Annotated in this window: 48 protein-coding genes (2 of these 48 running past the window's edge); 22 read left to right on the top strand and 26 right to left on the bottom strand. The window is 71.3% G+C overall.

Going from position 1 to position 57671, the window contains the following annotated elements; translation table 11 throughout:
- Both exaC and Aiant_RS25915 read left to right on the top strand, forming a co-directional pair.
- A protein-coding gene (gene exaC / locus Aiant_RS25920; RefSeq protein ID WP_189329434.1) for an acetaldehyde dehydrogenase ExaC crosses the window boundary here: on the top strand, positions 1 to 1245 show its 3' portion. 279 nt of this gene lie to the left of the window's left edge; only the last 1245 of its 1524 coding nucleotides appear in the window; the start codon falls outside the window, past its left edge; its stop codon occupies positions 1243 to 1245.
- A 3-nt stretch (positions 1246 to 1248) separates the two neighbouring features.
- On the top strand, positions 1249 to 1623 hold the full coding sequence (locus Aiant_RS25915; protein ID WP_189329433.1) for a DUF779 domain-containing protein: 375 nt from the start codon (positions 1249 to 1251) through the stop codon (positions 1621 to 1623).
- 80 nt (positions 1624 to 1703) lie between these two features.
- Here the strand turns inward: Aiant_RS25915 and Aiant_RS25910 are convergent, their stop codons facing one another.
- Positions 1704 to 2282 carry a GNAT family N-acetyltransferase gene (locus tag Aiant_RS25910; RefSeq protein ID WP_189329432.1) on the bottom strand — a complete coding sequence of 193 codons (579 nt, stop codon included), beginning with the start codon at positions 2280 to 2282 and terminating at the stop codon, positions 1704 to 1706.
- A 228-nt stretch (positions 2283 to 2510) separates the two neighbouring features.
- Between Aiant_RS25910 and Aiant_RS25905 the strand changes: the two genes are divergently transcribed.
- Positions 2511 to 3374, top strand: a complete 864-nt coding sequence (locus tag Aiant_RS25905) for a polysaccharide deacetylase family protein (RefSeq protein ID WP_189329431.1) — start codon at positions 2511 to 2513, stop codon at positions 3372 to 3374.
- Between the two features lie 200 nt (positions 3375 to 3574).
- Here the strand turns inward: Aiant_RS25905 and Aiant_RS25900 are convergent, their stop codons facing one another.
- Entirely contained in the window at positions 3575 to 3931 is a 357-nt protein-coding gene (locus Aiant_RS25900) for a DUF3499 domain-containing protein (protein WP_189329430.1), read from the bottom strand.
- Between the two features lie 187 nt (positions 3932 to 4118).
- Between Aiant_RS25900 and Aiant_RS25895 the strand changes: the two genes are divergently transcribed.
- Entirely contained in the window at positions 4119 to 4595 is a 477-nt protein-coding gene (locus Aiant_RS25895) for a metallopeptidase family protein (protein ID WP_052311507.1), read from the top strand.
- A gap of 254 nt (positions 4596 to 4849) precedes the next feature.
- On the opposite strand, the gene Aiant_RS25890 is transcribed toward Aiant_RS25895, so the two are convergent.
- From Aiant_RS25890 to Aiant_RS25880, 3 genes are all read right to left on the bottom strand, one after another.
- Complete coding sequence (locus Aiant_RS25890) at positions 4850 to 5107, bottom strand: WhiB family transcriptional regulator (protein ID WP_014688021.1); 258 nt, start codon at positions 5105 to 5107, stop codon at positions 4850 to 4852.
- Between the two features lie 1463 nt (positions 5108 to 6570).
- The gene (locus Aiant_RS25885) at positions 6571 to 9069 is read right to left on the bottom strand and encodes a bifunctional FO biosynthesis protein CofGH (RefSeq protein WP_189329429.1); all 2499 of its coding nucleotides are present in this window, start codon (positions 9067 to 9069) and stop codon (positions 6571 to 6573) included.
- Between the two features lie 99 nt (positions 9070 to 9168).
- Positions 9169 to 10095, bottom strand: coding sequence for a hypothetical protein (locus Aiant_RS25880; RefSeq protein WP_189329428.1), 927 nt, complete (start codon positions 10093 to 10095; stop codon positions 9169 to 9171).
- A 93-nt stretch (positions 10096 to 10188) separates the two neighbouring features.
- On the opposite strand from Aiant_RS25880, the gene cofD reads away from it, so the two are divergent.
- From cofD to Aiant_RS25860, 4 genes are all read left to right on the top strand, one after another.
- Positions 10189 to 11139, top strand: coding sequence for a 2-phospho-L-lactate transferase (gene cofD / locus Aiant_RS25875; RefSeq protein ID WP_189329427.1), 951 nt, complete (start codon positions 10189 to 10191; stop codon positions 11137 to 11139).
- Positions 11136 to 12173, top strand: coding sequence for a coenzyme F420-0:L-glutamate ligase (locus tag Aiant_RS25870; RefSeq protein ID WP_189329426.1), 1038 nt, complete (start codon positions 11136 to 11138; stop codon positions 12171 to 12173). Before cofD ends, Aiant_RS25870 begins: the two co-directional genes overlap by 4 nt.
- Positions 12170 to 12724: an NUDIX hydrolase gene (locus Aiant_RS25865; RefSeq protein ID WP_189329425.1), complete on the top strand. Its 555-nt coding sequence runs from the start codon at positions 12170 to 12172 to the stop codon at positions 12722 to 12724. The genes Aiant_RS25870 and Aiant_RS25865 overlap by 4 nt, the downstream gene beginning before the upstream one ends.
- A 71-nt stretch (positions 12725 to 12795) precedes the next feature.
- Positions 12796 to 13425, top strand: a complete 630-nt coding sequence (locus tag Aiant_RS25860; protein WP_189329424.1) for a DUF4232 domain-containing protein — start codon at positions 12796 to 12798, stop codon at positions 13423 to 13425.
- 11 nt (positions 13426 to 13436) lie between these two features.
- Here the strand turns inward: Aiant_RS25860 and Aiant_RS25855 are convergent, their stop codons facing one another.
- On the bottom strand, positions 13437 to 14558 hold the full coding sequence (locus Aiant_RS25855; RefSeq protein WP_425322618.1) for a mannose-1-phosphate guanylyltransferase: 1122 nt from the start codon (positions 14556 to 14558) through the stop codon (positions 13437 to 13439).
- A 22-nt stretch (positions 14559 to 14580) separates the two neighbouring features.
- Positions 14581 to 15726: a glycosyltransferase family 4 protein gene (locus Aiant_RS25850; protein WP_189329423.1), complete on the bottom strand. Its 1146-nt coding sequence runs from the start codon at positions 15724 to 15726 to the stop codon at positions 14581 to 14583.
- Between the two features lie 204 nt (positions 15727 to 15930).
- On the opposite strand from Aiant_RS25850, the gene Aiant_RS25845 reads away from it, so the two are divergent.
- Entirely contained in the window at positions 15931 to 16668 is a 738-nt protein-coding gene (locus Aiant_RS25845) for a TIGR03089 family protein (protein ID WP_189329422.1), read from the top strand.
- Here the strand turns inward: Aiant_RS25845 and Aiant_RS25840 are convergent.
- A complete protein-coding gene (locus tag Aiant_RS25840) occupies positions 16646 to 18580 on the bottom strand; it encodes an acetoacetate--CoA ligase (protein WP_189329761.1) in 1935 nt (644 codons plus the stop codon). The genes Aiant_RS25845 and Aiant_RS25840 overlap by 23 nt on opposite strands.
- Before the next feature lie 52 nt (positions 18581 to 18632).
- Positions 18633 to 19142, bottom strand: coding sequence for an acyl-CoA thioesterase (locus tag Aiant_RS25835; RefSeq protein ID WP_189329421.1), 510 nt, complete (start codon positions 19140 to 19142; stop codon positions 18633 to 18635).
- Positions 19143 to 19200: 58 nt separating this feature from the next.
- On the opposite strand from Aiant_RS25835, the gene Aiant_RS25830 reads away from it, so the two are divergent.
- Positions 19201 to 20940, top strand: coding sequence for a hypothetical protein (locus tag Aiant_RS25830; protein WP_189329420.1), 1740 nt, complete (start codon positions 19201 to 19203; stop codon positions 20938 to 20940).
- A gap of 1 nt (position 20941) precedes the next feature.
- Here Aiant_RS25830 and Aiant_RS25825 read toward each other — a convergent pair whose 3' ends face one another.
- On the bottom strand, positions 20942 to 22468 hold the full coding sequence (locus Aiant_RS25825) for an aminotransferase-like domain-containing protein (RefSeq protein ID WP_189329419.1): 1527 nt from the start codon (positions 22466 to 22468) through the stop codon (positions 20942 to 20944).
- A gap of 64 nt (positions 22469 to 22532) precedes the next feature.
- On the opposite strand from Aiant_RS25825, the gene Aiant_RS25820 reads away from it, so the two are divergent.
- Complete coding sequence (locus tag Aiant_RS25820; protein ID WP_189329418.1) at positions 22533 to 23687, top strand: trans-sulfuration enzyme family protein; 1155 nt, start codon at positions 22533 to 22535, stop codon at positions 23685 to 23687.
- A gap of 148 nt (positions 23688 to 23835) precedes the next feature.
- On the top strand, positions 23836 to 24474 hold the full coding sequence (locus Aiant_RS25815; RefSeq protein ID WP_189329417.1) for a nuclear transport factor 2 family protein: 639 nt from the start codon (positions 23836 to 23838) through the stop codon (positions 24472 to 24474).
- A 1423-nt stretch (positions 24475 to 25897) separates the two neighbouring features.
- Here Aiant_RS25815 and Aiant_RS25810 read toward each other — a convergent pair.
- Together Aiant_RS25810 and Aiant_RS25805 are read right to left on the bottom strand one after the other, a co-directional pair.
- Positions 25898 to 27280 (bottom strand): MFS transporter, encoded by a 1383-nt coding sequence (locus tag Aiant_RS25810; protein WP_189329416.1) that lies wholly within the window; start codon positions 27278 to 27280, stop codon positions 25898 to 25900.
- Positions 27277 to 28710 (bottom strand): M20 metallopeptidase family protein, encoded by a 1434-nt coding sequence (locus Aiant_RS25805; RefSeq protein ID WP_229829891.1) that lies wholly within the window; start codon positions 28708 to 28710, stop codon positions 27277 to 27279. The genes Aiant_RS25810 and Aiant_RS25805 overlap by 4 nt, the downstream gene beginning before the upstream one ends.
- A gap of 56 nt (positions 28711 to 28766) precedes the next feature.
- On the opposite strand from Aiant_RS25805, the gene Aiant_RS25800 reads away from it, so the two are divergent.
- Positions 28767 to 29873, top strand: a complete 1107-nt coding sequence (locus tag Aiant_RS25800) for an Lrp/AsnC family transcriptional regulator (RefSeq protein WP_189329415.1) — start codon at positions 28767 to 28769, stop codon at positions 29871 to 29873.
- Here the strand turns inward: Aiant_RS25800 and Aiant_RS25795 are convergent.
- The 3 genes from Aiant_RS25795 to Aiant_RS25785 all read right to left on the bottom strand — a co-directional run bounded on the left by Aiant_RS25795 (position 29856) and on the right by Aiant_RS25785 (position 35015).
- Positions 29856 to 32024 carry a carbohydrate-binding protein gene (locus Aiant_RS25795; RefSeq protein ID WP_189329414.1) on the bottom strand — a complete coding sequence of 723 codons (2169 nt, stop codon included), beginning with the start codon at positions 32022 to 32024 and terminating at the stop codon, positions 29856 to 29858. The two genes, Aiant_RS25800 and Aiant_RS25795, sit on opposite strands and share 18 nt — an antisense overlap.
- A complete protein-coding gene (locus Aiant_RS25790; RefSeq protein WP_189329413.1) occupies positions 32024 to 33871 on the bottom strand; it encodes a ricin-type beta-trefoil lectin domain protein in 1848 nt (615 codons plus the stop codon). Before Aiant_RS25790 ends, Aiant_RS25795 begins: the two co-directional genes overlap by 1 nt.
- Before the next feature lie 118 nt (positions 33872 to 33989).
- Entirely contained in the window at positions 33990 to 35015 is a 1026-nt protein-coding gene (locus tag Aiant_RS25785) for a LacI family DNA-binding transcriptional regulator (RefSeq protein ID WP_229829890.1), read from the bottom strand.
- Between the two features lie 138 nt (positions 35016 to 35153).
- Here Aiant_RS25785 and Aiant_RS25780 point away from each other — a divergent pair, with 138 nt between their 5' ends.
- Complete coding sequence (locus Aiant_RS25780) at positions 35154 to 36005, top strand: alpha/beta fold hydrolase (protein WP_189329411.1); 852 nt, start codon at positions 35154 to 35156, stop codon at positions 36003 to 36005.
- Here Aiant_RS25780 and Aiant_RS25775 read toward each other — a convergent pair.
- A complete protein-coding gene (locus tag Aiant_RS25775; RefSeq protein WP_189329410.1) occupies positions 36002 to 36826 on the bottom strand; it encodes a helix-turn-helix transcriptional regulator in 825 nt (274 codons plus the stop codon). The genes Aiant_RS25780 and Aiant_RS25775 overlap by 4 nt on opposite strands.
- A 100-nt stretch (positions 36827 to 36926) precedes the next feature.
- Here Aiant_RS25775 and Aiant_RS25770 point away from each other — a divergent pair, with 100 nt between their 5' ends.
- Positions 36927 to 38006 carry an NAD(P)/FAD-dependent oxidoreductase gene (locus Aiant_RS25770; RefSeq protein WP_189329409.1) on the top strand — a complete coding sequence of 360 codons (1080 nt, stop codon included), beginning with the start codon at positions 36927 to 36929 and terminating at the stop codon, positions 38004 to 38006.
- Here the strand turns inward: Aiant_RS25770 and Aiant_RS25765 are convergent.
- Positions 38003 to 38821 carry a TrmH family RNA methyltransferase gene (locus Aiant_RS25765; protein WP_189329408.1) on the bottom strand — a complete coding sequence of 273 codons (819 nt, stop codon included), beginning with the start codon at positions 38819 to 38821 and terminating at the stop codon, positions 38003 to 38005. The two genes, Aiant_RS25770 and Aiant_RS25765, sit on opposite strands and share 4 nt — an antisense overlap.
- A gap of 188 nt (positions 38822 to 39009) precedes the next feature.
- Here Aiant_RS25765 and Aiant_RS25760 point away from each other — a divergent pair, with 188 nt between their 5' ends.
- Together Aiant_RS25760 and Aiant_RS25755 are read left to right on the top strand one after the other, a co-directional pair.
- Positions 39010 to 40584: a 2-isopropylmalate synthase gene (locus tag Aiant_RS25760; protein WP_189329407.1), complete on the top strand. Its 1575-nt coding sequence runs from the start codon at positions 39010 to 39012 to the stop codon at positions 40582 to 40584.
- Positions 40585 to 40667: 83 nt separating this feature from the next.
- Positions 40668 to 41657: a hypothetical protein gene (locus Aiant_RS25755; protein WP_189329406.1), complete on the top strand. Its 990-nt coding sequence runs from the start codon at positions 40668 to 40670 to the stop codon at positions 41655 to 41657.
- A 157-nt stretch (positions 41658 to 41814) separates the two neighbouring features.
- Here Aiant_RS25755 and Aiant_RS25750 read toward each other — a convergent pair whose 3' ends face one another.
- From Aiant_RS25750 to Aiant_RS25730, 5 genes are read right to left on the bottom strand one after another with little or no spacing between them, the layout of a single operon-like run.
- Positions 41815 to 42837, bottom strand: a complete 1023-nt coding sequence (locus Aiant_RS25750) for a branched-chain amino acid ABC transporter permease (RefSeq protein WP_189329405.1) — start codon at positions 42835 to 42837, stop codon at positions 41815 to 41817.
- Positions 42834 to 43700 (bottom strand): branched-chain amino acid ABC transporter permease, encoded by an 867-nt coding sequence (locus Aiant_RS25745; RefSeq protein WP_189329404.1) that lies wholly within the window; start codon positions 43698 to 43700, stop codon positions 42834 to 42836. Before Aiant_RS25745 ends, Aiant_RS25750 begins: the two co-directional genes overlap by 4 nt.
- Position 43701: 1 nt before the next feature.
- A complete protein-coding gene (locus Aiant_RS25740; RefSeq protein ID WP_189329403.1) occupies positions 43702 to 44403 on the bottom strand; it encodes an ABC transporter ATP-binding protein in 702 nt (233 codons plus the stop codon).
- The gene (locus Aiant_RS25735) at positions 44400 to 45146 is read right to left on the bottom strand and encodes an ABC transporter ATP-binding protein (protein ID WP_189329402.1); all 747 of its coding nucleotides are present in this window, start codon (positions 45144 to 45146) and stop codon (positions 44400 to 44402) included. Before Aiant_RS25735 ends, Aiant_RS25740 begins: the two co-directional genes overlap by 4 nt.
- Before the next feature lie 5 nt (positions 45147 to 45151).
- Positions 45152 to 46339: a substrate-binding domain-containing protein gene (locus Aiant_RS25730; RefSeq protein ID WP_189329401.1), complete on the bottom strand. Its 1188-nt coding sequence runs from the start codon at positions 46337 to 46339 to the stop codon at positions 45152 to 45154.
- Between the two features lie 152 nt (positions 46340 to 46491).
- Between Aiant_RS25730 and Aiant_RS25725 the strand changes: the two genes are divergently transcribed.
- Positions 46492 to 47259 carry a 3-hydroxybutyrate dehydrogenase gene (locus tag Aiant_RS25725; protein WP_189329400.1) on the top strand — a complete coding sequence of 256 codons (768 nt, stop codon included), beginning with the start codon at positions 46492 to 46494 and terminating at the stop codon, positions 47257 to 47259.
- Positions 47260 to 47275: 16 nt separating this feature from the next.
- Positions 47276 to 48079: an alpha/beta hydrolase gene (locus Aiant_RS25720; protein WP_189329399.1), complete on the top strand. Its 804-nt coding sequence runs from the start codon at positions 47276 to 47278 to the stop codon at positions 48077 to 48079.
- Positions 48080 to 48146: 67 nt separating this feature from the next.
- On the opposite strand, the gene Aiant_RS25715 is transcribed toward Aiant_RS25720, so the two are convergent.
- Both Aiant_RS25715 and Aiant_RS25710 read right to left on the bottom strand, forming a co-directional pair.
- Positions 48147 to 48314, bottom strand: coding sequence for a hypothetical protein (locus tag Aiant_RS25715; RefSeq protein WP_189329398.1), 168 nt, complete (start codon positions 48312 to 48314; stop codon positions 48147 to 48149).
- Positions 48315 to 48469: 155 nt separating this feature from the next.
- On the bottom strand, positions 48470 to 50290 hold the full coding sequence (locus tag Aiant_RS25710) for an arabinofuranosidase catalytic domain-containing protein (RefSeq protein ID WP_189329397.1): 1821 nt from the start codon (positions 50288 to 50290) through the stop codon (positions 48470 to 48472).
- 230 nt (positions 50291 to 50520) lie between these two features.
- On the opposite strand from Aiant_RS25710, the gene Aiant_RS25705 reads away from it, so the two are divergent.
- From Aiant_RS25705 to Aiant_RS25695, 3 genes are all read left to right on the top strand, one after another.
- Positions 50521 to 52881 carry an arylsulfatase gene (locus Aiant_RS25705; protein WP_189329396.1) on the top strand — a complete coding sequence of 787 codons (2361 nt, stop codon included), beginning with the start codon at positions 50521 to 50523 and terminating at the stop codon, positions 52879 to 52881.
- A gap of 15 nt (positions 52882 to 52896) precedes the next feature.
- On the top strand, positions 52897 to 54114 hold the full coding sequence (locus tag Aiant_RS25700; protein ID WP_189329395.1) for a cation:proton antiporter: 1218 nt from the start codon (positions 52897 to 52899) through the stop codon (positions 54112 to 54114).
- 229 nt (positions 54115 to 54343) lie between these two features.
- A complete protein-coding gene (locus tag Aiant_RS25695) occupies positions 54344 to 55252 on the top strand; it encodes a formylglycine-generating enzyme family protein (protein ID WP_189329760.1) in 909 nt (302 codons plus the stop codon).
- Between the two features lie 102 nt (positions 55253 to 55354).
- On the opposite strand, the gene Aiant_RS25690 is transcribed toward Aiant_RS25695, so the two are convergent.
- Together Aiant_RS25690 and Aiant_RS25685 are read right to left on the bottom strand one after the other, a co-directional pair.
- Entirely contained in the window at positions 55355 to 56914 is a 1560-nt protein-coding gene (locus Aiant_RS25690; RefSeq protein WP_189329394.1) for an amino acid adenylation domain-containing protein, read from the bottom strand.
- 19 nt (positions 56915 to 56933) lie between these two features.
- Positions 56934 to 57671, bottom strand: the final stretch of a protein-coding gene (locus Aiant_RS25685; protein ID WP_189329393.1) for a non-ribosomal peptide synthetase. Its footprint extends 3027 nt past the window's final position; 738 of the gene's 3765 nt are visible here — the last part of the coding sequence; the start codon falls outside the window, past its right edge; it ends in the stop codon at positions 56934 to 56936.

Raw genomic sequence — 57671 nt, 5'->3', positions numbered from 1 at the left:
CAGAACCTCGAGAAGCTCGCCGTCGCCGAGGCCTGGGAGAACGGCAAGCCGGTCCGCGAGACCCTGGCCGCCGACCTGCCCCTGGCGATCGACCACTTCCGGTACTTCGCCGGCGCGATCCGCGCGCAGGAGGGCACCGCGGGCGAGATCGACGAGGACACGGTGGCCTATCACTTCCACGAGCCGCTCGGCGTGGTCGCCCAGATCATCCCGTGGAACTTCCCGATCCTGATGGCCACCTGGAAGCTCGCCCCGGCGCTGGCCGCCGGCAACGCCGTGGTGCTCAAACCGGCCGAGCAGACCCCGGCCTCGATCCACTACCTGATGTCGCTGATCGGCGACCTGCTCCCGCCCGGCGTGCTGAACATCGTCAACGGTTTCGGCGTCGAGGCCGGCAAGCCCCTCGCAAGCTCGAACCGGGTCGCCAAGGTCGCCTTCACCGGCGAGACCACGACCGGCCGGCTGATCATGCAGTACGCCTCGGAGAACCTCATCCCGGTCACCCTGGAGCTCGGCGGCAAGAGTCCGAACATCTTCTTCGACGACGTGAGCAGCGCCGACGACGACTTCTTCGACAAGGCGCAAGAGGGCTTCGCGATGTTCGCGCTGAACCAGGGCGAGGTCTGCACCTGCCCGTCCCGGGCGCTGATCCAGCAGGGTCACTACTCGGACTTCCTGGCCGCGGCGGTGAAGCGGGTGGAGAACCTCAAGCAGGGCAACCCGCTGGACACCGACACCCAGGTCGGCGCGCAGGCCTCCAACGACCAGTACGAGAAGATCATGTCGTACCTGGACATCGGCCGGCAGGAGGGCGCCAAGGCGCTGACCGGCGGCGGCAAGGCCGAGCTCGGCGGCGACCTGGCCGGTGGGTACTACGTGCAGCCGACGATCTTCGAGGGCCGCAACAGCATGCGGATCTTCCAGGAGGAGATCTTCGGGCCGGTGGTCTCGGTCACCCCGTTCGCCGACTTCGACGACGCCATCAAGATCGCCAACGACACGCTCTACGGCCTCGGCGCCGGGGTGTGGACGCGGGACGGGAACCGGGCGTACCGGGCCGGGCGCGCGATCAAGGCGGGCCGGGTGTGGACGAACTGCTACCACCTGTACCCGGCGCACGCCGCGTTCGGTGGTTACAAGCAGTCCGGCATCGGCCGGGAGAACCACAAGATGATGCTCGACCACTACCAGCAGACCAAGAATCTGCTGGTCAGCTACTCCCCCAAGGCCATGGGATTCTTCTAGGCCATGGTCACCCGCGTCGACGTGACTCCCGCGGCCGCCGAGATGATGCGGCGGCTGCGGGAGCAGCACGGCCCACTGATGTTCCACCAGTCCGGCGGCTGCTGCGACGGCAGCTCGCCGATGTGTTACCTGGAGGGCGAGTTCCGCACCGGCGGCTCGGACGTGCTCCTGGAGTCTCTGGCGATCGAGGGGGTGCCGGAGCCGATCACGTTCTGGATGTCGGCCGCGCAGTTCGAGCTCTGGAAACACACGCATCTCACGGTGGACGTGGTCCCCGGGCGCGGCGCCGGCTTCTCGCTGGAGGCTCCGGAGGGCGTTCGCTTCCTGATCCGCTCCCGCCTGCTGACCGAGCAGGAGCTGGCGGAATTGACCCCATAAAACCTTCTTTGCGTACGCCGTGAGCGGTCCCGCCGAGGTCATCCGTGGCGGGACCGCTCCGTGCGTACGCAAAGAAGGTTTTAGATCTCCGGGGTGGGATCCGTGCGAAGCCGGCTGTAGAGCAGCCCGTCGCGCCACTCCCCGGCCCGGAACTCCGCGGCCCGGATCGTGCCCTCCCGCTGAAATCCCGCCTTGACCAGGGATTTCTGCTCGGCGACGTTCTCCGGGTGGGTGCCGGCCTGGATGCGCTGGATCGGCCAGTGCTGGAAGAGATAGGCACAGAGCAGCGCCTGCGCGCGCCAGCCGATGCCGCGCCCGCGGAACTCGGGCAGCAGCACGATCCCGATCTCCTGGAACGGCCCGCGTCCCGAGAAGATCATCTCCCGGTGCTGGACCGTGCCGACGGCGATCCCCTCGACCTCGACGATCAGGTTGCTCGCCTCGGGGCTGAGGCAGCCGTTCTCGGCGAAGCGGCGATCGACCCCGCCGGCGTCGCCGAAGCCGTTCCAGTCCAGGCCGATCAGGCCGGGCTCGACCCGGAAACGGCGCAACAGACTGAGATCTTCTTCACGAACCGGGCGGAGAACGACGTCCACGGACGGGTGTTCCTCGCGCGGGTGAGCGACGCTGTCACGCGTCGTCCCGGGATCGATACTCATAGGAACAGTCTGACCGATCGAGCGCCCCGGCTCAGGCGACAAATCCGGCGATTGCCATCAATCCCAGGCATTCACGGGCGTGGTAGAGGGCTGGACGCGGTGCGCAAGGATACGACAGCGAAGGCTGATTCGTTCGCAAATCACTGCGAAAGATGCGTACGGGACTTGGCGACCGGTCGAGTCACGAGGCATCCTCGTCAGTCCGCCGATGAACTGGGGAGGTAATCGATGCGGCTGTCCCACACCCGGAAGGCTCTGCTGATCAGCATGTCGCTGATCATGGTGGGGCTTCTCGGCCAGGCGGCTGCTGCCGAGTCGTCCCATAGCGAGGCGGCCCCGCCCGCAGCTGCCACGCCGTCCGCGTCCGCGCCGGCCACCACGGCCCCGGCCGCCGCCGCGCAGCCGAGCAAGCCGGCCGTCACGCCGGCCAAGCCCAAGCCGCGGACCGAGAGCACCGCGATCCCGAAACATCCGAAAGGCCGCACCGGCCCGGCCGGCAGCCGGCTCACCACCGGGACCAAGGCCGTCGCGCTGACCTTCGACGACGGCCCGGACCCGGCCAACACCCCGGCCCTGCTCAAGATCCTGGCCAAGGAGAAGGTGAAAGCCACCTTCTGCCTGGTCGGCGAGAACGTGAAGGCGCACCCCGACCTGGTCCGCAAGATCGCGGCCGGTGGGCACGCGCTGTGCAACCACACCTGGAACCACGACCTGAGACTGGGCAAGAAGAAGCCCGCCCAGATCCGGGCCGACATGCAGCGCACCAACGCCGCCATCCGGGCCGCCGTCCCGAACGCGAAGATCGCCTACTTCCGGGCGCCGGGCGGCAACTTCACCGGGCAGATCGTGAAGGTCGCCAAGGAGCTCGGGATGTCCTCGATCTACTGGAAGGTCGACCCCCGGGACTGGGAGCACGGCCGGACCGAGTCGGACGGCGCACACACCAACCGCGTGATCGGCTCGGTGAAACGGAACACGCACGCCGGCGCGATCGTCCTGTCCCACGACTACGCGCAGCCGGACACCATCCGGGCCTATCGAGTGCTGATCCCCTGGCTGCGTAAGCGGTTCCACCTGATCGCGCTGCCCTGACCCGCTGAGGGCTCCGGGAGCCGCCGGCTCCGGGAGCCCCGGCAACTTCTCACACCCCACCCACCCTGGGGGGCCTGCCCACGACAAGTCTGACGCCAAAACGCGATCTGGTGCCGCCGGGCTGTGGACAACGTGAGCTGACGCGTTTTCTCGGCATCAGCCTGTGGACAACCGGCCTCGACGCGCGGGGTGGCGGCCGGTCAGTGGGAGGGCGGGATGACGCGGAGGTGGCCTCGGCGGCCGGTCTGTGGGGTGTGGTCCGTCTCGTCGGGGCGGGGCGCCACCGGGCGGGCCGCCTCACGGACGGCCTCGGCCAGGGCGACCAGATCGTCGGTGGTGGGAGGCGGCGGCGCGAAGTCGCCGTCGTGCCGGACCAGATCCCAGCCTCGGGGGGCGGTGAGGCTGCGCGCGTGCGGCTCGCAGAGGTCGTACGTGTGGGGTTCGGCGAACGCCGCGAGGGGGCCGACGACAGCGGTCGAATCGCTGTAGACGTAGGTCAGGGTGGCGACCGCCTGTCGGGGACAGCCGTTCCGGGAGCAGCGCCGTGGTGACCTCACGGCGGCAACTTATCGCCCCGCCGGGCGTTCTGGGGACCGATACCCCGCGACACGCCGCACCGCGATGCATCACGATTCGGCCATGGTCGGCAGACACGCCGCCCCGATGGGACGAATTAACGGATGGGACACACGGCGAGGAACGGCCTGACCACGGATGTCGCCCGGGTGGGGATACGCTCAGCAGGTGACCACCAGCCCTGAACGCCGCCGTACCGACCCGAAGGCGGCGCGCTCCACCGGCCCGGGGCATCCGGCGCGGCGTGATCGGCACGGCCGCGGCCTGCGCGGCCGGTTGGTTCCGGCGACCGTGCCGCTGGCCCGCACCAAGGCGGAGATCTTCGACGACCTGGTGCTGGACACCGTCGAGAGCCTCGAGCGGCGTTATGCCAAGGAGCTCGCCGGCGTCGAGTTCGCCGTCGAGGACGTGCCACCGGAGCTCAACGTCTACGACTCGGACGTGCTCGAGGACGGCGAGGTGCCCCTGGCCCGGCTGCTGCCCGGCCGCCCCGGGCGGCACGAGCTGCCACCCCGGATCGTGCTGTACCGTCGCCCGCTGGAGTTCCGGGCGATGGACCGCGAGGACCTGGCCGACCTCGTCCACGACGTCATCATCGAGCAGGTGGCCAACCTGCTCGGCGTCGACCCGGACGAACTCGCCTGACACTCACGGCCCGCACTCCGTGCGGGCATGGCGCACTGCCTCCCGGTACGGCGGTGATGCGTGGCCGTCGTCCGTGCGTGCCCGGCGTCGGCTTTCCGCATCGGCTTCCGTGCGTGCCCGGCCACCGCACCCCCGCGCGGATCGCCGTGCCCCCCTCGCACGTCCTGCCCTGCCTTGCCTGCCGTTCCGTCACTCTGCCGTACTGCCGACTCGCCGTGCCGTTCGCTCGCCGTGCCGTTCGCTTGTGGCCGCCGTCAGGCGACGCGGCGCTTCAGCTTGCGACGTTCACGTTCGGACAGTCCACCCCAGATGCCGAACCGCTCGTCGTGCCCGAGCGCATACTCCAGACACTCGGCCTTGACCTCACAGCGCCCGCAGATGCGCTTGGCCTCGCGCGTCGATCCGCCCTTCTCCGGGAAGAAGGCTTCCGGATCGGTCTGCGAACACAGCGCCCGCTCCTGCCACTCGGGCGCGTCCCCGAGCAGGTCTACCCCTTCAACCTGCGCTTCCATCGGCGTGCCTCCAAATTCTGCGCCGGCAGCAATGCCGACACTGACCCCCCACGCACGCGGCGTGTTTCTGTGGGTTCGCCGCAAAAGTTGCACATCGACCCCACAACCCCACCAAAATTACACGCGTGTAAGACGTGCGTCGTCAAGCCGAACCTGATAAATGGGCCCGTTTCCCCGTAGCGCCACGGCGCGCCGAGGTCCCGTTCCTGCCCTATCTCCCGGAGCCACCGGAAGGTAACGCGAAGGCCGCCCTCGACGTCCAATTTAACCCGATTTGTTACCTCCTGTGAAGGGGGATCCCGCGACCGTGCCACCTCCACCCGTCCGGCCCCTGCCCGAGCAGGACGGTCCATCGACGGGAAACGCCTCGGCCACCACCTCCCACCAGGCCGGGGACGCTCCCGTCCGGACCTGGGCCACGGTCCTGATCCACCCGTGTTCGCGCCTCCGATCGGCTTCACCACGAGGGACAGTCCCCTCCCGACCGCCCGATAAGACGGTCTACACGCCCCGCGCAACCCGCGACACGCTCAGCGCCACCCGAGTCGACACGCGCACCAAGATCGCGACTTCCCCGGCCTCCGCTCCATCGAAACTCGCCATCACCGTGTCCTTCCCCACCCGTCCCCCGTCCCGGCAAACCACCCCCGAGCCGGCGCCGATGGTGATATAGCCGCCGCGGCGCTGCGCAGCAACCGGGGTGCCGCGGTTGGTGGGCTGGCGCTCAGGGCCCTATCCGGTTCGGGGATAGGGCCGTCAGGACCAGCCGGACTGTCTCCGGCTGGCGCTCAGGGCCCTATCCGGTGCCGGGACAGGGCCGTCAGGACCAGCCGGACAGTCTCCGGCTGGCGCGCAGGGCCCTATCCGGTGCCGGGATAGGGCCGTCAGGACCAGCCGGACAGTCTCCGGCTGGCGCTCAGGGCCCTATCGAGACGCGGGATAGGGCCCTGAGCACCAGCCCGAGCCTCGGCTTGCTGTCCGTCCGGCTTTCGGACCCTCAGCGCAAGCCGGGGGCAGTGAGCGCACCCAGACACGAGCCGGGAGCTGCGGCCGGGCAGCGGGCAGCAACTCCGTGGTAGGGCACGCGAACCGCGAGAGACCACGAGCCGGGAGCTGCGGCCGGGCAGCGAGCAGCAACTCCGTGGCATGGCACGCAAACCGCAAGAGACCACGAGCCGGGAGCGACGCAGCAACTCCGTGGCATGGCACCCAAACCGCAAGAGACCACGAGCCGGGAGCTGCGGCCGGGCAGCAAGCAGCAACTCCATGGCATGGCACGCAAACCGCGAGAGACCACGAGCCGGGAACGGCGCAGCAACTCTGTGGCAGGGCACGTAGACCGCCGCCAACCGTGGCCTGTGAGTGGGGCCGCGGCCCACAACGGCCGCGCGCTCAAACGGGTCGCGGCAGTTCGTCAAGCAGACAAGGCCGGGGGCACGGCGGGCCGTGCCCCCCGGCAGTGGTCAGCGACGGGTGTAGACGGTGGTGCGTTCGACCGCGGGGCGGCCCGCGGCGGCGGCCAGTTCCTTGAGTTCGGAGACGGTGCGGGCGGAGCCGTGTTCGGAGCCGGCCATGCGGGAGATGGTCTCCTCCATCAGGGTGCCGCCCAGGTCGTTGCAGCCGCCGTTGAGCATGACCCGGGTGCCCTCGTCGCCCAGTTTCACCCAGGAGCACTGGATATTGTCGATGCGGCCGTGCAGCAGGACGCGGGCCATGGCATGGACGACCCGATTCTCCCGCCAGGTGGGGCCGGGGCGAGCGATGCCCGCCAGGTAGATCGGGGCGTTCGTGTGGATGAACGGCAGCGCCACGAACTCGGTGAAGCCACCGGTCACGTCCTGGATGCCGGCCAGCACGCGGAAGTGGCCGAGCCACTGGCGCGGGTGGTCGACGTGCCCGTACATCATCGTGGAGCTGGAGCGGATGCCGACCTGGTGCGCGGTGGTGACCACGTCGACCCAGGTGGCGGTGGGCAGTTTGCCCTTGGTCAGCACCCAGCGCACGTCGTCGTCGAGGATCTCGGCGGCGGTGCCCGGGATGGTGCCGAGGCCGGCCTCGCGCAGCCCGGTGAGCCACTCCCTGATCGAGACCCCGGCCTTGGACGCGGCGGTGACGATCTCCATGGGTGAATACGCGTGGACGTGCATGCCCGGCACCCGCTCCTTGACGGCGCGCACCAAGTCCGCATAGGCCGTGACGGGCATCTTGGGGTCGATGCCGCCCTGCATGCACACCTCGGAGGCGCCGTCCCGCCACGCCTCCTCGGCCCGGTCGGCGACCTGCTCGACGGAGAGCCGATAGGCGTCGGCGTCCTTCTCCCGCTGGGCGAAGGCGCAGAACCGGCAGCCCACGTAACAGACGTTGGAGAAGTTGATGTTGCGGTTCACCACGTAGGTGATGTCGTCGCCGTTGACCTCGCGGCGCAGGTCGTCGGCGATCCGGGCGAGCTCGTCGAGCGCGCTGCCGTCCGCGTTGAACAGGGCCATCGCCTTGTCCTCGTGCTCCGGCAGCAGCAGCGCGGCCGGGTCGGTCGAGGCCAGGCGCAGGCCAGCCAGCACGTCGGTCGGCACGGTCCGGGGCGCGCTCTTGACGTGCGCGGCGACCTCGTCCCAGTCCCCGTAGACGAAGTCGAAGTCGGACCGGCGGTCGCCGGTGCGGCCCTCGGTGTCGACGGCCGCGTGCAGGTCGGTGCGCCCGGTGCCGAACGCCTCCTCCGGCTCCTGCCACGGCAGGCCGGCGAGCGTCGCGTCCTCCCGGGCGAGGCCGTCCTGGTCGGCGAGCGCGGCCACGTGGGCGGCCAGCCGCGGGTCGAGCCAGCCCTCATTGCCGCGACGGACATATTCGGGATAGATCGTGAGGCGCTCGCGCAGCCGGAACCCGGACTCGGCCGATTTCTCCCGCAGCACGTCGATCTGCGGCCACGGACGCTCCGGGTTGACGTGGTCGGGCGTCACCGGCGAGACACCACCCCAGTCGTCGATGCCGGCCCGCAGCAGCAGCGCGAACTCGGCGTCGATCAGGTTGGGCGGGGCCTGGACGCGGGCCCGCGGGCCCATGATGATCCGGGCGACGGCGACCGTGGCGGCCAGCTCGCGCAGCTCGGCGTCGGGCATCCCGCGCATCGCCGTGTCCGGCTTGGCCCGGAAGTTCTGAATGATGATCTCCTGGACGTGCCCGAACTCGCGGGCCGTCCGCCGCATCGCGAACAGGGCGTCGACCCGCTCCGCCGGGGTCTCGCCGATCCCGATCAGGATGCCGGTGGTGAACGGCACACCGACCCGGCCGGCGTCGTCGAGCACCCGGAGCCGGACCGCGGGCTCCTTGTCGGGCGAGCCGTAGTGCGGGCCGCCCGGCTCGGACCAGAGCCGGGTGGCGGTGGTCTCCAGCATCATGCCCATGCTCGGGGCGACCGGCTTGAGCCGCTGCAACTCGGCCCAGCTCAGCACACCCGGGTTGAGGTGGGGCAGCAGGCCGGTCTCCTCGAGCACGGCGATGGCGCAGGCCCGCACGTAATCCAGGGTGGAGTCGTAACCCCGCTCGTCGAGCCACTGCCGGGCGGCCGGCCAGCGCTCCTCCGGGCGGTCGCCGAGCGTGAAGAGCGCCTCCTTGCAACCCTGCGCGGCGCCCTGCCGGGCGATCTCCAGGACCTCGTCACGCTCCAGGAACGCGGCCGGCAGCCGGTGTGGCACGGTCGCGAACGTGCAGTAGTGACATCGGTCCCGGCAGAGCCGGGTGAGCGGGATGAAGACCTTTCGCGAATACGTCACCACGCCGGGCCGGCCGGCCTCGCGCAGGCCGGCGTCCCGGATCCCACCGGCGATGGAGAGCAACTCGTCGAACTGTTCACCGGTGGCCGCGAGCAGCGCGGTCGCCTCATCTGCGTCGATCGCTTTACCGTCGGCGGCGCGCCGCAGCGCTCGTCGGATGCTCGCCTCGGTCGGGACCTGGTTGACCTCTGCCACGAAAAGCAGCCTAGGCCGGAATCGTTTCGACCGCCGCCGCCGTCCACAGGCCCGCTGAGTGTCGTGTGACACGCGTCGCGGACCTGTGGACGACGAAGGTCACTGCCGGGGCGGGTCGGCGGCGGCCGGACCGAAGCCGGGACGGTCGTCCGGCAGCTTGCTGGTGCGGTCGTCCGGAGCCTGGTCACCGGCCGGCGGCGGCAGGGCGGAGGCCGCGGCCGGCGGGGCGGACGCCGGGGCCGGCGGGGCGGACGCCGGGGCCGGCGGGGCAGAAGCCGGAGCGGGCGGAGCGGACGCCGGCGGGGCCGTCGTGGCGATCGGCGGCGTCGTCACGGGCGGCTGGTTCCAGGCCGGCGGCGGGGTCGGCTGCCCGTAGGTGCCGGCCGGGAAGGACGGCGCCGGAGCGGGCTGACCATAGGTGGCCGGCGGCGGGGCCGGCTGACCGTAGGCGGCCGGCGGCGGGCCGGGCTGAGCGGGGAACGGCGGCTGCGGCGCCCCGTACGCCGGCGGCTGCCCGTACGGGGTCCCGTACTGCGGCCGCCCGTAGACACCGGGCGGCGTGGCCGGTTTCGGCACCATGTAGAGCCCCCGCCAGACCTGGAACAGGCCGTATCCCACCAGCCCGTACACCGCCAGCCAGGCGACGCAGACGAGCAGCGACAGGAACGCGCCGCCGGGGTCGAACGTGGCCTGTTTGATCACGCTGAACAGCAGGCCGAAGATCACGCCGAAGAAGCCCATCACCGCGTACTCGATGACGGCGGCCAGCGTGATCAGCCGGGCTTTCGGGTGGACCGGCTTGAGGACGTGGGCCAGCAGGACGGCGGCCGGCGGCATGACGATCGTCGCCAGGTTGACGAAGCCGCCGAAACTACCGACGACGCCGCCCCTGAAGAGGCCGATGACGGCCGTGAACAGGAACACGGCCGGTGCGCCGACCAGGACGTACGCGGCGAGGTCGCGCAGTGGTGTCAGGTACTGGCCGATCGGCTTTCCCTCAGCCGGTGCGGGCTGTGGTGTGGTCACGGTTACTCCCGGTCGAACGGAGATCGAGGTGCGCCCAGAGTAAACCGCCACCCGGCAACCGGCCTCGCGACGCCGGTGGGAGAGGATGGGTGGATGCGGATCGTGGTCCTCACCGGGGGCATCGGCGGCGCCCGGTTCCTCGTCGGCGTGCGCGCGCACGCCCGTGCCATCGGCGCCGACGTCACAGCGGTGGTCAATGTCGGCGACGACGTCCGGATGCACGGGTTGCAGATCTGCCCGGACCTGGACAGCGTCATGTACACGCTGGGCGGCGCGGCCGACCCGGAGCGCGGCTGGGGCCGGGTCGGCGAGTCCTGGGTGGTCAAGGAGGAGCTGGCCAAGTACGGCGTCGAGCCGTCCTGGTTCGGCCTCGGCGACAAGGACACCGCCACCCACCTGGTGCGCACCACCATGCTGACCGCCGGTTACCCGCTCTCCCAGGTCACCGCCGCGCTGTGCGAGCGGTGGCAGCCCGGCATCACCCTGCTGCCGGCCACCGACGACCGGCTGGAGACGCACGTCGTCGTCGATGTCGAGGGCGAGCGCAAGGCGATCCACTTCCAGGAGTGGTGGGTGCGCTACCGCGGCGAGGTGCCGACGCACCGGTTCGTCTTCCGCGGCGCGGAGAGCGCGAAGCCGGCCGCCGGCGTGCTCGACGCGCTCGGCCAGGCCGACGTGATCCTGCTGGCCCCGAGCAACCCGGTGGTCAGCATCGCGCCGATCCTGGCCGTGCCGGCGATCCGGGATGCCCTGGCCGCCGGCTCGGCACCGGTCGTCGGCGTCTCCCCGATCATCGGCGGTTCGCCCGTGCGGGGAATGGCCGACAAGTGCCTGGCCACCCTGGAGGTCGAGGTCAGCGCGGCCGGCGTCGGCCGGATGTACGGCCCACGCGCCGACGGCGGCCTGCTGGACGGCTGGCTGGTCGACTCGTCCGACGCCGGCGTCGAGATCCCCGGGGTGACCACCCGCGCCGTGCCGCTGTGGATGAAGGACGAGGCGACCACCGCCCGGATGGTGGCCGACGCGCTGGACCTGGCCCGATGAGGCTCGAGATCCTGCCGGTCGAGGGCATCGGCGACATCACCGCCGGGGACGACCTGGCCGCGCTGATCACGTCGGCCGCGCCCTGGCTGGCCGACGGCGACGTGCTCGTGGTGACCAGCAAGATCGTGTCGAAGGCGGAGGGCCGGCTGGTCGAGGTGCCGGCCGACGGGCCGGAGCGCGACGAGGCCCGGGTACGGGCACTGGAGTCGGAGACCGCCCGCGTGGTGGCCCGCCGCGGCCCGACCACGATCGTGCAGACCCATCACGGTTTCGTGATGGCGGCGGCCGGCATCGACGCGTCGAACGTGGACAAGACCCATCTGGTGCTGCTGCCCGCCGACCCGGACGCGTCCGCGCGACGGCTGCGGGCCGATCTGGCCGCGCGAGGGCTGGACGTCGCCGTGATCATCTCCGACACGATGGGCCGGGCCTGGCGCAACGGGCTGACCGACGTGGCGCTCGGCGCGGCCGGGATCGACGCGCTGCTCGATCATCGAGGTGAGATCGACCCGTACGGAAATGAACTGAATTTGACCCAGATGGCCGTCGTCGACGAGCTGTCCGCGGCGGCGGAGCTGGTCAAGGGCAAGTGTGACCAGGTGCCGGTCGCGGTCGTGCGCGGCTATCCGATCCGCCGGACGGGCGCCGACGCGGGCGTGTCCGTGCTGATCAGGGACGCCGAGAGCGACATGTTCGGCCTGGGCACCGCCGAGGCCCGCGCCGAGGGCCTGCGCGAAGCCGCCGTGCTCGCCGACGCCACGGGCCCGGTCGCCGAGCTGCGCGCCGTCGAGCGGGCGCTCCGGCTGGTCAGCGAGGTGCTCACACCCGGAACCGGGATCGAGATGAGCGCCCGGCGCGGCGCCGTGGACAGCGCCGACGCGGTGCGGCTCACCCCGGCCGGGAGCGAACCCGCCGATTTCGCCCGGCTCGGTGCCGACGCCCACCGCCTCCGGCTGGCTCTCGCCACCGAAGGTGTGATCAGCCGCGTGGCGTTCGACGACGAGGGCGCGACGCTGAGATTCGGAGAAGCATGAGCCTGTACGAGGACGCCGTCCGTGTCCTGACCAGCTGGAACGCGACTTCGGACGCCGCCGAGGGGAACCGCAAGCGCACCCTCGACCTGCTCGCCGACGGCCCGGTCGCGATGACCCGGGCGCACCGGGCCGGGCACGTCACCGCCAGCGCGCTGATCGTCGACGACGCCGGCCGGGTGCTGCTCTGCCTGCACGGGCGGCTCGGGCTGTGGATGCAGGTCGGCGGGCACTGCGAGGCGGGCGACCCGGACCTGGCGTCCGCGGCGCTGCGCGAGGCGACCGAGGAGTCCGGGATCGACGCTCTGATCCTCGACCCGGAGCCGATCGACATCGACATCCACGAGGTGCGGTGCGGTGCCGCCGACGGGGCGCCGGCCGAGCCGTCGGTGCACTACGACGTGCGGTTCCTGCTGCGCGCGCCGGCTGGGTCGGTGGAGCGGATCAGCGACGAGTCGGCCGATCTGGCCTGGTTCGCGGTGGACGATCTGCCCAGTCCGCTCGCGGCCGGGGTGGTTCAGCAGATCGGGCCGGCGCGGGCCCGGCTGGGCTGAGTTCCCCTCTTCGTGCCAACGGTGGCGGGGATTCCCGCCACCGCCCCCGCGGGCATTGATCATCAATTCCCGTGAAGACTGACATCCGTTTGCGTGCCCTGGCCATCGCTGTCCCGGCCCTGATCCTGGCCGGCTGCTCCGCCCCCAGCGCGTCCCCGGCCGCGGAGACGACCGCCGCCGCTCCCACAAAAGCAACGAAGGCCCCCGCGAAGACGGCGACGGCGGCAACGAAAGCGGCATCGGAGAAGGCTTCGGGAAAGGCCTGCAAGAGCGCGGACATGAAGACCGTCGTCACCGCCCAGCCGGACGAGAAGGACGCCGTCGACACCGCGATGGTCACCCTCACCAACACCGGCAAGGCCGCCTGCACCCTGCACGGCTGGGTGTCGATCTCGCTGGTGGACGCCGCCGACGAGGTCGTCGACGTGCCCACCTCCCGGGTGGAGCAGCCCGGCCCGGCGATCACCTTCACCGTGCAGCCCGGCACCTCGGCGTTCGCCGGGATCAAGTGGGTCAACTGCGACAAGGCCGACGGGTCCTGCGGCGTGGGCAACACCCTGCGCTACAACCTGGAGGCGTCCACCGATGGCCCGGTCGCCGAGCTGGAGGAGTTTCCCGCCGCGGAGCGCAGTGGGATCACCATGAAGACCCTCCGGATCGGAACGCTCCAGCCCAGCCGCCAGGGCGTGGTGGCCTGGTAGCAGCGCCGCGATCAGATGTAACCGTGCTGGCCGAGCTCCTTGAGCTGGTCGACCAGGCTCTTGACCTCCTGCGCGCGCTCCCGCGGGCAGATCAGCACGGCGTCCGCGGTGTCCACGATGACCAGGTCGCGGACGCCCATGGCGGCGACCAGGCGACCGGAGCCGGGCACCACGACCAGGTTCTCCGTGTCGCGGAGCAGGACAGTGGGTTTCGCCGCCTCGCCGGTGTCGTGGCCGACCACCACGTTGCCGGCCGGGTCGGCGGTGAGCACCTCGCCGAGGGTGTGGAAGTCGCCGACGTCGTTCCAGCCGAAGTCACCGGGGACGGTGCCGACCCGGCCGGCCGCGGCCGCGCCCTCCATCACCGCGTAGTCCACCGAGATGCGGGGCAGGGTCGGCCAGACCTCGCCGAGCACCTCCTCCTGCTCGGCGGTGCCCCAGGCCGCCGCGATCCGGCGCACCCCGGCGGCCAGCTGCGGCTGCTGCCGGGCCAGCTCGCTCAGGAAGACATCCACCCGCCAGACGAACATGCCGGCGTTCCACAGATAGTTGCCGGATTTCACGTACGCCTCGGCGACGTCGTACGACGGCTTCTCCTTGAACTCCTCGACCCGCAGCGCCGGGCCGTCGCCGACCGCGCCGCCGCACTGGAGGTAGCCGTACCCGGTCTCGGGCCGGGTCGGGGTGATGCCGAGGGTCATCAGCAGGCCGTCCCTGGCGCCCGCCATGGCCCGGCGGATCACGGCGGCGAACTCCGGCTTGTCCGCGATCAGGTGGTCGGAGGCGAACGACCCCATGATCGCCTCCGGATCCTTCCGGGCGATCACCGCGGCGGCCAGCGCGATCGCCGCGCAGGAGTCGCGCGGCGACGGCTCGACCAGGACGTTCTCGACGGGCACCGCGGTGAGCTGCCGGGAGACCGCCGCGGCATGCGCGACACCGGTCACCACAAACACCCGTTCGGGTGAGGTCAGCGTGTCCAACCGGTCCACCGTGGCCTGCAACAAGGAGGCCTCGGTACCGGTCAGGGGGTGCAGAAACTTGGGATGACCGGCGCGGGACAGTGGCCACAGACGGGTTCCGGTACCGCCGGCCAGAACCACTCCGTACAGCACAGCCTGTTCGTCGCTCATGCGCGGAGAGTTTAGTGGACGATCAAGCAGCAACCCGATTCCACGTTGTTACATGTACCTCCGCGCTGGACGCCCAGGTGAACTCTTTCGCCCGGTCGAAGCCCGCCTTGGCGAGCGCGTGCCGGCGCTGGTCGTCGTGCAGCAGGTCGGCCAGATCCTCGGCGATCCGCTCCGGGGCCTCCGTGGTGTACGCCACCGCGTCGCCCCCCACCTCGGGCAGCGAGAGCCGCGGCGTGGTGAGCACCGGGGTCCCGCACGCCATCGCCTCCAGGATCGGCAGGCCGAAGCCCTCACCGAAGGACGGGTAGCAGGCCACCAGCGAGCCGCCCAGGAAGCCGGGCAGGTCGGTGTAGCGCAGGTAGCCCGGGCGCAGCAGCCGCAGGTGCGACGGCACCTCGGCGACCGCGCGGTCGATGTCGTCGTCGTGCCCCTGGCCACCGGCGATCACCAGGGCCGGCGGGTGCGGCCAGTCGGCCACCGCGCGAGCCCAGCCGCGAATCAGGTTCGGCACGTTCTTCCGCGGCTCCTTGGCGCCGACGAACGCGATGTAACCGGAGTCGCCGAGCCCGAGCCGGGCCCGCACCCGGGCCTTCTCCTCCTCGGTCGGCAGGTGGAAGGCCGACTGGTCGACACCGTGATAGGCCACGTCGATCTTGGTCGGGTCGGCGTCGAGCAGCCGGATCAGCTCGTCCCGGGTCGCCTTGCTGGGCACGATCACCCGGGCGGCCCGGCGCAGCGACGTCTTGATCGCGCTGCGGAAGAAGGTCCGCTTGGTGTTGTCGTAGTGCTCCGGCTCGGTGAAGAACGTCGCGTCGTGCACGGTCACCGTGACCGGGACGCTGGACCGCAACGGGCAGGTGTAGAACGGCGAGTGCAGCACCTCGGCGCCGACCTGCTGGACCAGCAGCGGCAGGCCGGTCTGCTCCCAGGCCAGCCGGGCCGGGCGGTGCGCGATCGCCGCCGGGCCGGGGATGACCTCGGCCTCCGGGAGCATCCGGCGGTAACGCTCCGCATCCGAACGCTGGGCGACAACGGCCAGGTCCACACGATCCGGGCCCAGCTGCCCGAGGGCGCCGAGCAATCCGTCGACATATCTGCCGACACCACCTCTGTCCGCGGGGACACTAGTGGCGTCGACCAGCACTCGCGGGGGGCGACCGGGGGTCACGAGGCATCTCCTTGGCGTCTCTGACGTACCGATGCTGCGGTGTAGCACGGATCCCGTGTGTCTCCGGCATCCACCTCGAGCGTACGCCCGGAAGGCTTCCGGTAAGTGTCCGCGACGCCGGTGGTTGCCGTACGTTGCCGTAATCGATGCCGGAAAGACGCACCGGAGCGACCACGCACAGTGACGGCCCTAAGGTGAGGGGCGATGATGACCACGATCCCGCAGGCCCTCGCGGAGGCCGTCCGCCGTGACCCGGCCGCACCGCTGCTCACCTGGTACGACGACGCCACCGGAGACCGCGCCGAGCTGTCCGGCGCGACCCTGGACAACTGGGTGTCCAAAACGGCGAACCTGCTGGTCGACGGCGTCGGCCTGGGGCACGGCGACAGCGTCGCGCTGCTCCTGCCGCCGCACTGGCAGACCGCCGCCATCCTGCTCGGCGTGTCGGCCGCCGGGCTCGCCGCCGACCTGGCCGACCTGGGCGGTGACCCGCAGCCGGTGGAGGCGCTGTTCACCACCCCGGACCGGGTGGCCCGGGCCGCCGCCTGGCCCACCGTGGACCGGTACGCGACCGGCCTGCTCCCGCTCGCCATGCCGCTGCGCGAGCTGCCCGACGGATACGCCGACTTCGTCACCGAGGTGCGCAACCACGGCGATCACTTCCGGGGCGAGCCGGTCGGTCCGGCCGACCGTGCCTTCGCCGGCCCGATCGAGCTGAGCCACCAGGACGTCCTGGAGGCCGCCGAGGACCGGGCCGGCCAGCTCGGCTTCGGCGCCGGCGACCGGGTCCTGATCGACGTCGCGATCCACCCGGACCCGGTGGACTGGCTGCTCGCGCCGCTGGTCGCCGGGGCGTCCGCGGTGCTCTGCGCGAATCTGGACGAGAGCAAACTGGACGCCCGCGCCACCGCGGAGAAGGTCAGCCTGGTGTTGAGCGCCTGACCTCGGCCAGCTCGGCGAACGCGGTCAGCGACTCCGGGTTGGCCAGGGCGCCGGTGGCCGCGGCCGACTCGATCGGGGTGCCGGTGAGGATCCGTTTCACCGGCACCTCCAACTTCTTCGCCGACAACGTGCGGGGCACCGCGCGTACCGAAAAAATGGCATCCGGGACGTGCCGCGGCGACAGCGACCCGCGTAGTTCCCGGGCGATCCGCGCGCGCAGCGCGTCGTCGACCTCGACGCCTTCGGCGGGCACCACGAAGAGCAGCAGCTCGCCGTTCGGGTCGTCGGCGGCGTCCAGGTGCACCACCAGCGAGTCGGCGATCTCCGGCAGGCTCTCCACCACCGAGTAGAACTCGGACGTGCCGAGCCGGACCCCGCCCCGGTTCAGGGTGGCGTCGGAGCGGCCGGTGATCACGCAGCTGCCGTCCTCGGCGATGGTGATCCAGTCCCCGTGCCGCCAGACGCCGGGGAAGACGTCGAAGTAGGCCTCGCGGTACCGCGAACCGTCGGGGTCGTTCCAGAAACCGACCGGCATGCTCGGCATCGGCGCGCTGATCACCAGCTCGCCCAGCTCGCCGACGACCGGCTTGCCGCTCGGGTCGAACGCCTCCACCCGGGCGCCCAGGCTGCGCCCGGAGATCATCCCGGCGCGGACCGGGAGCAGCGGCGCACCGCCGACGAAGCCGGTGCACACATCGGTGCCGCCGGAGAGGGAGAGCAACTGGAGGTCCGTGCCGACCGCCTCGTAGACCCAGGCGAAGCCCTCCACGGGGAGCGGCGCCCCGGTCGAGCCGAGCCCCTTCAACCGCTTGCGGGGCGTCAGCCCGGCCTTGCGGCAGGCCATCAGGAACGGTGCGGAGGTGCCGAAGTAGGTGATCCCCGCGGTGTCGATCAGATCCCAGAGGGCGTCCAGCGAGGGCCAGCCCGGGTTGCCGTCGAACAGCACGATCGCCGCACCGACGGCCGGGCCGCTGGCCAGGTAGTTCCACATCATCCAGCCGGTGGTGGTGAACCAGAAGAACCGGTCGGACGGGCCCAGGTCGTGGTGCAGCGCGAGGATCTTCAGGTGCTCCAGCAGGATGCCGCCGTGGCCGTGCACGATCGGCTTGGGCAGGCCGGTGGTGCCGGAGCTGTAGAGCACGTAGAGCGGATGATCGAACGGGACCGGCTCGAAGGTCAGCGCGTCCTCGCCGGACAGATCCGAAAAATCGCCTTCAATGCCGAGATAGGGGATGGTGATGACGTGCTCGAGCGACGGCAAGGCGGCGGTGATGGCGGCGACTTCAGCGCGCCTATCAACCGCTTTATCGCCATATTTGTAGCCGTCGACCGCGACCAGCACCTTCGGCTCGATCTGGCTCCACCGGTCGATCACGCTGCGCGAGCCGAACTCCGGCGCACAGGACGAGAAGATCGCCCCGAGGCTGGCAGTGGCCAGCATCAGCACATAGGTCTCCGGGATGTTCGGCGCGTAGGCGGCGACCCGGTCGCCCTTGCCGACCCCCCGGGCCTTCAGCCCGGCACGCACGCGCCGCACCTGCTCACGGAGCTGCCGCGCGGTCAGGGTGATCGGTTCGCGACTTTGCGAGTACGCCAGGACGACCGGCTCGTCGTCGCCGATGCCGGGCATCCGCAACACGTTCTCCGCATAGTTCAGCGTCGCGCCGGGGAACCACCGCGTCCCCGGCATCATCGTGTCGCCCAGCACCGCGGTCGGCGGATCGTGCGCGACCACGCCGAAGTAGTCCCAGATCGAACTCCAGAAGCCGCCCAGATCGGTGACCGACCAGTCCCACAGCGCCGGATAGCCGGCGAAGCTCAGCCCGCGCTCCCGCGCCAGCCAGGCCAGATAGTCGCCGATCCGCGAGGTCTGCCGGACGTCGACCGGCGGCTCCCAGAGGACTGTGCCCATCGTCACCGTCATGCGCTCACCCTAACGTTCACCAACCGCGGCGCGGACCTTCTTACTGCTCGGCCCGGGCCCGCTGGATGGCGGCCCGGCGAGCGAGACGATGGTCACGGCGGATCAATGCTTCCTTGAACCGGCGCTTGTCGTCCATGTCGGTGAGCACCACCGGCGGGACCGTCCGCGGTTTGCCGGCCACATCGACCGCGACGAAGACCAGATAGGCGGTGGCCACCGGGATCGGGGTGCCGCCGACCTCGTCCCAGCGCTCGGCGGCCAGCTTCACGCCGACCTCCATCGAGCTCTTGCCGGTCCAGTTGACCTGCGCGTACGCGTGCACCAGGTCACCCACCCGGACCGGCTCCAGAAAGACGATCTCGTCGATGGCGGCGGTGACCGCGGTGCCCCCGCTGTGCCGGGCCGCGGCGGCGCCGGCCACGTCGTCGACGAACTTCATCAGCACCCCGCCGTGCACGGTGCCGTAGAGATTGACGTCCACCGCCGTCATGATCTTACTGAGGGTGACCCGGCTGTCGGCGATCGGTCGACCTTGGTGCTCTTCGTCCATCCCGGCACCATACGGCGGACTTAGCGGTCGTTGCCCGGCCGAGGTAGCGTGCCGGACCATGCGTCACCTCCGGTCGATCCTGTACGCGCTCGTGCTCGCCCCCGCCACCTGGGTCCTGGCCGGCGTCGGCTTCACCCACGACCTGGTCAGCCGCGGACGGGACATGTTCACGGCCGAGTCGGTGAGCGGCCTGCTGCTGCTGATCTTCGCCGGGATCCTCTACGCGATCATGGCGTTCTCGCCGATCTCCCCGGCCGGTCCGACGCTGGTCGGCGCGACGTTCCTCGGGGTGACGTACTGGGCGTGGAGCGCGCCCGAGTCCTACGCCGGCGTCTGGCCGCCGGACGTGGTCAAGACCGATTTCGACCTGAGCCGCCCGGGTTACGGCCTGGCCGCGCTGCTCGCCGTGCCGCTGCTGTGCACCGCGCTGAGCGCCCGCCGCTGGGCACGCTACGAGCCGCCGGTGCTGCCGATCATCGGCGAGATCGGCCGGTTCCGCGGCTCGGCCAGGGTGGCCGGAGACACCGTGGCCGCGATCGAGACGACCGTCCTGCGGACCGCCCAGCCGATGCCGCCGCGCCCGCAGGCCGACCCGACGGTCGCGCTCCCGGCCCCGACTCCCGCGCCGCTCTCCCACCGCAACGACAAGACCCAAGTTTTCGGTACGCCCGGAGCCGAGCCGACCGTGGCCATCCCGTCAGCCGCCACTCCCGTCCCGGCGAAGGCCGCCGCCCCAGCGCAGGCCGCCGCTCCCGTCCCGGCCAAGGCCGCCGCCCCAGCGCAGGCCGCCGCACCGGCGAAGGCCGCACCGTTGACCGCATCCGTCCCGCCGGCCGCCGCTCCCGTCCCGGCCAAGGCCGCCGCCTCGGCGCAGGCCGCCGCCCCGGCGAAGGCGGCGGCGCGGGTGACCACCCCGGCTCCCGCGAAGGCCGCTGCACCGGCGACCGCTCCGGCCCCTGCGAAGGCGGCAGCACCGATTACCGCTCCAGCACAGGCCGCGCCGGTGGCCGGCTCCGTCCCCGCGAAGTCGGCAGGCTCCGTCCCCGCAAAGGCGGCAGGCTCCGTCCCCGCGAAGGCGGCCGCATCGGCGACCGCTTCCGTGCCGGCGACCGCTTCTGTGCCGGCGACCGCTTCTGTGCCGGCGACCCCTTCCGCGCCGGCAAAGGCTGCCGCAACCGCGCCCGAAGCGCCGAAATCTAATAAATCCGGTATTACCACTAATTCGGCTATTGCCTCGGCGGCCGCGAAAACCGCTGCCAAGCCGGCCACGGCCGCTCCGGAAGACGACAAGACGACCGTCCTGCCGGCGGTGAAGGCCCCGGCCGAGAGCAAGCCGACCGCCCTGCCGACCGTGCAGGCCCCGGCCGAGAACAAGCCGACCGCCCTGCCGACCGCGAAAGCCCCAGCCGACAACAAGCCGACCGTTGCTCCGGCCGCCCCGGGCGCGACGCCGGGCCCGGCCGCGGTCCGGACCCCGGCGGCGACCCCGGCCCAGGCCGAGGAGAAGACCACCGTTCTTTCCGCGGTGAAGGCCCCTGCCGAAGACGAGGCAACCGTCCGCACGGCAGTCCCGGCACACGACGAAAAGACCACCGTCCGCACGGCAGTCCCGGCAGACGACGACAAGACCACCGTCCTCGCAGCGGTCCCGGCAGACGACGACAAGACCACCGTCCTCGCGGCCGTCGCGACGCCGAAGCAGGCGACCGAGGAAGCGACCGAGACGCTCTCCGCCGCCCTGGTCACCCCGCCCGCCAAACAACCCGGCGTGGCTGAACTCCCCACCCCGGAGAGCTGACCTAAACCGCGATGGCCGGCAGCGGCGGCGGACTCCCCGCCGCCCGCCCGGCGAACCCCCGCCACGCCTCGGCCATCGCCCGCACCCCCGCACTCAACGCCGCCGGCTCCGCCACGAACGGGATCCGCAACCGGTCGAGGCTCCCGCCGGACGGATCCAGCGACCCGCCGGGCAGCACCGCGATCCCCTGCCGCAGCGCCGCCTGCGCATACGACGCCGCGTCCGCGCCGGGCAGCCGTACCCAGAGCGTCTGCCCGCCCTCCGCCGGTGCGAACTCCCACTCCGGCAGCCACTCGCGCAACTCCGCGCAGAGGTGGTCGTGCCGCTCCCGGAGCACCCCGGCCCGCTCGGCGACCAGCCTGTCCAGCTCCGCGAGCAACTCCACCGCGGCGAGTTGGTCGAGCACCGCGCTGCCCAGGTCGACCACTGCCTTGAGCCGCGCGAGCCGCCCGATCAGCGCCGGCTGCGCCCGCACCCAGCCGATCCGCAGACCGCCCCAGACCAGCTTGCTGAGCGACCCCACCGTGATGACCTCATCCGCGCCGGGCGCCAGCGCGGCAACCGGCATGGCCACGTCAGAAGCGACCATGCCAGGCACAGCCTCGGGCAACGCCGCGTCCGGCACGGCCCCGCCGGACGAAGCGGCGCCCGAGGGGGCGGGCCGATCGGCGAAGGCCAGCTCGGCGAGCACGTCGTCGACCACCAACGGCACCCGCTCCGCCAGCGCCGCCGCCACGATCCGCGCCCGTTCCTCCCCCGGCACACTGCGCCCGGTCGGGTTGTGGCACCGGGCGATCAGATAAGCCATCGACGGTCTGCGGGACAGCGCTTCGGCGTACCGGAAATCGTCGGTCGCAACCGGCAGCAATGCCGCCGCCGACTCGCGGAAGATCTCCAGCGCGCCCGGATAGGTCGGCGCCTGCACCAGCACCTCGGCGCCGGGCGCGATCAGCGCCCGCGCCAGCAGCGCCAGCCCCTGCTGCCCACCCGTGGTCACCAGGATCTGCTCGGCCGTCGTCGGCACCCCGCGCGCCGAGTACCGCGCGGCCAGCGCGGCCCGCAGCACCGGATGCCCGGCCGGGTGGTATCCCAGGTCCGGCCCGCCGAGCCCGCCCAGCGCGGTCCGGTAGGCGTCCAGCACCGCGGGCGGCGCCCCGGTCGGCCCGGCGCAGGCGAACTGGGCCACGTGGTCCGGCGGGTCAAGCAGGTGCAGGAAGACCGGGTTCACGGTCGGCTCGGTCGCGTTCAGCGGACCCGGCGCCGAGCCGGCCACCCAGGTGCCGCTCCCCTGCCGCCGGACCAGCCGCCCCTCCTGGCGCAGCAGGTCGTAGGCGGCGACCACGGTGGTCCGCCCGGCGGAGAGCCCGGCCGCCAGCGCCCGGTCGGTCGGCAGACCGGTGCCCGGCGGCAGCTCGCCGTCGTCGATCAGGGCGCGCAGCCGGCCGGCAAGCAGCAGATAGAGCGGACCGCGGCCGGCGGACCAGCGGCCGAGGCGGGCCGCAAGGTCGGCGGGCGAGATTGGACTCATCGGCGAACCAATATACCGGCATTGGCTCTGTACCCGGCCGGTCACCGTGCGCAACATCAGGGGTATGCATCCCGACACCCGCATGGTCCACGTCACCGCGCCGATCCCGGAGCACAGCACGCCCCTCGCGGTGCCGATCTATCAGACCTCGTCGTTCGCCTTCGCCGACCCGGAACTGATGGCCGACGGCTTGCACCGGCCGGACGGCGCCTACGTCTACTCCCGCTTCGCCAACCCGACCGTCCGCGCCCTGGAGGACGCCGTCGCCGACCTGGAGGGCGGCGCCGCCGCGATCGCCGCCTCGTCCGGCATGGGCGCGATCACCATGCTGCTGCACAGCCTGCTCGACGCCGGCGACCACGTGATCGCCCAGCACAGCGTTTACGGCGGCACCCACGCGCTGCTGCACGACCTGGCGACCCGGCGCGGCGTCACGGTCACCCGGGTCCACGGTCACGACCCCGAGGAGGTGCGCGCCGCCCTGACCCCGCGCACCCGGGTGCTCTACCTGGAGACCATCGCCAACCCCACCGGCCACGTCAGCGACCTGCCCGCGCTCGCCCCGGTGGCCCGCGAGGCCGGGGTGCTGACCGTGGTCGACAACACGTTCGCCACCCCGATCTTCTGCCGCCCGCTCGAGCACGGCGCCGACGTGGTCGTGCACTCGGCCACCAAGTTCCTCAACGGACACTCCGACGTCACCGGCGGCCTGGTCGTCTTCGCCGATCGCGAGCTGCACCAGCGCACCTGGGAGTACGCGGTCGAGTTCGGGGTGACCGCCGACCCGTTCGCCGCATGGCTGACCATCCGCGGCCTGCAAACCCTGGCCCTGCGGATGGACCGGCACGCGGCCAACGTGACCCGGGTCGCCACCTGGCTGGCCGGGCACCCCGCGGTCAGCTCGGTGAGCTGGACCGGCCCGGTCCCGGCCAAGCACGTCACCGGCTATCCCGGCCCGTTCTGCTTCGATCTGGCCGGCGGCTACGACGCGGGCGTGCGCCTGCTGAGCCGGGTCCGGCTGATCCGGGCCGCCCCGTCGCTCGGCGGCACCCAGACGCTGATGCTGCATCCGGCGAGCACCTCGCACCGGCAATTGAGTCCGGAGGAACTGCAAGAAACGCACATCAGTCCCGGAACCGTCCGAATCGCCGTCGGCATCGAGCACCCGGACGACCTGATCACCGATCTGGCACAGGCCCTGGACTTCGCCGGTCGTTAATACATGTATCGATACGCAAATAGCTATTAACCGATGGGATCTTTTTTCGCAGGTCCAACGTGGATAGGGTGATCATCGCCTTTGGACTACGGGGGGTAACCGAAGCGCGACCTAAGGGCCCCCTCCCCCTCGTTGGAAGGAACACCCCTTGACTGAGACGCCGCTGTGGCTGCAAGGCCGCGATGCCGTAATCGAGGCCGCCGACCCGACCGAGTTCCGGCACGGCACGCCTGACTACCACCTGTCGGCCGTCGTGATGCCCGGGCAGCGCACCACGCAGCACGCGCCCGGCTCGCTCGAGGCGATCGTCGAGTCGATCGTGCAGGTCTTCGAGATGGAGGTCTCGCACAAGAAGGACCCGGCCACCTGGGTCTCGATGGTGACCGAGCACTTCCGCACCAACGTCAACGGCGGCGGCTGGGCCTCCGCGCAGGACATCGCCGACCAGGGCAGCTACAACGTCCTCGTCGGGGACAGCGTGTTCTACAAGCCCGAGTCGTTCGACGGCCAGCACGACGTCTTCCACGGCGCCTTCCCGAACGGCTTCTACTGGGAGGTCCTCGAGGTCCTCAGCCCGCCGCCGGTGGTCACCTTCAAGTGGCGCCACTGGGGCTCGTTCGACGGCGAGTACCACGGCTTCCAGCCGAACGGCAAGACCATCGAGATGTTCGGCATGAGCGTCGCCAAGGTCAACGACGACCTGAAGCTCCTCGAGGTCGAGCACTACTACGACCCGAACGCGTTCCTGGGCAAGCTGACCGGCGGCTGCCCGGTCGCCCACAACTAGTTCCACCGACGAAGGCGCCGCCCGATCCCGAGCGGCGCCTTTTTCCCACCCATAAAGATCAACATCTTCATGTACGCAGGCCCGGCGGGGTGCGGACCGCATGCTCCCGCGCGGGCCGAGGCCGGCGATCTGGCCGCTGCGCGTCCAAAACAATCGCCGCCCTCTTCACTGTCCGCGGTCGGTCACCGAAACCCCCGCAACCCGCACCCGACTCAGCCCCCGCACCCGCGAATCCCGATCCAGACGCCAGGCCACCAATCCGCCGGCCACAACCCCAGCCACCGATCCAGATCCGCGCCCGGTCACGATGCACGCCAGGCCACCAATCCGCCGGCCACGACCCCGGCCGCCGATTCAGATCCGCGCCCGGTCACGATCCGCACGGCAGGCCACCAATCCGCCGGCCACGACCCCGGCTGCCGGTTACGGCCGGCTGATGCCCCGGCCTGGCCTGGTCCGCGCCCGATTCCGGTCCGCAGCCACCATTCCCGGCCATGGCCCGGCTTTCGGTGCGCCATGCAGCCGGCACCCCTCGGGCAACGCCGTCCGCCCTGCCCGGTGCACTCGGGAGAGCTGGCGCTGACCGCCCTATCCGGGTCGGGGAAAGGGCCATGAGCGCCAGCCCGACAGCCCCGGCTGGCACTGACCGCCCTACCCGGATCGGGGAAAGGACCATGGGCACCAGCCCGACAACCCCGGCTGGCACTGACCGCCCTACCCGCACCCAGCAAAGGACCACGAGCACCAGCCCGACAACCCCGGCTGGCACTGACCGCCCTACCCGCAACCGAGAAAGGGCCATGAGCGCCAGCCCGATGGCTCCGGCTGGCACTGACCGCCCTACCCGCACCCGGCAAAGGACCATGGGCACCAGCCCGACAGCCCCCGACAGCCCCGGCTGGCACTGACCGCCCTACCCGCATCCGAAAAAGGGCCATAAGCACCAGCCCGACAGCCCCGGCTGGCACTGACCGCCCCTACCCGCATCCGAGAAAGGGCCATAAGCACCAGCCCGACAGCCCCGGCTGGCACTGACCGCCCCTACCCGCATCCGAGAAAGGGCCATAAGCACCAGCCCGACAGCCCCGGCTGGCACTGACCGCCCCTACCCGCATCCGAGAAAGGGCCATGGGCACCAGCCCGACAGCCCCGGCTGGCACTGACCGCCCCTACCCGCATCCGAGAAAGGGCCATGGGCACCAGCCCGATGGCTCCGGCTGGCACTGACCGCCCTACCCGGATCGGGGAAAGGGCCATGAGCGCCAGCCCGATGGCTTCGGCTGGCGCTGGTCGCCCTATCCGGGGCGGGGAAAGGGCCATGGGTGCCAGCTCGATGACTTCGGCTGGTTCTGGTGGCCCTATGAAGGCCCGGGAAAGGGCCGCCAGGGCCAGCTCGGATCTCGGCTGCGGCGTTGAGTGGGCATCACTCTGCGCGGCGGGCGAATTTGGCGGCCAGGGCCGCGAGGGTGCAGAGGGCGGCGCACATCAACCAGACGATGACGTAGGCGGATTCGGCCGGAGTGTCGGCGCCGTCGAGGACGACACCGGCCAGGATGGCGGCGACGACGCCACCGGCTACCGCGCCGCCCAGGGTTTTGACGTTGTTGTAGAGGGCGGTGGTGATGCCGGTGCGGGACGGGTCGGCGGTCTCCGCGATGACGGTCGGCATCGCGCCCAGGGCCACGCCGACCGCCAGGCCGATCGGGACCTTGACGACCAGCAGCTGCCACACCTGGGCGTGGAAGAGGGCAGTCCCGACGAAGCCGGCCGCGATCACCAGGAACGCCGCGACCAGCGTGTGCCGGTAGCCGAAGCGGGCGGCGATCAGCGCCGTGCACGACGAACCGATCACTGCGAAGATCACGGCGGGCAGCGCGACCAGGGAGATCTGCAGCGCGGTGAGGCCGAAGCCGTAACCCGTCTCGGCCGGGGACGCGGCCAGGAACGTCGAGTCCGGCGCCTGGCTTCCGAAATAGACGATGCCGAAGACGAACGAGCAGCCGAAGAACGGCGCGACGTGCCGCCCGGTCAGCGCCCGCAGGTCTACCAGCGGTTCCGCGGTCCGCAGTTCCAGCACCGCCCAGCCGGTGAACAGCACCAGCCCGGCCACCGCCAGCGCCGCGCCGGCCCCGGCCGCGGTGCTCAGCAGCGAGATGCCGCCGAGCAGCGCCACCATCGCGACGCTGAGCAGCACCACCCCGGGCAGGTCGAGTCGGCCGGCGGCCAGGTTCCGGCTCTCCGGGACGGCGACGAAGCTGACCGGCACGCAGAGGATCGCGAGCACGGCCGGCACCAGCAGCGTCGCCTGGGCGCTGCCGATCACCTCGTGCAGGCCGGCGACGAGCACTCCGCCGAGCAACGCGCCGAGGGTGAGCGCGCCGACCAGCCGGGCGATCGCCTTGCGGGCCAGTTCGGTCGGCAGCCGGTCGCGGACCAGCGCGATCTCCAGCGGCAGCAGGGCGGCGAGCGGGCCTTGCAGCAGTCGGCCGGCGAGCAGCAGGGGCAGGTTGGGGGCGAGCGCGACCAGCAGGCTGCCGGCCGCGACGCCGGCCAGCGCGATCCGCAGCATCCGGCGGTGGCCGTGCAGGTCGCCGAGGCGTCCGAAGGCCGGCACGGAGACCGCCGAGGCCAGCAGTTGCACGGCGGTCACCCAGTTCAGGTGGGCGTCCGAGATGCCCAGCTCGGTGCCGAGGGCGGGGAGCAGCGGGCTGATGCTGCCCTGGATGAAGCCGCTGGTCAGCTCGAAGAGCACGAGCAGGCCGACGACCGCGGCGACCTTCGGCGTCTTCTCGGCGACCGCGGTCACTCGGCCGCCCCCGAAGCAGCGCCCGAAACGGTGTCCGAAGCAGCGCCCGAAGCGGGATTCGAAGCAACGCCCGAAACGGCGCCCGAAGCAGCGCCCGATACGGCGCCCGAAGCAGCGCCCGAAACGGCGCCCGAAGCAGCGCCCGAAGCGGGATTCGAAGCAGCGCCCGAAGCGGTGTCCGGAGCGGTGTCCGGAGCGGCGGCAGGGTTCGTGGCGGCGGCAGGGACGGCATCGGAGGACGCCTTGGCGAGACGGGCCGCGGCCAGCGAGGCGAGCACCGTGGCCGCCTCCAGCACCGAGCGGTCGTCGAAGACCGCCTGCGGCGCGTGGTTCATCGGCGCGGCGCCCGGGTCGGTGCCCGGCGGCACCGCGCCGACCATCAGGTAAGCCCCCGGCACCTGCTCCAGCACGAACGAGAAGTCCTCGGCCCCGGCCACCGGCTGCGGCGCCTGGAACGCCCGCTGCGGCCCGACCAGCCCCCGCACGGTCGCCAGCGCGAACGCCGCCTCGGCCGGGTCGTTCACGGTCACCGGGTAGTTCGCCTGGTAGTCGATCTCCACCCGCACCCCGTGCGCGTCCGCGATGCCCTGCACCACCCGCTTCACCGCCGCCTGGATCTTCCGGTGCGTGCCGGGGGAGAACGTCCGCACCGTCGCCTGGAACGTCCCCATCTCCGGGATCACGTTGAACGCCGACCCGGCGTGGATCGACCCCACGGTCAGCACCGCCGGGTCGAAGGCGTCCGCGGTCCGGGTGATCATGGTCTGCAACGCGGTGACCATCTCGCAGAGCGCCGGCACCGGGTCCACGGCCAGGTGCGGGGACGAGCCGTGCCCGCCCTTGCCGTGCACGGTCACGGTGACCGAGTCGGAGGCGGCCAGGATGGTGCCGGGCCGGGTGGCGACCACGCCCAGCGGCAGCATGGTGCTGGCCACGTGGATGGCGTAGGCCGCGACCACCCGCGAGCCGGCCGCGTCCAGCACACCCTCCTCGATCATCACCTTGGCCCCGCGCTGCCCCTCCTCGCCGGGCTGGAACATGAACACCACGTCCCCGGCCAGCTCCGCGCGCCGCGCGGCGAGCAGGTGCGCGGCGCCGACCACGGCGCTGGTGTGGATGTCGTGTCCGCAGGCGTGCATCACGCCGGGGATCGTCGAGGCGTACGCGACCCCGCTCTCCTCCTGCACCGGCAGTGCGTCCATGTCACCGCGCAGCAGCACGGCCGGTCCCGGGCGGCCGCCGCGCAGCACCGCGGTGACGGAGGTCAGGCCGGTGCCGATGGTGATCTCCAGGGGCAGCCCGGCCAGCGCGCCGAGCACCTTGGCCTGGCTCAGCGGCAGGTCCAGTCCCAGCTCGGGCTCGCGGTGCAACGCGTGCCGCAGGCTGATCAGGCGGTCGGCGAACGGAAGAGCGTCGAGTGCGGTGAACATGCCCGGTATGGTCGGCAAAATGATCGCTACCGCGGCCGGATTGCAGAGATCCGCCGATGCAGCCCGCTGACGCGCCGGAAACCGTCACCCTCGACGAGCTGGACTACCAGTTGATCACCGCGTTGCAGCTGGCCCCGCGGGCCGACTGGCAGCGGATCGGGGCGGCGCTGGGCGTGGACGGCTCGACCGCGGCCCGCCGCTGGAATCGGCTGTACCGCACCGGGCACGCCTGGATCAGCTGCCTGCCGGCGCAGTTGGCCATCCCCGGCGTGGTGCTCGCGGTGATCGAGGTGGACTGCGTCGCCGGCCGGCTGCCCGAGGTGGCCGCCGGGCTGGCCGGAGACGTCAACATCGTCACCCTGGAGCACGTGACCGGGGCACGGGACCTGCTGATCCAGGCCGCCTTCGCGGATCACGCGCAGCTCGCGCGATATCTCAGCTTCCGGCTCGGCATGCTGCCCGGGGTGGCCGCGTCCCGCACCCAGATCGCGGTCACGGTGCACATCGAGGGCAGCCGGTGGCGGCTCGACCGGCTGACCGACGAGGCCCGGCAGGCGCTGCCCACTCACCGGGGCCCGGCGGGCAAGCGGGCGTTCAGCGCCGACGACCTGGACGTCATCCGGGCACTCAGCGAGGATCCCCGGCAGCCCGCGGTCCGGATCGCGGAGCGCCTGGGACTCAGCCCGACCACCGTCCGCCGCCGATTGGACCGCCTCGAGGCGGACCGCTCGATCGCCTACCGCGCCGAGGTGGCGCGGTACGTCTCCGGCTATCCGATCTCGGTGTCGCTCTGGGGCACGCTGCCGCCCGGCGACCTCGGCCGGGTGGTCGGCAAGCTCAGCGGGATGCGCGAGACCCGCTTCTGCGCGACGCTCTCCGGCAGCGCGAACCTGCTGCTCGTGGTCTGGCTGCGCGCGGTGCAGGAGATCGCGGCCTTCGAGGCCCGGCTCGGCGCTCAGGTCCCCGAGCTGACGATCATCGACCGTTCGGTCGCGCTCTGGGTGATGAAGCTCGGCGGCCACCTGCTGGACCCGCAGGGCCGCAATCTCCGGGCCGTTCCGCTGGGTTTCTGGGTCGACCCGGTATCCGACGCTGCCGAAGGCGAGCTTGTGGCACGCCTCCGGCAGGTCGGCGGCAAACCGCCCCTACTCGGTCAGCCGTAGGTAGTCCAGGTTGAACCCACCGGTCTCACAGTAAACCGTCAGTGCCTGATCACCATCGGCCAGCGAGACCGGTACCTCGACCGTTTGGTAGGCCGACCATCCTCCGGTGTCCGGAACCGTGACGGTGGAGAGCACGGTCCCGGCCGCGTCGCGGACGGTGATCGCGCCCGGAGCCGCGGCGCCGGAGCCGTTGGCCACCCGCAGCTGAAGGCGGTAGCTCCCGGCCGGGACGTCGAACCGGTAGGACAGCCAGTTGCCGGGCGCGGTCCAGCCGATGTTCTTCCCGCCGCTGGCCGCGCCGTTGCTCTCGACGAAGTTCGCCCCACCCTCGGTCCAGCCGTGTTGCGCGGTGTAGGCCTCGGCCTCGACGATCGCGCCGACCGGTGCGCCGTGCGGCCGGGTGGTCACGTGCACGGTCGTCTCGGCGTGCGCCCGGCCGTCGGTCACCGCCACGGTGAACTCCTGCTCGCCGGCCACGGCCGGGCTCAGCGTGACCACGCCGGTGTCCGCGTCGACACGCGCGCCGGCCGGCAGGTCGGTGGCGTAGAACGCCAGCCTGTCGCGATCAGAGTCGGTCGCGTGCAGTGGGATCCGCACGGTCCCGTACTGGTCGGCGACCACGTCCGGGACGCCGGCGAGGCGCGGGGCGCGGTTGTGCCGCGAGTCCGGGTGGCGGCTGGTCCAGCGATAGCTCGCGTACGCCCCGGCCGGCACCGTCCCCACGAACGAGCGGTCACCCGTGATCACCCGGACGCTGGTGGCCGTGGCGTTCGCGTTGCCGAGCACCGCCACGTAGTCGTCGCCGTCCCGGAACACCACGCTGCTCACCCCGTGGTCGGCCGCGCTGGACTCGACCCGGACGTGCCCCGGAGTGAGGTACTTGGCGAACTGGCCGAGCTGGTAGAGCTCACTTCGTACGGAAAAAGTCCCGGTGTTGGTGTTGACCTTGACGAGCCGGTCGGGCCACTTGCTGGTCCGTGCGACCTCGTCCCAGTCCACATTGTTGTCCCGCGCACTGGTCCAGTGAAGCGTGCCGCCGTCCTGGTCGGTGGTCTGCGCCCAGAGCACATAGCTGCTCGCGTCGAGCCGGAAGTAGGAGAGCACGGTGGCCGGCGACAGATCGCTGGTCTCGGTCATGTGCACCGGCTTGCCGGTCTGCCGGTACGCGTCGCGCATCACCGCGGGGTCACCCCAGTACGGGTGGAACGCGATCGCGTCGGCGGCCGCCGCGGCCTTCGGGTCGTCGAGGATCCGGTGGTAGTTCTTGGTCGCGGTGCTGTTCGGGTCGCGCCAGTCCCAGAAGTTGAAGTCGTGCACGTAGAGGTCGGTGCGCAGGCCGGCCTTGCGGAACTCCCGCTTGATCGCGACGGAGAGCTTCTGCTGCTGCTCGACGCTGATGTCCATGGCCGGATAGACGACGTCCATGCCGGGCTCGTTGAGCAGCGTGATCGCGTCGACCCTGATGCCGTGCCGGGCGTAGGCCTGGAGGTACTTGACGTAGTAGCGCGCGAAGACGTCGATGCAGTCGTCGCGCAGCTTGCCGGCCTGGTAGTAGTCGGTGGTGCTGCCCGGCTTGAGGGCGACCTCGCCGAGGAACTTGTTGTTGGTCTTCATCCAGGCCGGGGCGCTCCACGCGGAGGCGAAGAAGGTGGCCCTCGGGTTGTACTTCTGGATCAGTTTGATCGTGTCGACGATGTGCAGGTCGACGTCGCGCTGGATGGAGAAGTGCCGCAGGTCCCGGTCCTCGGTCACGCCGGCCGGCAACTCGTCGTAGGACCAGAACGGCAGGTGCTCGATCAGGTCCGGGCTGCCGATGGTGAGCCGGAAGCGGTCCAGCCCGGCACCGGTCTTCGGGTCGGCCAGCAGCCTGATCGCCCGTTCCCGCTCGGCGGGGGTGAGCTTCCACAGGTTGGAGACGCTGGTCTCGTCGATCGAGAAGCCGATACCGGCGTAACGCTGCTCGGTGCGGCTCGGGTCGATGACGACCGTGGCCTGCGCGGACTTGTTCGACCTGTCGAGATGAGTCGCCGGCAGCGCCTGCCATTGCGCGAGGCCGGCCGAGTAGGTCCCGGTGACGACGGCCGCCCGCTCGGCGGGGGCGTGGATCGGCGCGACCGCGACGGCTGCGGCCATCACCACTTTGAGCAGCATCAGTTGAGCACCCACTTCTGGTTGGCGCCCGTCGTGCAGGTCCACACCTGCAACCGGGTCGCATCGGCGGAACTGTTGTCCTTCACATCAAGACATTTGCCGGAATATCCGTTCACCAGGTGCTGGGTAGCGCTGTCGTAGGTCCACTTCTGCGACGTCCCGGTGTGGCAGTCCCAGAGGTGCGCGAGCGTCCCGTCGGCCGTGCTCGGCCCCACGATGTCCAGGCACTTGCCCAGCGACCGCAGCGTCCCGTCGGCGGCCCGGGTCCACTGCTGCGCCGTCGAGCCGTTGCAGGTGTACAGCTGCACCGCGGTCCCGTTGGCGGCGGCCGCCCCGGCCACGTCCACGCACTTGCCGCCCAGCCCGGTGATCGTGCCGCCCGGACTCGCGACCACGGCTCCGGACCAGGTGAAGGTGGCCGTGGTCCGGGCCGGCAGGGTGTAGGTGAACGACTGGCCGCCCCAGTTCACCCGGACCGACTGGCTGGACCCGCCGCCGTTGTGCGCGATCAGCGCCTTCGATCCGTCCGGGTTGCGCCAGGCCACGTTCGGCACCGCGCTGGTGGCGTTGGTGTCGATCCGGACCGCGCCCGGCTTCACGAACTTGGTCAGGTGCCCCATCGTGTAGTACTCGACGGTGTAGTCGACCTGGCCGGCCCGGGAGCCGCCGTTCTGCACGGTGATCAGGCCGGTGCAGGTGCCGCAGCCGCCGTTGTGCGGGCCCATGTTCTGGTCCACGCCGAGGCTCCACTTGACCACCGAGCTGCCCCAGTTCCGGGTGTAGTCGATGATGTTGGTCATGTCCTCGTTGTGCTGATCACCGATCCAGGTGCCGCCGGAGTGCTCGGTCTCGAACTGCTTCACCGAGGGGTACGCGTTGTGCACGTCGGTCCCGACCGTCGGGCTCCCGGCGTACCCGTGCCAGGCGATCCCGCCGAACGCCGAGTCGCCGCGCACCCCGGCGTCGGAGAGGATCCCCGAGCCGAAGCTCGCGTAGTCGCCGTAGTTCCAGTCGTGGATCAGCACCTTGGTGTTCAGTCCGGCCGCGTGCAGCGCCGGGTACACGTGGTTCTTGGTGAACTCCACCAGCCCGGACGGGTTCCAGCTCATCCCGGGGTAGTTCATCGCGGCCGGGTTCGAGGCCTGGCAGCAGTTCGGCTCGTTCTGCACCGACAGGTAGTCGACCGGCACACCCGCGGCCTGGTAGCTCTGCAGGTACTTGACCAGGTACTGGGCGTACATGGGGTAGTACTCCCACTTCAGCCAGCCCATCTGGTCCATCCGGCCGTTGTCCTTCATCCAGCCCGGCGAGCTCCACGGCACGCCCATCACCCGCAGGCTCGGGTTGAGTTGCTTGGCCTGCTGCGTCAGCAGCCGCACGTTGGTGTCGTATCCGTTGCTGCCGAAGTCGTTCAGGTCGCAGCAGGTGTCGTCCAGCGAGACGTTGCCGGGACGGGACAGATCGGAGGCACCGATCGGATTGCGGACGAAGGACAGCCCGATGCCGTTCGCCGGGCTGAACAGCTTGGTCATCACCGCGTCCCGGGTCGCCGCGGTGACCGGTCCCCCGCGCAGCAGGTACGCGGTGGTGTCGGTGATCGACGCGCCGCCGCCCTCGAAGGTCTGGTACGTGCTGCCCTCGTTGACGGTGATGGTGGTGCCGGCGCTCCCACCGGCCGGGCCGAAGGCGATCGCCGCCTGCTGCTGCAGGCCGCGGGTGACGTTGCGACCGGCACTGTCCGAGGTGGTGGTCAGGTAGACGTTGACGGTTTCACCGGCGGCTAATGCGGCCGGGGCGTAGAGCACGCTCCCGGCCAGCACCGCGGCCGCAAGCAGGGACTTGCGCATGACGGACTCCCTCGGGGGAAGGGGATGACGTAACACGAAGGAAACCTTCGGCAAAGACGTCAGTCAATGCGCTGCCGCTTCCGGATGCGTCGTTTCGGTTCCGGAACCGTGAAACACGTCAGGCCGCGGGCACCGGACCCGTCGAATCCCGCACCACCAGCTCGGTGGCCAGCTCCAGGTGCAGCGCGTCCAACCGGTGCCCGCCGAGCATCCGCAGCAGCAGGTGCACCGCCATCCGGCCCATCTCGCCGAGCGGCTGCCGGACCGTGGTCAGCATCGGCTCGCAGGCGGAGCCCAGGTCGATGTCGTCGAAACCGGCCACCGACAGGTCCTGCGGCACCCGCAGCCCGCGTTCGGCCGCCGCGCGCAGCGCCCCGATCGCCATCTTGTCGTTGAACGCCAGCAGCGCGGTCGGCCGGTCCGGCAGGTCGAGCAGCTCGGCGGCGGCCCGGTGGCCCAGCTCGGTGATCGGCTCGGCGACGAACCGGTGCAGCTCCGGGTCGGGCAACACGCCGGCGTCGGCCAGCGGCGCGAGGTAGCCGTGGAACCGGTTGTCGCTGGCCAGCCAGTCCCGCGGGCCGCCGATGATGCCGATCCGGCGGTGTCCCAGCTCGATCAGGTGCGCGGTCAGCGCGCGGGCGCCGGCGAAGTGCGCGGCGGACACCGCGGCCACGTCGCGCGGCGGCGCGATCCGTGGATCCACCAGGACGAACGGGAAGCCGCGGTCACGCAGCCGGATCAGCTCGGCGCCCGGCTCCGGGGGCAGGATCAGCACCGCGCCGGCCACGTCCCGCCGCTCCGGCAGGGTGGGCAGCACCCGGGCCTGCTGGGCGACGGTGCCGGCGTTCAGGATCACGTGCAGGCCGTGCGGCTCGCAGGCCTCGGCGACCGCGGAGACGATCAGTCCGAAGTAGTCGGTCAGCACGTAAGGGCAGCGGACGAAGACGCCGGCGGCCTGGCCGCGGGTGCCGCGCCGGCGCGGGGCGCGCTCGCCGAGGTTGCCCATCGCGCGCAGCACCCGGTCGCGGGTGCCGGGCGCGACGTTCGACCGGTCGTTGAGCACCCGGGAGACGGTGGCGATGGAGAGGCCGGTGACGGCCGCGAGGTCGCGCACGGTGACTCTTGTTTCATCGCCTTGTTTCACGGGTGAAGCATAGACCAGCATCTTCTCCCCGCGTAGCCCCTGAGTACTAGGGGTGTAATCCCGCCACGGACTGACGCCCACCACCCCATCGCCTTCCTACCTTTCGTCGCACCACGGACGTCGACGCAGGGGGAAGTCGTGACTCGTATCTGGATCCTGGCCCTGGCCATGCTGGCCGTGCCGATGTTCTGGCTGTTCGGCCCGACGGAGGTGGGTGCGACGCCACCGCCCGGCGCGGCCGGCTGGCAGGCCGACGCGAGCCGCTCCTATCCCGGCCGGCAGATCCTGGCCCTGGACCGGCGCGGCGACGGCCGGATCGTCGAGGTGCTCGGCGACCTGGCGACCGCCGGGCGCGTGGTGATCCTGATCCCCGGCGTCGACACCACGCTGGCCACCTTCGACACCGGCCTGGGTGGCGTCGGGCGACGCGCGCCGGCCTGGCAGGCGCGGCAGCTGTTCCACCAGGCCGGCCCGGGCGTCGCGGTGATCGCCTGGCTCGGCTACGACCCGCCCGAGGGGATCGGCCGCGCCGCACTCCGCGAGGACCGGGCCGCGGCCGGGGCGCGGGCGCTGGAGAGCTTCGTCGACGACCTCGTCGCCCGGCGGCCGGACCAGCGGATCACGCTGGTCGGGCACAGCTACGGCTCGATCGTCGCCGGGCGGGCCGCGGCTCACCTGCCCGCGCAGGTCACCGACATCGTGGCGCTCGGCAGCCCGGGGATGGGCGTGTCCCGCGCGGCCGACCTGCACACCGGCGCACGGGTGTGGGCCGCCGCCGCACCGGACGACTGGACCCGCAAGCTGCCCGGCATCCGGATCCTCGGACTCGGCCACGGCCGCCTGCCGGTCGACCCGGCCTTCGGCGCGCTGCCGCTGCCCGCCGCGGACGTGCACGGCCACGACGGCTACTTCGTCACCGGAACGTCCACCCTGCGAGCGATCGCCCTGATCGCCTCGGGCCTGGACCAGCTCGCCCCGGCCGCGGTCTAGCCGGCGACCAGCCGCAGCGGCGCGATGGTGCGCAGCGCGTCGGCGGTGGCGTCGTCGGCCGGCAGCTGGACCATCAGGCACAGCCCCTCGTCGCCGGGCAGCTGCATGAGCTCGTAGCTCAGCCGCAGCGACCCGGCCTCCGGATGCTCCAGGCGCGTCACCCCGTGCGCCCGGGGCAGGCCCGGGATCCGCTCCATCCGCCCGGTGAACTCCGCACCGGCCAGCGCGGTCAGCTCGCCGGCGAAGTCCTCGCGGGGCGGCCCGTTCTTGAGGGCGGCGACCTGCTCGTCGGCCATGTGCTCCCAGTCCGGGTAGACCTGGCGGGCCCGCGGATCGGCGAAGACGTACCGGATCAGGTTCGGCTGATCGTCGTCGAGCAGCCCGATCGGCCCGGCCAGCCGGCGGAATCCGGACGTGTACGCCACCAGGTCGCCGATCTGGTTGATCAGCACCGCGGCGGCCGGCTCCAGCTGCTCGAGGACCGCGCGCAGCCCGGGCCGGACGGTGCGCACCGGATCCGACGCGTACGCCGAGCAGCGCAGGCCGCCCGCCACCTTGGTCAGCCGGTACAGGTGGGCGCGCTCGGCGGCGGTCAGCCGCAGCGGGCCGGAGAGCGCCGCGATGACCTGCGGCGACGGGTGCCTGTCGCGGCCCTGCTCCAGGCGGATCAGGTACTCCACGCTGACACCGGCCAGCATCGCCACCTCGGAGCGCCGCAGGCCGGGTGCGCGGCGCCGGTGCCCCGGCGGCAGCCCGACCTCGGCCGGCGTCACCTCGTCGCGGCGCGCGCGCAGGAAATTGCCCAGCTCGTTGTCGCTCACGGATCGACGGTAGCCCGGCCGGGGCCGCCGAAGGTGTCCCCGCCACTACCACCCTGAGCGCGGTCTCCCTGCCGGTCGCGGATCGGCCGACAGTCGGCGCATGGATACCAAAGTTGTGGTGGTGGGTGGCGGTTACGGCGGCATCGCGGCGGCCCGCGCCCTGGACGACGTCGCCGACGTGACGCTGGTCGAGCCCCGCGAGACGTTCGTGCACAACGTCGCCGCTCTGCGCGCGGCGGTCGACCCGGTCTGGGCCGAGAAGATCTTCATTCCGTACGACGGCCTGCTGTCCCGTGGCCGGGTCGTGCGTGACCGGGTGACCCGGGTCGCGCCGGACCACGTCGAGCTGGGCGCGGGCACCCGGCTGGACGCCGACTACCTCGTGCTGGCCACCGGCGCGAGCAGCCCGTTCCCGTCCCGGATGGACGTTCTCGACCGGAGCCGGGCCCTGGAGCGGCTGGGTGAGGTGCGCGACGCGCTGGGCCGGGCCGGCCGGGTGCTGCTGCTCGGGGCCGGGGCGATCGGCCTGGAGTTCGCCGGGGAGATCGCGGCGACGCTGCCCGCGACGTCGGTGACGCTGGTCGACCCGTCCCCGGCCGTGGCCGGCGGCCGGTTCCCGGAGGAGTTCGGCGCCGAGGTGGCCAAGCAGCTGGACGCCCTCGGGGTCACCGTGCTGCTCGGCACGAAGCTGACGGAGCCGCCCGCGGTCGAGCCCGGCGCCGTGCGGCCGTTCACGGTCACCACCACCGACGGCGAGGTGCTCGCCGCCGACCTGTGGTTCCCCTGCTACGGCGGTGAGGTGAACAGCGGCTACCTGGACGGGTCGCTGCGCGCGGCGCGGCAACCGGACGGGCGGCTGGCGGTCACCGAGCACCTGCGCGTCACCGGCCACGACCGGGTGTTCGCGGTCGGTGACCTGACCGCGGTGCCGGAGATGAAGATGGCCCGCGCGGCCGGGCGGCACGGCGAGGTGGTGGCGGCGAACATCCGGGCGCTGATCGAGGGTGGCGAGCTGACCACGTACGAGCCGTTCCCGGACGGGATCGCGCTGACCCTGGGCCCGGCCGGCGGCGTCACCTGGGCGCCCGAGTGGGGCGGGCTGCTCGGTGCCGAGCAGACGTCGCAGTTCAAGGCCACGTTCCTGCTGGAGCGTTTCGAGGAAGCGCTCGGCGCGGCCTAGCGGCGCTGGCGGGCGGCTTCGTAGAGGACCACGGAGCCGGCCGCCGCCGCGTTCAGCGAGCTGGCCGCACCGGCCATCGGGATCCGCAGGATGTGGTCGCAGGCGGCCCGCCAGGCGCCGCTCAGGCCGCGGGTCTCGTTGCCGATCGCGATCACTTTCGGACCGGTGAGGTCGTGGTCGGCCAGGTCGACGTCGCCGCCCTCGTCACTGCCCAGGATCTCCACCGGGAGACCGCCGCGGCGCAGCGCGATCACCTCGTCGACCACCTCGCGGTGGCTGGACACCTGGACCACGGGCAGGGCGAACAGCGAGCCGGTGCTGGCCCGGACGGCCTTCGGGTCGTACGGGTCGGCGGCGTGCCCGGTGATCACCAGGCCGGAGGCGCCGAACGCGTCCGCGGACCGGACCAGCGCGCCGATGTTGGCCGGGGTGGCCGGCCGGTCGAAGACCAGCGTGAGCATCTGCGGGCCGGCCGGAATCCGGGACAGGTCGTCGGCCGGCATCCCGACCACGGCGAGCAGCTCCGGGGACTCCTCGTCCTTGCCGCCCAGCTCGTGCATCAGGCCGGGGTCCAGCGCGAACCGGGACACGCCGGGCACCCGCTCCAGCACGTCCCGGCTCCACTGGGAGAGCCGGCGGGTGTCGTCGAGCAGCAGCGCGTGCACCGGCCAGCCGTGCTCGACGGCGAGCGTGATCGGGCGGACGCCCTGCACCAGGAACTCGCCGGCCCGGTGCCGCTTGGTGCGGTTGGTGAGCAGCGCCTGCCACTGCTGGAAGGTCGCGTTCCGGGTGCTGATGCGCAGTGTCCTGGACATTCCCACTATCCAAGCAGTCCGGGAACGATCGTCGCACTTCGGGTACCGTCCGCTCCGTGACGCGTTTCGTGGCGCTGCTCCTCAGCCGCCACGGCGGGGCCTGATCCGACGACCGGCTCCCCCGCCGTGGGGGCTTGTCGTGCTTTGCCGGTCGCTGTTGTCAGACCCGGCGAAAACGGAGCTCCGTCATGATCAATTGGAATCCCCAGCAACCCAGCCCGATGCCGTTCCACCGCTACCGCCCGGCGCACGAGCGGGTCGCGGTGCCGATCACCGATCGCACCTGGCCGTCGCGCCGGCAGGCCGCCGCACCGCTGTGGGTGCCGGTCGACCTGCGCGACGGCAACCAGGCCCTGGCCGAGCCGATGGACGCGGACCGCAAGCTGCGCGCCTTCGCGCTGATGGTCGCGATGGGCTTCAAGGAGATCGAGGTCGGCTACCCGTCGGCGAGCGGCCTGGATTTCGACTTCGTCCGGCTGCTGGCCGAGCGCGACGACCTGGTCCCGGACGACGTCACCGTGGTGGTCTTCACCGCCGCCCGGGACGACCTGATCAAGCGGACGATCGCGTCGATCGACGGCTTGGCGAAAGCGGTCGTGCACATGTACACGGCGACCGCGCCGACCTGGCGGGATGTGGTCCTGCACGCCTCCCGCAGCGCGCTACAGCGGAAGATCCTGAACGCCGCCGACGTGATCCTGTCCGAGACCGATCGGCTGAGGCACACCTACACCCGGTTCGAGTTCAGCCCCGAGGTGTTCAACCTGACCGAGCCGGAGTACGTGCTGGAGGTCTGCAACGCGGTCACCGGGCGGTGGGACGCCTCGCCGGACCGCCCGGTGATCCACAACCTGCCGGCCACCGTCGAGGTGGACACCCCCAACGTGTACGCCGACCAGATCGAGTGGATGAGCCGGCACCTGGACCGGCGCGACGACGTGATCCTGTCCGTGCACCCGCACAACGACCGCGGCACCGGGGTGGCCTGCGCCGAACTGGCCGTGCTGGCCGGCGCGCAGCGCGTCGAGGGCTGCCTGTTCGGCAACGGCGAGCGGACCGGCAACGTCGACCTGGTCACCCTGGCCATGAACCTGTACGCCCAGGGCATCGACCCGAAACTGGACTTCTCCGACATCGACCGGGTCCGCGAGACGGTCGAGTACTACAACCGGATGCCGGTGCCGGACCGGCACCCGTACGGCGGGTCGCTGGTGTACACCGCGTTCAGCGGCACCCACCAGGACGCCATCGACAAGGGGATGGTGTTCCACGCCAAGCGCGCCGCCGAGTTGGGCGTGCCGGAGTCCGAGGCGCCGTGGGAGGTGCCGTACCTGCCGGTGGACCCGGCCGACGTGGGCCGGTCGTACGAGGCGGTGATCCGGGTGAACAGCCAGTCCGGCAAGGGCGGGGTGGCGTATCTGCTGCGCACCGAGCACGGCCTGGACCTGCCGGCCGGGCTGCGGGCCGAGGTGGGCGCGCTGGCCCAGGCGGCGAGCGAGACCCGGGCCGGCGGCGGGGAGCTGAGCCCGGCCGAGCTGTTGACGATCTTTCAGGACGAATACCTGGCGAAGCCGGGGTTCTCGGTCGATCTGGACGGCGTCGAGGTGGTCGAGGAGGCGGCCCATCCGTGGCGGGGTGGGGTGATCGCGTACGTCAAGTGCCGGATCGGGGCACGGGAGCGCTGGGGCGCCGGCGTGGCCGGATCCGGCCCCGCGGCCCGGCAGGCGGCGATGACCAGCGCCGCGATCCGCTCCTCCCGGTGATCAGAAACGGCCGCTTCGGGTCTGCCGTACGACGCGACGATGACGTATCGTCCATGCCCTCACATTCCGAAAGGACCCTCCTGGTGCTCCGCACTCTCCGGCCCGCCCTGCTGCTGGCCACCGCAACGGTGACGGCCGGCGTGCTGGCCGTCCCCGGCGCCGCGTTCGCCGCCGACACCACCACGCAGCTGACCGCCGCCCAGATGGCCGCGGCGCTCAAGACCGTGGCCGGCACCACCGGCGCCTCGGCCGCCAAGGGCTGGGCCGGCGGCTTCACCCTGACCGGCAAGGGCGGCTCGGGCACCGCCACGTTCGTCACGGACCCGGTCGGCGGGCGGGCGTACACCCGGGTCGACGTGCCGTACCAGCACGAGACCACGTACGCGGTCGCCAAGTCGGGTGTCTACGAGTCGCTGAGCACGGCCAAGGAGAAGGCCGCGGTCACGATGATGCGCAAGACCTCGGTGAAGTTCGTGTTCACCGCGAAGCCGACGCTGAACCTCACGTCGTGGACGAGGGACAACAGCGCCGACCCGTCGACCGTGCTCACCGGCGACACCGAGTACGCCGGCACCAAGGTCGAGCACGCCGACAACTCGGCCACCTACAAGTACGACGACGGCGAGGAGGGCTCGTACTCCTTCGAGGTGTCCGCGACCGGCGAGCTGACCAGCGCGAAGATCAGCCTCGCCGGCTACCTGGACGCGACCTACACCTGGCGGTACGGCGCGCAGAGCATCACCCTGCCGACCGCCGCGCAGACGGTCGGCAGCGCCACCATGACCAAGGCCCTGGCCTACGTCAACCTCCGCACCGACGTGCAGAAGCTCGCCAAGAAGAGCGCCGCCGACGTCCGCACCGCCGCGAACAAGCACACCGTCCGCGTCTCGGTCCTCCGCAAGGTCGTCAAACGCGACGTCGCCAAGTTCAACAAGGCCGCCAAGGTCACCGTCGTGAAGGTCACCGCCGTCACCGGCGGCGTCCGCATCAGCGCCCGCAACCCCTGGACCGGCGTCAAGGTCACCTACACCATCAAGGCCTCCGGCAAGAAGGTCCTCGTCACCAAGAAATAAACCCCGATTTCCGGTACGCGACAAGGCCGGCGCCCGTGGTGGCGCCGGCCTTGTCCGTGCACCGGGATTCAGCCCGGAGCGGCCTCGCGGTCGTGACCCGGAGCGGACATCGCGTCGAGGCACGGGACTGTGCCAGGTCGTACGAAATCTGGTTTTTTCAGGATGTGCTGACCTCGGCGGCCGGGCGGCGCAGGGCCCGGCGGACCGGCTCGAAGCGGCCGCGCAGGCCGGCCAGGCCGCCCGGGACGAAGTAGACGGCCAGGATGAACAGCGTGCCGAGGACGAACAGCGGCTGGCCGAACGGGCCGGGCAGCTGGCCGCCGAGGCGGGCCAGACGCTGGTCCAGGAAGGCGTACAGGATGCCGCCGGCGACCGCGCCCCAGCGGGTGCCGGCGCCGCCGAGGACCGTCATCACGATCAGGGCGAGGGTGAACTCGGAGGACGCGACGTGCGGTGCGGCGCCGCCCACCACCAGGACGTAGGCCGCGCCGCCGAGCGCGGCCAGGGCGCCGGCCACGACGAAGGCGAGGAGCTTCAGACGGTACGGCGACAGGCCGACCACCGCGATCCGGCGTTCGTCGTCGCGCAGGCCGATCAGCGTACGGCCCAGCGGAGCCCGGTCGACGGCGTGCACCACCAGCACGGTGACCACCAGGAACGCCAGTGCGAGCCAGTACAGGTGGACCGTGTTCACCACGCCGACCAGGCCGCTGGGCAGCCCCGAGGTCTTCAGCGGCAGCCCCTCCTCGCCACCGGTCAGCCCGCCCGGATCCCGGTTCACCAGGATGTAGCCGACCTGCGCGAAGGCGAGCGTGACCATCGAGAACGCGATCCCGGACGTCTTCAGCGCGACCGAGCCGAGCAGCGCGGCCAGCGTCGCCGCGACCAGCACGGTCACCCCGACGGCGCTCCACAGCGCCCAGCCGTAGTGGCTGACCAGGATGTCCACCCCGTAGGCGCCGGACGCGATGTACAGCGCGTGGCCGAAGGAGAGCAGCCCGGCCCGGCCGAACAGCAGGTCGTAGCCGAGCGCCAGGCCGCCGAAGACCAGGCAGACGGCGAGCAGCTGGAGCGTGCCGGGCGCGTTGAGCGGGCCGTCGAACAGGCCGGGCAGGTTCAGCGTCGACCACGGCAGCACGACGGCGACCAGCAGCAACCCGAGGGGCAGGTACTTCTTCACGCGGTCGCCACCTTCCCGGCGATCCCGGCCGGGCGCAGCAGCAGCACGATGGCGAGCAGGGCCACCACGCTGACGTCGCCGGCGCCGGACGCGCCGTAGTAGTTCACGAACTGCTGGAGGATGCCGACCACCACGGCGGCGACGGCGGAGCCGGTGACCGAGCCGAGGCCGCCGATCACCACGACGATGAACGCGAAGATCAGCAGCGAGCCGCCCTGGCCCGGCGAGATCGAGGTGAAGTACATCCCGCCGAGAATCCCGGCCAGGCCGGCCAGGGCCCCGCCGATCGCGAAGACCAGGGTGAACGCGTTGCGCACGTCGATGCCGAGCGCCTTGACCATGTCCCGGTTCTCCACGCCGGCCCGGATCACCAGGCCGTACCGGGTGAACCGGAGGAAGGCGAGCAGGCCGGACAGCACCAGGACGGCGGCGCCGATCAGCAGGAACCGGTCGTCCGGCACCTGGGCGCCGACGATCGTCGTGACGTTCTTCGTGAACGCGAAGCTCGGGAACACCCGGGCGTCGGCGCCCCAGATCGACTGGAGCAGCGCCACCCCGGCCAGCGACAGCCCGACGGTGACCAGCACCTGTTCGGTGTGCCGGGTGTAGAGCGGGCGGATCATCGCCAGCTCGACCAGCGCGCCGGTGGCGGCGGCCGCGACGACGCCGGCCACCACCGCGAGCGGCAGGCCGAGGTGCGGCTCGGCCCACCAGGTGACGTAGGCGCCGACCGAGAGGAACAGGCCGTGCGCGAAGTTGAGCACCCCGGCCAGGCCGAAGACCAGGGACAGGCCGGAGGCGATCAGGAAGTAGAGCGCCGCCAGGCCGAGCCCGGTCAGGGTCAGCAGAACCACAGTGGACAACTCAGTGCCTCCCGACGCCGAGCAGGGATCGCGTCGCGTCGCCGTCCGCGAGCAGGTCGGTGGCCGGTCCGCGCCAGGCGACCCGGCCGGTCTCGAGCACCACGGCGTCGGTGGCGAGTTTGCGGACCACCGCGAGGTTCTGTTCGACCAGCAGCACCGGCACCCGCTCGGCGACCCGGCCGAGCACGGTGGCCACCGAGGTGACCACGGCCGGCGCGAGACCCTTGGTCGGCTCGTCGACCAGCAGCAGCCGGTTCGGGTTGAGCAGCACCCGGGCGATCGCCACCATCTGCTGCTGGCCGCCGGAGAGCGTGCCGGCCCGCTGCTGCGCGCGCTGCCTCAGCTCCGGGAACAGGTCGTGCACCAGGGCGTAGTCCGGGTCCGGGACCCGTTCGGCGAGGCGCAGGTTCTCGGCGACGGTCAGGCCCGCGAAGACGCAGCGGTCCTCGGGCACGTAGGCCAGGCCGTCGCGGACCAGCTTGTGGGTGGGCCGGCTTCTGGTCACCGCGCCGCCGAACTCGATCACGCCCGCGGCCGGGACCTCGCCGATGATCGCGCGCAGCGTGGTGGTCTTGCCCACCCCGTTGCGCCCGAGCAGGGCGGTGACGCCGGTCGGCGCCACGTCGAAGGTGACGCCTTGCAGGATGTGCGAGCCGCCGAGGCGTACCGAAAGGTCGGCGACCTGCAGGATCGGCGAGCTCACAACCCCTCCCCCAGATAAGCCTCCTGCACGAAGGAGTCCGCCATCACGGCGTCCGGGGTGTCGCAGGCGAGCAGCGCGCCGTGGTGCAGCACGGCGACCCGGTCGGCGAGGTCGAGCACCACGTCCATGTGGTGCTCGACCATCAGCACGCTGCGGCCGGTGCCCGCGGTCAGCCCCCGGATCACCTCGACCAGGGTGGGCACGTCCTCGGTGCTCACCCCGGCCATCGGCTCGTCCAGCAGCAGCACCCGGGGCTCGCCGGCCAGCAGCAGCGCGATCTCGAGCTTGCGTTTCTCGCCGTGGGCCAGCGAGCCGGCGTCCCGGCCGGCCCGGTGCTCGAGGTGCACCTCGGCCAGGATCTCCGCGGCGCGGGCCGCGACCTCCCGGTCCGCGCGGCGGCGCCAGGCGCGCATCGCGCCGCCGCGCCGCGCCTGCACGGCGAGCGCGACGTTCTCGGCGACGGTCAGCGACCCGAAGACCGCTGACGTCTGAAAGGTACGACCCAGGCCGCGCCGGGCTCGACGGTACGGCGCCAGCGCGGTCACGTCGTCCCCGGTGAGCCGGATCCGGCCGGCGCTGGGCCGGCGCAGCCCGCTGATCAGGTTGAACAGCGACGTCTTGCCGGCGCCGTTCGGTCCGATCAGCGCGACGAACTCGTCCGGCGCCAGCTCCAGCGTCACGTCGTCGACGATCGGCACCGCGCCGATCCGCCACGACACCCCCTCGACGGCGAGGGCCGTCATCTGTCTCAGCCCTTCATCGCGGCAGCCGGCGGAGCGGCGGCCTCGGCGTCGATCGTGCCGGTCGCGGTGGCGGTCGCCGCGTCCCCGGCGCCGGTCAGCTTGGCCTGGAACATCGGCTGGAGCAGCGCGTGGTCCTCGGCGCGGACGGTCAGCTTGCCCTTGACCGAGTCGAAGCTGTAGCCCTCCAGCGCCGTGACCATCTTGTCCGCGTCGTCCGGGCTCGCCTCGAGCGCGTGCACGATCATCTGTGCGGCGGCGAAGCCGTCCGGGTGGAACAGGTCGGTCCTGCCGCCCGGCACCGCGGCCTTGAGCGCCTGGTAGGCCGGATTGTCCACGGCGCCGTCGAAGTAGTGGGCGAGCAGGTTCAGCTTGGCGCCGCCGGCGCCGAAACCGGCCCACGAGGCCCGGATGTCCAGCCCGGTGACGACCTTGGTGCCGGCCAGCACGCCCTGCTGGTCGAGCGCCTGCCACATGGCGCCGGCCGTGGTGCCGGCCCAGGCGACGAAGACCAGGTCCGGCTTGGCGGCCTTGATCTGGCTGGCGAACGGGGTGAAGTCGGTGGCGCTGGCCGGCACCGCGATGCTGGTCACCGTCGCGCCGGCGCCGCCGAGCACCTTGGTGACCGCGTCCACGTTGGACTTGCCGAACGCCGAGTCGGGGGCGAAGACGGTGACCTTCTTGCCGTCGCCGAGGAACGCCTTGGCGGTCAGCACGTCCTGGTACGACTGCCGGCCGGACCGGAACGTGTACTTGTTGGCCCCGGTGAGCCCGTCGGTGGCGGCCGGGCCGGAGACGAACAGCACCTTGTTCTCCGCGGCCAGCGGCGCCACCTGGAGCCCGACGCCGGAGCTGGTCGAGCCGGCCAGCACCTTGTAGCCCTTGCCGATCAGGTCCTTCGCGGCGGAGACCGCCTTGACCGGGTCGCCTGCGTCGTCGGTCCAGGTCACGTTGACGGTGCGGTCACCGATCTTGCCGGTGCCGTTGGTCGCGTACGCCAGACCGGCCTTGAACCCCTCGGCGTACTGCGCGCCGTAACTGGCGAGCGGGCCGGACTGGGAGTAGACCACCCCGACGTCGATGGACGAGTTGTCGCCGGCCGACCCCTGCGGACTGCCACAGCCGCTCGCGGTCGCCACAAAAGCTGTCAGCGCGGCGCCCAAGAGTGTGCGCCGGGATGTCGTCAAGCTCCTCATCGGACGCCTTCCGTTAATAAGCATTTCGGTGTGGCCACACGGTAGGAGCTGGCCAGTGACCCAGGCCACCTTCCCCGATCACATGGGTCACCCGGCCCTTGTGTGGTTCGCACACATATTCGCCACCGTCACTGATCCGTACGGTCACCGCCATGACGACGGCACAGGTGGTCGACCTCGACCTGACGGGACGCACCGCGCTGGTGACCGGCGCCGGCAGTGGCATCGGGCGCGCGTGCGCCGAACGACTGGCCGCGGCCGGCGCCGAGGTGCTGGTGGTGGACATCGACGAGCGCACGGCGAAAGAGGTGGCCGCGGAGATCGGCGGGCGGGCGATCGGCGTCGACCTGTCCGACCTGGACGCGGTCGACGCGCTCCCGGCGACGGTCGACGTGCTGGTCAACAACGCCGGCCTGCAGGTGGTGGCGCCGCTGCCGGAGTTCCCGCCGGACAAGTTCGCGCTGATCCAGCGGGTGATGGTGGAGGCGCCGTTCCGGCTGACCCGGCTGGTGCTGCCGCACATGTACGACCGCGGCTGGGGCCGGATCGTCAACATCTCCTCGGTGCACGGGGTGGTGGCCTCGCCGTACAAGGCCGCCTACGTGACCGCCAAGCACGGACTGGAGGGCCTCTCCAAGGTCACCGCGCTGGAGGGCGCCGCGCACGGGGTGACCGCGAACTGCGTGAACCCGGCGTTCGTCCGGACCCCGCTGGTCGACAAGCAGATCGCCGACCAGGCCGCGGTGAACGGCATCGCCGAGTCCGACGTCGTCGAGAAGATCATGCTGAAGCGGGCGGCGATCAAACAGCTGATCGAGCCGGAGCAGGTGGCCGAGACCGTCGCCTATCTGTGCAGCCCCCCGGCCTCGTTCATCACCGGCTCGTCGATCATGATCGACGGCGGCTGGACCGCGCACTGACCGGGGAGGTTGTTCGATGGAGGAGATCGACGTAGCGGTGGCCGGCGGCTCCCTGCGCGTGCTGAGCTGGCCGGCCGACGGGCCGGTGGTGATCGCCGCGCACGGCATCACGGCGAACGCGCTCTCCTGGGCCGCGGTCGCCCGGGAGCTGGCCGGCAAGGTGCACCTGGTCGCACCGGATCTGCGTGGGCGGGCGTTTTCCGCCGGTTTGCCGGGACCATATGGGATGAGCACACACGCCGACGACCTGATCGCTGTCGCCACCCACTTCGGTGTCGAGAAGGCGCCGCTGGCCGGGCACTCGATGGGCGGGTTCGTGGTGGCGGCCACCGCGGCGAGGCATCCGGACCGGGTCGGGCCGGTGCTGATGGTGGACGGCGGCATCTCGCTGGGCGTGCCGGCCGGCATCGACGTGGACGTGGCCCTGGAGGCGGTGATCGGCCCGGCGATGCGCCGGCTGTCGATGACCTTCGCGTCGGCCGAGGAGTATCTCGACTACTTCCGGCAGAACCCGGCGCTCGGCCGGTACTGGTGCCCGGACCTGGAGGCCTACATCCTGCGCGACTTCACCGGCAGCGGCTCGACGTGCAACCTGGAGGCGATCCGCGGGGACGCGGCCGACATGCTGCGCAACCCGCCGCCGGCGCCGTTCCCGCTGCTCTGGGCGCCGCGCGGGCTGATGGACGAGGAGACCGGCCTGTACCGCGCCGAGCAGCTCACCGGCGTCGACGCCGAACCGGTCCCCGACGTCAACCACTACACCATCCTGCTCGGCGCCGGAGCCGAGCACGTCGCCGCCCGCATCCTCACGATGATCTGACCGACAAGATCAAGACCGATTTCCGGTACGCGGTGAGCCCGGCGCCGTGCTCTCCTGGCACCGGGATTCAGCCCGGAGGTGCCTCGCGGCCGTGACCACGAGCGGACATCGCGTCGAGGCACGGGACTTTGCACAGCCGTACAAAAATGTCTTGAATGTCGTAAGCCTGCGGCCAGAGCTGGATCAGCCATTCCTCGACGCCCTCGTGGTCGGTCTCGCGCGTCAGGAGCTCCATGGCCTGGCCCTGCCCCCGGATGTGCGCGCGCAGCCGCTGCGGCCCGGTCGGCGGCCGCGGTGCTCGCCCGCCGCAACGAGGCGGTCTGCGACTCCTGGGTTGCCGGGAGTCGACGAAAACGGCGGGGTCACCGAGGTGGCCCCGCCGTCCGCCGGTCAGATCAGCGGGAACTTCTGCGCCGCGCTGCCGTTGCAGTCCCAGATCTGCAGCCGGGTGCCGTTGGCCGTGGCCCCGCTGGGCGCGTCCAGGCAGCGGCCGGACTGCGGGTTGCGCAGCGAGCCGTCGGCCTGCTGCTGCCAGACCTGACCGCCGACGCCGTTGCAGTCCCAGAGTTCGACCTGGGTGCCGTTGGCGGTGCCGTTGCCGATGATGTCGAGGCAGCGGCCGAGCGTGCGCAGCGCGCCGTTCGACTGGTGGAACCAGTGCTGGTCGACCGCGTACGACTGGCAGTCCCAGATCTGCACGGCCGTGCCGTTGCCGCCGTTGTCGTCCCCGCCGACGTCGACGCACTTGCCGCCCGGCGTGCCGGCCGGGCCACCGGCGTTCACCGCGAACTTCTGCGCGGCCGCGCCGTTGCAGTCCCACAGCTGCAACCGGGTGCCGTTGCCGGTGTTGCCGTTCGGCGAGTCGAGGCAGCGGCCGGACTGCGGGTTGCGCAGCGAGCCGTCGGCCTGCTGCACCCACTTCTGGGCGCCGCCGCCGTTGCAGTCCCACAGCTGGATGAGCGTGCCGTTGGCGGTGCCGTTGCCGGTCGCGTCGAGGCAGCGGTTCAGGGTACGCAACGAGCTGTCCGCGAAGTGCGTCAGATGCTGGTCCTCGGCGTACACCTGACAGTCCCACAGCTGGACGGCGGCGCCGTTCTTGCCGGTGTCGTCGGCCGCCACGTCCACGCACTTGCCGCCCGGCCCGGTGACCGTCCCCTGCGGGCCGTTCGGGACGTCGGTCCGGCCGGCGTAACCGACGCTGACCACGTTGGCCTGCACGGCGTTCTCGGCCGCGTCGGTCGGGTAGCCGTAGGTCATCGCACCCTCGAACCAGGTGCCCCGGTTGCGGTTCGAGTTGTCGCCGCCGATCGCCAGGATGATGCCGCCCTCCTGGTGCATCGGCTTGTAGCCCGGCTTGTCGGTGGGCAGCGAGCCGTTGTACCAGGTGGTCAGGCCGCCGGACTGGGAGTTGCCGCCCTTGAGCGCGTACGTGGTCTGGCCGTTGTTCTTCAGCACCGCGGTGACGAAGGCCGAGTTGTTGCCCGGGTTCGGGTTGGAGCCGTTCCCGCCCTGGAACATCCCGTTCTCCAGGTCCGCCTCGATCCACGGGCCGGAACCCTGGCACGGCGCGAAGTAGCAGGTGGTGGCGATGCTGACGGCGTCCATGTGCCCGTTGCCGGTGTCGTACGGGGTGGACTCGGCGTTGCCGTAGTCGAAGCAGCAGTCGGAGCCGACGTGGGTGCCGCTGGCGACCATGTAGACGCCCTCGGGCTGCCCGTTGACGGCGACGCCGGACGCGACGCCGGTGTAGCGGTAGCCGACGCCCGGGGTGCCCCAGATGCCGTACACCTTGTGCCCGCCGGCGGTCACCGCGATCACACCGGCGCCCGCTCCGCGGTCGCCGCTGCCGGCCCCGCCGTCGGGGGCCACGGAGAGGTCGTTGTGCCGGCTGGTCTGGTCGTAGATCTTGGTGATCCGGCAGGTGCTGCCGTTGCAGAAGGCGTCCTGGGCACCGGCGTCGGCGTACCCGCCGGCGGCCAGCGTGCCGACGTCGTGGGCGGCGCCGTCGGAGGCCCGGGTCACCTGGTAGAGCCGGCCGCTGTACGCACCGAACAGGGCACGGGTGGTGCTGTGCGCGGCGACGCAGGCGGTCCCGTTCGAGGCGTAGATGTCGCACGGCAGGGTGCCGGCGGCGTGGGCCGGGCTCGGCGCCCCGATCAGGCCGGCGATCAGGATCATCACCGCGAGGACGAGAGAGCGTTTTCTGGACATGCTGAAGGTGCTCCTATCGGTGGCGGACGGAGCTGGCTGACATCGACATCCGTCGAGTCGTTGATGTTTCGGAAGTTACGCCGCTCTGATCGAATGAGTCAATATGCGGCGACTAATGTGCGACTATGTTTGATCCGGGATCCATCCTCCAGTGCCCGGCGGGTCGGCGGCTGGTTCTCATTCAGCCGGGGTGATGCCGCCGACGAGCCGCGACACCACAATGCGGCGCTATGACCAGCGATGCTTCTGTTCCGCGTACGGTCCTGCCGATCCCGGACCGGCAGCACGTCGGCCTCACGACGTTCGACGCGAAGGACCCGGACACCCGGTTCGCGCCGATCGAGCCGCTCCGGCCGCCGGCGGGTGCGCCCAACGTGCTCGTCGTTCTGCTCGACGACGTCGGATTCGGCGCGTCGTCGGCGTTCGGCGGGCCGTGCGCGACGCCCGTGGCCGAGCGGCTGGCGGACAACGGGCTGAAGTTGACGCGTTTCCACACGACGGCGCTGTGTGCGCCGACCCGTCAGGCGTTGCTGACCGGCCGCAACCATCACGCCGCCGGCATGGGCGGCATCCCCGACATGGCCACGTCGTCGCCGGGGTACACGTCGATGCGCCCGAAGGCGACCGCGCCCCTCGCCGAGATCTTGACGCTCAACGGCTTCAGCACCGCGCAGTTCGGCAAGTGTCATGAGGTGCCGATGTGGCAGAGCAATCCGATGGGGCCGTACGACTCGTGGCCTGCCAAGGGCGGCGGCTTCGAGTACTTCTACGGGTTCCTCGCCGGTGAGACGAACCAGTGGTATCCGGCGCTGTGTGAGGGCACCAAGTTCATCGAGCCCGGCCGGACACCGGAAGAGGGCTACCACTTCACCGAGGACATGACCGACAAGGCGATCGGGTGGGTGCGCCAGCAGAAGTCGCTCATGCCCGACAAGCCGTTCTTCATGTACTACGCGCCCGGCGCCACACACGCGCCGCACCACGTGCCCAAACAGTGGGCCGACAAGTACCGGGGCCGGTTCGACGACGGGTGGGACGCGTTGCGCGAGCGTACCTTCGCGCGGCAGAAGGAGCTCGGGGTGATCCCGCCCGACTGTGCTCTCACCGAGCGTCCGGAAGCGGTCCCGGCCTGGGACGACATGCCGGAGGAGCTCAAGCCCGTGCTCCGGCGCCAGATGGAGGTTTACGCGGGTTTCCTGGAGCACACCGACCATCACATCGGCCGGCTCCTCGACGCCATCGAGAATCTCGGGGTGCTCGACGACACGCTCGTCTTCTACATCATCGGTGACAACGGCGCGAGCGCCGAGGGCACGATCAACGGCACTCTCAACGAGATGTTCTACTTCAACGGCGTCGCCGACCTCGAGAGCGCCGACTACATGCTCGAGCACATCGACGACTTCGGCGGGCCCGAGGCCTACAACCACTACGCGGTCGGCTGGGCGCACGCGATGTCGACGCCCTACCAGTGGACCAAGCAGGTGGCCTCGCACTTCGGCGGCACGCGCAACGGCACCGTCGTGCACTGGCCGAACGGTTTCGAGGCCCGCGGTGAGTTGCGGCACCAGTTCCACCACGTCATCGACATCGCGGCCACCGTGCTCGACGTCGCCGGTCTGCCCGCGCCCGACTCCGTGAACGGCATCATCCAGGAGCCGATGCACGGCGTCAGCATGCGGTACTGCTTCGATCAGGCCGGCGCCGCCGAGGCACGGCAGACCCAGTACTTCGAGATGCTGTGCAACCGCGGCATCTACCACAACGGCTGGACCGCGGTCACCAAGCACCGGACTCCCTGGCTGCACGTTCCGGTGCCGTCCTTCGACGACGACGTGTGGGAGCTCTACGACACGTCGACCGACTGGACACAGGCCCACGACGTCGCCAAGGAGCATCCCGATCAGCTCCGGCGGCTCCAGCAGCTGTTCATGATCGAGGCGACGAAGTACAACGTCTTCCCGCTCGACGACCGGCTCCTCGAACGGTTCGTCGCCGCCCTCGCCGGTCGTCCGGAGCTCGTCCAGGGCGAGGCGCAGCTGCTCTACGGGGGTACGGACCGGCTGAGTGAGAGCTCGGTCCTCAACGTCAAGAACGTGAGCCACGCGATCACGGCGGAGATCGAGGTCCCCGACGGCGCGCCGAGCGGCGTGCTCGTCACGCAGGGCGGGCGATTCGGCGGATGGGCCCTGTACCTGCTCGACGGCAGACCGGTCTACTGCTACAACCTGCTCGGCATCTCCTTCACCCACGTACGAGGTGACGCCGCGATCGCGACCGGCACGCATCAGGTACGTCTCGAGTTCACCTACGCGGGTGGCGCGCTGGGGGCGGCGGCCGATCTCTCGCTCTTCGTGGACGGATCGCAGGTCGGCAGCGGGCGGCTGGAACGCACGACCCCGATCGTGTTCTCCGGTGACGAGGGCCTGGACATCGGGACCGACACCGGCTCCCCGGTCACCGACGAGTACGCGGGACGAGCCGGTTACCCCGGCACCGTCCAGTGGGTCCGCCTCGACGTCGACAAGGACAACCACAGCCACCTGATCACGCCGGAGCAACGCTTCCACCTCATCATGGCCCGCCAATAGCGGCCGGCGACGCCCATGCATTCCACGACGATTCTGATCATCGCCGCGGCGATCTTCGGCTGGGGCGTCGTGTCCGGCCGGCTCCAGCGCGCCGACTTGACCGCGCCGATCGTCTTCGTGGCGATCGGCGGATTGATGGCGGCCGGCGGCCTCGTCGACGCGTCGTCCGCTCCCGGGTACGCGAAGCCCCTGGTCGAGATCACCCTGGTCCTGGTGCTGTTCTCGGACGCCGCCGGGGTGCCGTTCAGTCAGGTACGCCGGGACCTGGGCCGGTACCTGCGGCTGCTCGCCGTCGGGCTGCCCCTGACCGTCCTCGCCGGATGGGCGCTGGCCTACTGGTTCTTTCCCGGCCTCGGCCTCTGGCTCGCCCTGCTGATCGGCGCCGCCCTCGCCCCGACCGACGCCGCTCTCGGGCTCCCGGTCGTCGCCAACCCGATCGTGCCCCGGCGAGTGCGCGAGCTGATCACCGTCGAGAGCGGCCTGAACGACGGCATCGTCACACCCGTGGTGATGCTGGCGCTGGCCGGCGCCGCCTCGGCCGAGGCGGTCAAGGGCGCGCCGAGCCCTCAGCACGCGCTCGCTGAACTGGGCATCGGCCTCGGCGTCGGTGCCGTCGCCGGAGGCTTGGGGGGATGGTTGCTGCGGTGGGCGCGACGTCGTGGGTGGGCCGCCGAGGACTTCGCCGGCATCGCCGTGCTCGCCCTGGCGCTGGTCGCCTACCTCGCCGCGGTGGCCGTGCACGGCAACGGTTTCATCGCGGCCTTCTGCGCCGGGCTGGCCTTCGGAGCCCTGGCCGGGCCGCGGGGACCCGCCGAGCTGGTGTTCCTGGAGCAGGCCGGCGGCCTGGTGTCGCTGCTCGTCTGGCTGGTGTTCGGTGCGATCGCCATCCCGATCGTCATCGCGTCGGCCGGCCCCGTCACCGTGCTGTACGCCGTCCTGAGCCTGACGCTGGTACGCATGGTGCCGGTCGCGCTGGCCTGCATCGGCGCCGGTTTCGATCGCAAGACGGTGCTGTTCATCGGCTGGTTCGGCCCACGCGGCCTCGCCTCACTGGTCTTCGCCCTGCTCAGTCTCGAAGAGCTCGGGGACGGCGCCGACCCGGCGGTCACCGTCATCGGTCTGACCGTGCTCATCAGCGTCGTCGTGCACGGTCTCACCGCGAAGCCGCTGGCCACCCGGTACGGAAACGCCGCCACCCCGGAACCCCGCTCGACACCGGAAGAGGTGCGGTAGGGGCAGCTTCGTTCCGCAGAGGCCTTCGGCGACCGCCGGCCGCCTGGTCACGGACGACGTCGCAGGGATGAGGCCGAGCTCCGGGTCACCCGGTGAGGGGGAGGTGGCAGCTCCGGGTGGGTCGATATGGTCTGCGCCGGTGCCGCCGGACGGGTGAGAGGAGAGCCTGGTGGGCTCGACCGAGGCTGTTCATCGACCCCACCCGCCCGGCCCGGCACCGGGCAAGCACATGGTCTGGGTGCGCGGGGGCGACTTCCTGATGGGCTCCGAGGACTTCTACCCGGAGGAGCGGCCGGTCCACCGGGTGGCCGTCGACGGGTTCTGGATGGACACCCATCCGGTGACCAACTCCGCGTTCCGCCGCTTCGTCAAGGCCACCGGCCATCGGACCGCCGCCGAGCTGGCACCGGACCCGGCCGACTACCCCGGCGCCGATCCCGCATTGCTGGTCCCCGGCGCGCTGGTCTTCCGGGCGACCAGCGGACCTGTCGACCTGGGTGACTGGCGGACCTGGTGGGCGTGGGTGCCCGGGGCCGACTGGCGGCACCCGGAGGGCCCGGGGTCGACCCTGCACGGGCGTGACCGGCACCCGGTCGTCCAGGTGGCCTATGCCGACGCGGTCGCGTACGCGGCTTGGGCGGGCAAGACCCTGCCCAGCGAAGCCGAGTGGGAGTACGCCGCGCGGGGTGGCCTGGAGGGCAAGGTGTTCTGCTGGGGGGACGACTTCGCCCCCAAGGGCAGGATGCTGGCCAACACCTGGCAAGGGGAGTTCCCTTGGCAGAATCTGCTCCTGGACCGCTACGCCGGCACCTCCCCGGTGGGTGCGTTCCCGGCCAATGGTTACGGCCTTCACGACATGGCCGGCAACGTCTGGGAGTGGACCAGTGACTACTTCGCCCCGAGCCACCCCGATGAGGCCGGGCACCCCTGCTGTGTGCCCCGCAATCCTCAGGTCAGCGCTCCGGTCCTGGCCGAGGCGATCCCGCGCCGGGTCATCAAGGGCGGCTCGCACCTGTGCGCGCCCAACTACTGCCTGCGCTACCGGCCGGCGGCCCGCCAGGCCGAGGCGGTGGACACGTCGACCGGCCACATCGGCTTCCGCTGCGTCATCCGCCCCGCCATCAGCGCATCCGGTTGAGCGATGGACCCACGCGACGAGTGCGGTCGAATACCGGAAGTGGCCGGGCCGCTTCCACGGCGTCACGCGGCGCCCGCGAACCCACCATGAGTCGCAAAACGGTCAAGTCGACACGGTCAGGCGGGGAGCAGCACCCTCTGACGGATCGAGGTCAGCGGAATCGAGCATCTTGGCGAGTGCTCGACGATCGATCTTGCCCGCGCGGTTGAGAGGCATCTCGTCCAGCCAGACGTAGGCGCGTGGAATCATCGGCGCGGGTAGCCAATCACCCAGTTGGCTCGTGATCAGCTCGTCGGGTCGCCGTTCGCCGACCAGATAGGCGACGATGGCCGCGCCGCCCGGGATGTCCTCGCGCAACAGTGCTGCCGCGTCGACCACACCTCGGCATTTGCGCAGGTTGTGCTCGACCTCGCCGATCTCGACCCGGTACCCACTGATCTTGACCTGGTCGTCGATCCGGCCGACGTACACGTAGTTCCCGTCCGGCTGAAGCCGAACGCTGTCCCCGGTGGCGTACATGCGCTCGCCGGGCCTCTCGGCGAACGGGTCCGGGAGGAACGAGGCCGCCGTGCGGCCGGGATGACCGAGATAGCCTCTGGCAAGACCGGCGCCGGCCAGGTACATCTGGCCGGTGTCGCCGGCCGGGACGGGGTTCAGCTCCTCGTCGAGGACATAGGCTCGCACGTTGCGGATCGGGCGCCCGATGGGGACCCACTGCGGGGTCGAGGCGTCGCAGGGATACCACGTCGCGGCCACCGAGGCCTCGGTCGGGCCGTAACCGTTGTGGACGACCAGCGAGTCGTTGCTGCCCAGGCCCGGCCCGTCGAGTTGGGACCCGCCGGTGATGACCAGGCGCACACCGGCCGCGGCCAGCCGGGGAAGCAGAGCCGTCCCGTACGGCCCGAGCACCGCGGCCGGGACTTCCAGCGCGGTCACGCCGAGCGCGCGGACGGTGCGCAGGATGCGGTTGGCGGGCAGGTCGCCGCCGTCGGCGATGGCGACGCAGGCGCCGAAGCAGAGCGGCATCAGGCAGTCGTGCATGGTGCTGTCCACCGTGAGCGCGGTCGTCCACAGCATCACGTCGTCGGTCCTGATCAGGTCGATGTCCTCGAACGAGGCGATGATCAGGTTCAGGAGGCCTTCGTGCGGCACGCCGACGATCTTGGGCCGCCCGGTCGAGCCCGACGTGGTGAGCGCGTATGCCAGGTCGAGCGGCCTCGGCGAGGGGAGCTCCGTGGCGGCGAGGCTGTCGTGGCCCGTCTGCGGGCCGGTTACGTCAATGAGCTGAGCGTCGGGCAGCCAGTCGACCGGCGCGGTGGCGAGGACGCGCCCGCAGCCGACGTCGTCGAGCACCCCGCGATTGCGCAGCGGCGGATCGTCGGGGCTCATCGGCAGACACGCCGCGCCGCTTCGCAGGATGGCGACGATGCCGATCAACGCGGCCGGGCAGTGCCGCGCGATGAGACCGACGATCGGTCCGGCGTCGTCGGCCACCAGCTGCCGCGCGAGTCGCGCCGACAGCCGATCGAGCTCGGCATAGGTCCACGAGCGTGCCGAGGTCCGGATGGCCGTGGCCGCCGGCCGCTCGCGAAACTGGCGCTCCAGGAGATCGACCAGGGTCCGTGCACCCGCGGTCCGGGCCGACCGTCGAGAATCCTGCACCACAAGCACCACCTATCGACTAAGTCCGGTCGCCCAGCGACCAGCGGATCGCATCGGGGAGCATCGACTCCCACGCCGCGTAGGTGTGGCCGCCTTCCCCGATCGCGCTTCGTACGACATGTCCGTCGGCCGCGAGCTCGTCAGCTGTGCGTTCGGTCGCTTCCACCAAGCTGAGTCCGTCGTCGAGGATGATGTCCTTCTCCTCCCGGCTCGCGGACAGGAAGAACCGCGACCCGCCTCCCGACCGGCCGGGCCTCGCCGGGCCGAGCCGATGTTCGCTCAGCGGGCCGGAGATGGCCACGGCGCCGTGGAAGCGATCCGGCCGGCGCAGCGCGGAGCGGATCGCCGTGACCGCCCCCAGACTCGCGCCCACCACGACGGCGCGGCCGACCGGCCGGTTCCCGAGCCAGGTGCGCAGGTAGGGAAGCAACTCGTCGGCGAGCGCGTCGACGATCCCGTCGTCGAGGAGCTCGCTGCGGCGGGTCGACCACTCGCTCGGACTCAGGAATATCGCCGCGGTGGTGGGGATCCGATCCTGGAGGGAGAGCCGGTCCAGAATCGCCGGCAGGCGCATGATCTCCACGAACTCGGAGCCGTCGAGGACGATCAGCAACGGGAGGTCGGCATTGCTCCGGAGCGGGTTCTCGGTGGAGATGAACAGATCCACGCGCCGGCGGCCGGCCAGCTTCTCGCCGCGCCAGGTTCGCTGGACGAGCCGGTCCTCACGCGAGGCCGCGCTGAGGTCGGGCAGGCTCTC

The organism is Actinoplanes ianthinogenes (assembly GCF_018324205.1).
In the GTDB taxonomy this organism is placed as follows: domain Bacteria; phylum Actinomycetota; class Actinomycetes; order Mycobacteriales; family Micromonosporaceae; genus Actinoplanes; species Actinoplanes ianthinogenes.
The sequence above is the reverse complement of the archived record's forward strand: the minus strand, read 5'-3'. Positions and strand labels throughout refer to the sequence as shown.

Coding starts and splice junctions, on each gene's coding strand:
- Aiant_RS25770 (WP_189329409.1), top strand. CDS start 36,927: ATGGATACCAAAGTTGTGGTGGTGGGTGGCGGTTACGGCGGCATCGCG.
- Aiant_RS25765 (WP_189329408.1), bottom strand. CDS start 38,821: ATGTCCAGGACACTGCGCATCAGCACCCGGAACGCGACCTTCCAGCAG.
- Aiant_RS25795 (WP_189329414.1), bottom strand. CDS start 32,024: ATGCTGCTCAAAGTGGTGATGGCCGCAGCCGTCGCGGTCGCGCCGATC.
- Aiant_RS25695 (WP_189329760.1), top strand. CDS start 54,344: ATGGTCTGGGTGCGCGGGGGCGACTTCCTGATGGGCTCCGAGGACTTC.
- Aiant_RS25835 (WP_189329421.1), bottom strand. CDS start 19,142: ATGGACGAAGAGCACCAAGGTCGACCGATCGCCGACAGCCGGGTCACC.
- Aiant_RS25705 (WP_189329396.1), top strand. CDS start 50,521: ATGACCAGCGATGCTTCTGTTCCGCGTACGGTCCTGCCGATCCCGGAC.
- Aiant_RS25710 (WP_189329397.1), bottom strand. CDS start 50,290: ATGTCCAGAAAACGCTCTCTCGTCCTCGCGGTGATGATCCTGATCGCC.
- Aiant_RS25855 (WP_425322618.1), bottom strand. CDS start 14,558: ATGAGCGACGAACAGGCTGTGCTGTACGGAGTGGTTCTGGCCGGCGGT.
- Aiant_RS25805 (WP_229829891.1), bottom strand. CDS start 28,710: ATGTTCACCGCACTCGACGCTCTTCCGTTCGCCGACCGCCTGATCAGC.
- Aiant_RS25725 (WP_189329400.1), top strand. CDS start 46,492: ATGACGACGGCACAGGTGGTCGACCTCGACCTGACGGGACGCACCGCG.
- Aiant_RS25870 (WP_189329426.1), top strand. CDS start 11,136: ATGAGGCTCGAGATCCTGCCGGTCGAGGGCATCGGCGACATCACCGCC.
- Aiant_RS25845 (WP_189329422.1), top strand. CDS start 15,931: ATGATGACCACGATCCCGCAGGCCCTCGCGGAGGCCGTCCGCCGTGAC.
- Aiant_RS25760 (WP_189329407.1), top strand. CDS start 39,010: ATGATCAATTGGAATCCCCAGCAACCCAGCCCGATGCCGTTCCACCGC.
- Aiant_RS25865 (WP_189329425.1), top strand. CDS start 12,170: ATGAGCCTGTACGAGGACGCCGTCCGTGTCCTGACCAGCTGGAACGCG.
- Aiant_RS25700 (WP_189329395.1), top strand. CDS start 52,897: ATGCATTCCACGACGATTCTGATCATCGCCGCGGCGATCTTCGGCTGG.
- Aiant_RS25820 (WP_189329418.1), top strand. CDS start 22,533: ATGCATCCCGACACCCGCATGGTCCACGTCACCGCGCCGATCCCGGAG.
- Aiant_RS25790 (WP_189329413.1), bottom strand. CDS start 33,871: ATGCGCAAGTCCCTGCTTGCGGCCGCGGTGCTGGCCGGGAGCGTGCTC.
- Aiant_RS25730 (WP_189329401.1), bottom strand. CDS start 46,339: ATGAGGAGCTTGACGACATCCCGGCGCACACTCTTGGGCGCCGCGCTG.
- Aiant_RS25840 (WP_189329761.1), bottom strand. CDS start 18,580: ATGGGCACAGTCCTCTGGGAGCCGCCGGTCGACGTCCGGCAGACCTCG.
- Aiant_RS25825 (WP_189329419.1), bottom strand. CDS start 22,468: ATGAGTCCAATCTCGCCCGCCGACCTTGCGGCCCGCCTCGGCCGCTGG.
- Aiant_RS25800 (WP_189329415.1), top strand. CDS start 28,767: ATGCAGCCCGCTGACGCGCCGGAAACCGTCACCCTCGACGAGCTGGAC.
- Aiant_RS25830 (WP_189329420.1), top strand. CDS start 19,201: ATGCGTCACCTCCGGTCGATCCTGTACGCGCTCGTGCTCGCCCCCGCC.
- cofD (WP_189329427.1), top strand. CDS start 10,189: ATGCGGATCGTGGTCCTCACCGGGGGCATCGGCGGCGCCCGGTTCCTC.
- Aiant_RS25890 (WP_014688021.1), bottom strand. CDS start 5,107: ATGGAAGCGCAGGTTGAAGGGGTAGACCTGCTCGGGGACGCGCCCGAG.
- Aiant_RS25735 (WP_189329402.1), bottom strand. CDS start 45,146: ATGACGGCCCTCGCCGTCGAGGGGGTGTCGTGGCGGATCGGCGCGGTG.
- Aiant_RS25910 (WP_189329432.1), bottom strand. CDS start 2,282: ATGAGTATCGATCCCGGGACGACGCGTGACAGCGTCGCTCACCCGCGC.
- Aiant_RS25915 (WP_189329433.1), top strand. CDS start 1,249: ATGGTCACCCGCGTCGACGTGACTCCCGCGGCCGCCGAGATGATGCGG.
- Aiant_RS25905 (WP_189329431.1), top strand. CDS start 2,511: ATGCGGCTGTCCCACACCCGGAAGGCTCTGCTGATCAGCATGTCGCTG.
- Aiant_RS25720 (WP_189329399.1), top strand. CDS start 47,276: ATGGAGGAGATCGACGTAGCGGTGGCCGGCGGCTCCCTGCGCGTGCTG.
- Aiant_RS25715 (WP_189329398.1), bottom strand. CDS start 48,314: ATGGAGCTCCTGACGCGCGAGACCGACCACGAGGGCGTCGAGGAATGG.